Genomic DNA, 56130 nt, shown 5'->3' with positions numbered 1-56130 from the left:
CTCGTGGACTTCAAGATGGAGACCGGCCGCCTTTGGGAAGGCGACATGATGCGCATCGTCGTGGCTGACGAGATCTCTCCGGATTCGTGCCGCCTGTGGGACATCAAGTCCTCCGACAAGCTCGACAAAGACCGGTTCCGCAAGGATCTCGGGGGGTTGATCGAGGCCTATACCGAGGTCGCCAAGCGCCTCGGCATCATGGCCGAGAACGAGAAGGTGCAGTTGGGCGGCCCACGCCTCGTTCAGTAACGCTCAGGCGGGGCGGCGGACGGGACCCTGCCGGGGAAAGTCCTTCGCCAGCCTCGCATGGGTCGAAAGACCGGCATCAAAACCGGGATTGTAATGGGGGTCCTGCACCAGCAGCGGCCCCCATCGCTTTTTGAAGGCTGCGACCTCGCCTTCGTGGCGAAGGCGTGCCTCCGGTGTCCAGCGGCGGCTTGCCGCCTCCCGGTGATGGAGCACGGCTTCCGGCACCTGCAGCGTGTCGTAGCCCGCCGCGTTGAGGCGAAGGCACAGGTCGACGTCGTTGAAGTCGACCGCGAACTCACCCGCATCGAAACCGCCGACCGCATGGAACTTGCGGGCTTCGACCATCAGGCAGGCGGCGGTAACGGCCGACACGCGATGTGCCACGCGCAGGGTCGAGAGGTAGCCCGGCGCATCGCCCGGGAAGTGCCGGTGGGCATGAGTGACGAGCCCGCCCGTTCCGAGAACGATCCCGCCATGCTGGATGCGCCCTTCCCCATCGAGGAGCTTGGCGCCGACCGCGCCGACCTCCGGGCGAAGCGCGTGACGCGCCATCGCGACGAGCCAATCCGGCCGGAACGCCTCGACATCGTTGTTCATGAAGACGAGGAGCGAGCCCTTCGCCTGGGCCGCCGCCGCATTGTTCATCGCCGCGAAGTTAAAGGGTCCCGGACAGGGCACGACGCCCCCCTCCCCTCCCCCGCAAGGGCACGGAGGTAGGCAAGCGTCTCGGGTTCGCGGCTCTCGTTGTCGCAAACCAGGATCTCCAGACGGGGCCAAGCCGTGCGGGTGCGAAGGGCTTCGAGGCACGGGCGCAGGAGATCGAGCCGGTCGCGGGTCGGCACGATCACGCTGACGAGGGGCGTCTCGGGAAGCGGATGGGTGACGCGCACGATGCCGCCGGTCTCCATCATCAGCATAACGGCCTCACGTCCGGTGCGATCGAGATGGGCGCGGACGGGTGTCAGGCGATCGCGCGAAGGCTCGTCGCCGGGCCGATGGAGGAAGAGCAACCCCGGTAGATGGCCGACCGCGTTCGGACCATAACGTTCGGCGATGGCGAAGGCGGCCGCAAGCGGGTCCGATGGAGAGGACAGCGCATCCCGACGGACGGCGAGCGGACCGAGGTAATCGACCGACATCAATAGGTCTGGATCGAAGGCCGGGGGCAGAATCGGGAAGACGGGGCCGCCCGCCTCACGCTGCACCAGCCCGTCGCCGTAGAGAGCTTGGAGATGTGGGTCGTCCGCGAAGGCACGCTCGATCCGTTCGGACGCACCTTGCAGGAGCGTGCCGCTCCCCAGAATGATGAAGCTGCCTCTGGCGGACGCTTCCTCGCAGGGCCGATTCATCTCGGTGGCTGGCAGGGCGAGGCGGTGATCGATACCGATCAGGGCTGCGAGCCGCTGACGAGCACGAAGCCTCTTACCCATCAGGCGAGCGGTCAGAACGCTGAGTGCCGCGCGAGGCTGGCACAGCATGTCACGCGCCGTCGCCTGGACTGAGCGCCGTGATCCGCGCGGTTCACCGAGATAGGCGCCGCCCGTGAAATCCGGACGGGTCATTCAAGATCCTCGCCAAAGGTCGTGAGCGACAAGGCGGGGTGATAGAAGGGATCGTGCCGGATCACCTCGAGCCATCGCTCGGTGAACCGGGCGGCCTCGCGCTCGAACCGCTCGCGTTTCGCCCCGACGGATGGCCCCCGGCTGACCGATTCGAAGTGGAAGAGTTCGGCGGCAGGTGTCCAGATCGTCTTATAGCCACGCGCGCCGAGGCGAAGGCAGAAATCCACGTCGTTGAAATCGACCGGGAAGCTCTCGGCATCGAAACCACCGACGGCCTGGTACTTTTCGCGGGAGACCGCGAGGCAGGCCGCCGTCACAGCCGATACCTCGTGCGCGACGCGGAGCTGGCCGAGATGGCCGGGCGTGTCGGCCGGGCGCCGACGCAGGAGATGGCCCGCCCTCCCCGCGAGGCCGACGACCACACCCGCGTGCTGCAGTTTTCCGTCCCCGAAGAGCAGCTTCGCCCCAACTGCGCCGACATCCGGACGGATGGCCTGACGCACCATCTCACGCAGCCAGCCGGAATCCCTCACGCCGATATCGTTGTTGAGCAGCACGACCACTTGACCCGAGGCGGCCTGCACGCCGGCATTGACCATGGCGGCGAAGTTGAAGGGGTGCGGATAGGGCACGATCCGCACGCGGTGGTCTCGCTGCAATTCTTCGTAGAAGGCAAGGACGGCCGGATCGGCGGAGCCATTATCGACGACGACCAACTCGATGGCCGGGTAATCGGTCGCTTCGAGCACGCCGCGACAGGCGACAGAGATGAGGTCAATTCGGTCGCGGGAGGGGATGATGACGCTGGCGAGGGGTGCCGGGTCGGGCAATGGCCATTGCAGGTCCGTGACTCCGCCCCGCTCGACGGCCTGAACCGAAGACCCGAGCGCGGCGAGGCAGCGGCCGAGGGGATGCGTCGATTTGTGAGACACAGTGGCGAGGGGGCGCGGGCAATGGACCGCCCGGCGGCAGGCATGGGCCGCGAGAATGCCGAAGGCTTCCGCAGCCTCCGCGATCGGGCCGAGGGGAGCGGGGGGTAGGCGCTCGACCAGCGTCCGCGAAAACAGCGCGACCCGCCCGACATAACCGGTGGCCAGGGCCAGATCCGGGCTCCAGTCCGGCTTGAGGCGAGGCAATCCATCCGGATGGATCTCGTCGGCGTAGGCGAGATCCGCCGTGCCGAGGCTCGCCGCGAGAATGGCCAGGGCGTCCGGATCGAGCACGTCCCCCGCTCGCAACAGGCAGAGGCCAGCGGCGTCGCCGAGGAGTTCGGCGGGGCTTCCGATCGAGGCGCCGGACATGACCTCGACCGTGGCGAGGGGATAGGTCTGCGCCACCAGGGATGCTTGCGTTTGCGCCTGGGCGTCGGCGCTGGGTTCGTCCGACAGGATGATGCAGCGGATCGGCAGATGGGGCGCCTTGCCCGTAAAGGCGACGCGGCGCTCGGCCGCCCAGGCAGCGAAACGCGTTCGCCGCGTTACCGCCACGCCGCCCCGCAGGATGTCCCGGACGCGTCGCCCCTGCCCTCTTACCCGTGCCAGCAGCACAGCGGCGGCGTTGCCCGGCCTCCGCCACGCGCATTCGAGCAATACGCCCGCTTCACTGCGGCGTCCGACGCGGATGAGCCGGGTGCCGGGACTCGTCGAGATGAGGATGTCGACCGCATCGGCAGGGATGAGGCCGATCCAATGAGCAAGGCCCAGCGCCGGGCCGGGCAGCACGAGAACCTGCGCGTCGCCGTCGCTGCGTCGGACTCTCAGGAGCGGCCGACGCGACGGCGCCATGGCATCCGCGACGAACGTCATGGTGAACCAGCCGCAGGAGCGGCCGGGCAGGATCAGGCGAGACTCGAAGACGGGATCGCCACTCGGTTCCAGGCGAAAGGCGACCGGCTGTCCGAGCCGCCACCCAGCACGTCCGGCAATCGGGTCGATCGGCTCACTGAGCAGCGTCGCCTCCGCCCGCCGGGGCGGCAGCGGCGGCCGGCTTGCGGCGGGGCTTCGGCTTGGACGGCGCCTTGCTAGCGCCGAGCGAAACCTCGATCTCGTAATCGCGCGTCATCGCTGCGGGCACAGTGAGGTCATCGACTATGATCTGCGCAATCGTCTGCGCCTCGCCCTTGTCGATCTCGGCGGTGGTGCGGCCGACTCGGCTCGCGACGACCTTGTCGTCATATTTGACGGAGACGGTGACGGGCACGTCGAACCGGCCGGGCGAGCCGGCGGGGCCGAGCAGCACGCGCGCTTCGACGCCGACCTTCAGGGCGATGGAGCCATCCTCGCGGCGAGCGCATTCGCGTGCCATGCGGCCGACGCTGATCTGCGTGCGGACATTGGACCCCGCCATGATGCGGAGTGCCGCGCCGCCCTCGGCGACATCCACGGTCGGGCAATAGGCCGCCTCGAGTTCCTTGGGCTGCGACGGCGGCACGGTGGTCCCGCCATACTTGAGCAGGTTCGAGAAGATGTTGCCTTCCTCAGCGCTCGCGGGCGAGGCGCACAGTCCCGCTGCAAGGACGAGACTGAGGAGACTGATCCGCTTTCCGACCATGACGAGGACCCGGACAGGCTTACTTGAGCAGGACTATTTGAGACTGTCGAAACCGGCGGCGAAGCCCTTCATCGACAGGGGTATGCCGACGCCTTCCTCAGGCGTCTGGAACACGATGAAGGTGGCCTTCGAGCCGTTTTTGAATTGCTGGATCAACCCGTTGTCCATCACCACCTCAGCGACGCAGCCCGTCGTGAGGCAGCGCACGAAGCCGGCGCGGCCGATATCGGTCTGGTCGATCTTGAGGCCCAGGCCGGAGGGCAGCAGAACGCCGAGCGGGGCGACCACGCGGAGGAGATAGCCGCGATTGTCGGCGGTCTTCAGCACGATGACCACGAGGGTCAGGTTCGGCCGGTCCTCCGCGGCGAGGTACTGCACGAGGGCGCATTGCTCAGCCTTGGCGCCCGCAGGCGTCTCGCAGCGCAATTGCCAGTCGTCGAAGGTCTTGCGCACGGTCCCCTGCGCGGCGGCTGGCGCGGCGGAGAGAACCGACATCAGGAAGAGCAACCCGGACAGCGCAGCCGCGTGCCGGAAACGTTCGAGCCTCACGAGGAACGGCACCGTCTGACCCTGTCGGAAAGGCCGCGCCTGACGGCGGCGGCCCGGAAAATGAGGGTGTTCCGACCATGCGGGCCCATGCGCTGTCAAGCGAATGACCCATGCAGCGCAGACGACGGCTACCCGCAGCCACGCTTCTGGACTAGATTAAGGCGAACAGGCCCCGCCGCCGCCACAATCTCGGATTGTCCAATGCGTCTTCTCGTCCTCTCGGCCGCTGGCCTCCTCGCCACCCTCGCCCAAGCCGGCGCACAGGGCCTGCCGGTGGGTGAGACCACCTATGTCGAGCGCTCCCTGGAGCATTCGGACACGCTGATCGTCGAGCATCCGCCCGTCGCCGTAAATCCCTATGGTCGCCGTGGTGGCTCGGCCGCCATCGCGGGTTTCTGCCGGGAGGGCGGCATCATCCGGCGGCACGACCAGTTCGGGAACCCGGTTATCCTGCGCCAGCGCGAAGTCTGCGACAGCGTCGCGCCGCGCACGCTGAACCCCGGCGAGGTCGATCCGCGTCCGGCGTGGCCTGCGGAGGTCGTCACCACGCGGCGTGTCCTGCGCGTGAAGGGCTGAGCGTCAGCCGAAGCGGTGCAGCTGCGTGCCGTTCCGCTTCAGCCATGCCTCGGCGGCATCGACATGGCCGCAGAGGTGATGCGCGACAGCCCAGAAGCGCGACGAATGGTTCATCTCGCGCAGGTGCGCCATCTCGTGGGCGACGAGGTAGTCCAGCACCATGGGCGGCGCGAGGATGAGCCGCCAGGAGAAGTTCAGCTCGCCCCTGGCGGTGCATGAGCCCCAGCGACTGCGCGTATCGCGCAACGTGACCTTCACCGGCCGCTGACCGAGCCGCACGGCGTGCCGCTCGATCGACGCATCGATATCGGCACGGGCGGCGCGCATCAGGGCGTCGCGCACCCGGCGGGAAAAATGCGCCTCGTCGCAAGCAAGGGAGAGGATCTTGCCCCCTCCTCCTCGTCGAAGCGCGCCACGCCGCTGCGCGTCCCCCGCAGAACCAGCCGATGCGGCTCGCCGCGAATCGGGATCTCGGCGCCGGGCTCGAAGGCGGTGCGCTCTGGGACGCGGGCGAGCCGGGCAGCAATCCAGCCGGCATGGCTCGCAGCGAAGCGCTGCGCCGTGCTCAGGGCAAGGCGTGGTGGCAGGGTGATCACGGCTTCGCCGGTCGCGGCGGACACACGCAACGTGATGCGCCGGGCGGTATCGCGCCGCCGCAGGGCGACGCGTAGCAACGCGCCCTCGTGGTGGACTTCGAGGTGGTCGGGATCGGGGCGTCGCAGGAATGCGAGGGGCATGGGCCCTTGTAGCTGCGCCGTGGCGCGCGCTCCAGATCCTCAGGCGCCGATCACGACCGTCCAGACGGAAGTCTCGGGGAGGACGAGCAAGGCAGCGGCTGCGAGCGCAATGCCGTAGGGCACGCCGGTCTTGCGGTCGTGCAGATGCAGCGCGAAGGGCAGCTTGGCCAACGGGTTCGGGAGCGGGTGCGAGCGCGCCGCGAGCAGGGCCAATGTCAGAAGGCCGCCGAGGACGGACGCCGCAAGCAGATAATCGAGCAAGCCGTCGAAGCCGAGCCACAGCGCCGTGGCCGCCGCGAGCTTGGCGTCTCCGCCGCCGATGATGTTCAGGGCGAAGAGAGTGAAGGTCGTCGCCAAGACGACCGCGGCTGCGCCGACATGCAGGCCGATGTCGGACAAGCTCATCAGGCCGCTGCCCGCCAGGATGGCGAAGCCGAGCACCAGCGCCAGCGAGATCCGGTTGGGGATCAGCATGGTCAGCAGGTCGCTCGCAGCGGCATAGGCCATGAGAAAGGGGAACAGCACCAGTAGCCCGAACTCGGCAATGATGGTTCCGCTCATCGTGGTCCTCGGTCTTGTTCGCCGCTCCGGCACGGTGAGCTTCCGCCCCGTCCCTTTCAGGACGCGGCGGTTACTCCCCGTGCCGCGGATCGGAGAAGGGCTGCTATCCGATCAGTTCGAGCTGAGCGGAGATCGAGCCGAACTTCGCGTTGAGCTGCGTGCCGATCACCTTCAGCGTGCCGATGATGACGACGGCGATGAGGGCGGCGATCATGCCGTACTCGATGGCGGTGGCGCCGGACTCGTCGCCGGCAAAGCGCTTGACGATGCTCTTCATGGTGATGGCCCTAAATACGAATATCGCTCGGTGACCGACGAAGTGTTACGCCTCGATCGGCGGCTCGTTCACACTGGGTGCCACGCCTTGAAATTGAGTTAACCCGATCTCACAACCAGCGGCAAAGTGCTCACAATCGCGACACGGTAAATAAAAATTGAATTGATAATCATTCACGACCGGTCTTTGTCGCGTAATCGGCACTATATCCTTTAGCGAAACGTTTACCACTTCCGTGCTTGCTGTAAGGGCACGGCATAGCCGCGCGCCGTGTACGGGCTTGTATCGATGCGTCGCACCTTCTCACCGGCCGGACGGCTGGGTTTCGCTCTGAGCATGCTCTGCCTGCTGCCGGCCCCGGTGGAGGCCGCACCGCCGGAAGCCCTGCCCATCGTCACGGTGATCGTCGACAACGCCAAGGTGATCCGCCTGCCGGAGAAGACACAGACCGTCGTCGTCGGCAACCCGTTCATCGCAGAGGTGACGCCGCAGAAGAACGGCGTGCTGATCCTCACCGGCAAGAGCTTCGGCTCGACCAACCTGATCGCACTCGACAATAGCGGCACGTTGATCGCGGAGACGATGATCCGTGTCGAGGCCTCCCGCGAGGCGACGATCACCGTTCAGCGCGGCATGGACCGGGAATCCCTGTCCTGCACGCCGAATTGCCAGCCTTCGGCGCAACTCGGCGACGCAGCCAAGTACTTCGATCCCGCCAGCGTGCAGGCCGACAAGCGCCGCGCCCTCGCCTCCAGCGGCAGCCCGAGCGCCAACGCCCAGGGAGCCGGGCCCGGCGGCGGCGGCGGAATGGGCGGAGTCACATCCCCGTAAGGACGGCATCGCCATGCAGGCAGTCCGCTTCCACACCACCGGCAGCCTCGATGCGCTGCTGGTCGAGACGGTGCCGGACCCCGTCCCTGCTCCCGGACATGTGCGCGTGGCCGTTCACGCGGCGGGGCTCAATCCGAGCGACGTGAAGAACGTCCTCGGCCGCTTCCCCTATACGACCGTGCCGCGCATTCCCGGCCGCGACTTCGCGGGAATCGTGGTTGAGGGCGATGCGGCTCTCCTCGGCCGCCGCGTATGGGGTACGGGCCGCGACCTCGGCTTCGACCGCGACGGCAGCCACGCCGAATTCCTCACCCTTCCCGCCGACGGTGTGGCGATCATGCCGGAGGCGCTCTCTTACGCCCAGGCTGCGAGTCTCGGCGTTCCCTTCACCACCGCATGGGATGCGCTGAAGCGTGCGGGCGTGACGGCGGAAACCCGACTCCTCGTGGTCGGCGCAGGCGCGGTCGGCCGTGCGGCGACCGACCTCGCCCGGGCGGGCGGCACGCAGGTGCATGTGGCTGTCCGCCGCCCCGAACAGGCCGAGGAGTTGAAGGCCATCGGCCTCGACGCCGCCGCCTACCCAGCCGATGCCGCCCTTCCGACTGGCTTCGACGTCGCCTTCGAGACGACGGGCTACCGCCTGCCGGAGGCGATCCGCGCCATCAAGACCTTCGGCCGCGTGGCCATCATCTCCGCGCCGCCGAGCGGCCATGTCGAGACGCCCGTTCTCGATCTCTACCGGCGGGGCGGATCCATCGTCGGGGTCAACTCGCTGCTCTACGACAGCCGCGCCTGTGCGACGATGCTCCGCGAAATCGGCGACCTCTTCGCGCGAGGTTCGCTGAACTGCGGCGCAGTAACCGAAGTGCCCCTGGCCGATGCCGTCGCGGCTTATCGCGACGTGTCCCGCGAGGGCGGCGACAAGATAGTGCTGAGGATGCCGAACGCCTGAGGCGTCGCTCGTCTTGCACAGCGCCCGAGTCCCGTGGACAACGGCTGATGCAATCCACGGCATTGACGTACGCCATCGGCGATATTCACGGTTGTAACGAGCAGCTGGATGCGCTGCTCGAGCGGATCGACGCGCATGCCGATGGCCGCGAGCGGACGATCGTCTTCCTCGGTGATTACGTCGATCGCGGTCCGGATTCCGCTTCGGTTTTGCGGACGGTAAGCCGCCTGCAATGGTCCGACCCCGACCACGTCGTCTGCCTGATGGGTAACCACGAGCGGATGCTGCTCGATTCCCTGACGACCGAAGAGGCCGCACTGCATTGGCTCTCCAATGGCGGCGACGCGACCCTCGAATCGTTCGGGGCGCGGGATGTCTCGGGTCTGCCGAGCAACATTCTCGACTGGCTCGAAGGCCTGCCGACCCTGCATTCCGACGCCCGCCACTGGTACGTCCATGCCGGCTTCCGGCCCGGAACCCTGCCGGAGGAAAGCGATGTCCATGATCGCCTATGGATTCGCGACGTCTTCCTCGACGGGGACCATGATTTCGGCCGCCACGTCGTCCATGGCCACACGCCGCAGCGAGAGGGCCGACCGGAGCGAAGACCCTTCCGGACGAATCTCGACACCGGCGCGGTCTATGGCGGCGCGCTGACGGCTGGCGTCTTCACCGATGAGGCGGGCCCGGCGGACCACTTCCTCCAGGTCCGAGCCTGAGCGTCACTTCTTGTGTGATCTCAGCTTTTCCAGCATCGCCGCATCGGCATAACCATCGGGCGGCAGGCCTGCGGCCTTCTGGAACGCGCGCAACGCCGCCCGGGTGCGCGGCCCGATCTTGCCATCGACCGTGCCGACCGGATGTCCCTGCTCATTGAGCAGGGTTTGTAGGTCCTGTCGCTCCTCGTTGCCGAGCATCCGGTCGCCACGTGGCCAATCCCGCCCGAAGCCCGGCGAGCCTCGCAGCCTGTCCGAAAGATGGGCCACGGTGAGCGCGTAGGAAAAGGAGGTGTTGTAGCGCAGGATCACCGCGAAATTCGGCATCAGCAGGAAGGCGGGACCGCGCGCACCGGCGGGCAGGTACAGCGTCGCCTTGTTCTCATCGCGCAGGCCATCGTCCCGCACCGGCTTCACACCGAGCGTGCGCCAGTCCGCGAGGCTTCGCGATGTCGTCTCGTCCGCAAGCGCAAGGTCGAACCCATCGGGAATCGTCGCCTCGGTGCCCCACCGCTCGCCCGCCTTCCAGCCCTCTGCGACGAGGTAGTTCGCCGTGGAAGCCAGGGAATCCGGCACCGAACCCCAGAGATCACGCCGCCCGTCGCCGTCAAAATCCACGGCGCGCGAGAGAAAGACGGTCGGCATGAACTGCGTGTTGCCCAACGCGCCCGCCCATGAGCCGGTCAACCGCTCCGGCGTGGCATCCCCTGCAGCGAGAATCTTCAAGGCGGCGATGAGTTCGGCGCGCCAGTAATCCGGCCGCCCCGGATCGCCGCAGGCCAGCGTGGCGAGCGAGCGCACCGCAGGGCGGACGATCGTGGGATCATCGAGCACGGCTCCGTAGCTCGACTCGACACCCCAGAACGCGACGAGCGTGTAGCGATCTACTCCGTACTGGGCCTCGATTGCATCGAGGGTGCTCGCCCATCGCTGAAGCTTCCGCTGTCCCTCGGCGATCTTCTCCGGCGTGACGGAGGCATCGACATAGGCCCAGACCGGCTTCGTGAACTCGGCCTGATTGCGGGTCGCTGCGAGTACATCGGGATCGGGCGTCAGGGTGCCGAGTTGCGCTTGTGCGACCTCGCGCGGCACCCCGGCCTCGACCGCCTTCCCCGCCAAGGCCTCGAAGCAGCTGTCCGACTGCGCAGCGGAGACCGGGAAGATCGCGGTCCACAGGGTGGCCAGCAGGAGGGGGGCAGACTTCATGCTCATCTCGACGCGTTTTCGGGGTCGGACCCTCGCATGACATGCGCGGGCCGGTCATTGCGGAACAGGGGTGCCCGTCGCCCGTTGATGAACAAGCTGCGCCGTTTTAGCGCAGGATGCGAGAGGACCCCGCGCATGAGCCTTATCGGACGTCTCGTCACCAAGATCCTCGGCAACGAGGATCGGCCCGTCATCCGCGACGACCGCAATGCGAGCACGGCCTCCCCGATCGGCCGCCTCGTGACCAAGATCCTGCGGAAGTAGCCGGGCCTTTGCCCCTACCGATCCAGGGCGAGCCGCCCTGGATCGTTCGAGTTTACGGGTTCACCGTCTGCGCGATTTGCGCCTTCGTAATGGGCGCCGCGGGAACGGTGTGCTCCCACAGGTGGCTCGTCCGGGCCTTCTCGAAACCGTCCTGGTAGAGAGAGCGCATGTAGGCGGTGTTGAACCCCTGCGCCGCCGGAGCCTTGGGACCGGACTCATCCACGTAAGTCAGGTTGAAGCCGATATTGTTCGCGCGGGCGAGGGCGTAGGTCGCGGCCAGCGCCGCGCGGGAGCGCGCCCGGCTCGCGGTGGTGAACGACCGGCCGACAATCGCGAGGGTGTTGTTCTGCGTCACCTCGAAATCCGGCTCGAGACGGCCGTTGATGACCACGAAGATGTCACCCTTCCCGTTGGTGCGCAGCTTGCCGTCCCGCAGCAAAAGGCTCTGCGGCAGGGTGAAGACGGGTGTCACCACCGAGCCGTCGACGTGCATCTCCTGGAACTGGGTCGGGCCGGCGCTGACATCGATGAGTTGCGGCGGGAACACCGCAGGGATGCTGGCCGAGGCTGCAAGCACGTCGCGGAACAGCCCAGGCGGTTCGGCGCATTGCTTGAGGCAATCGCGCCCATGTTCCAGATCACGGCACGCTGCGAGTCGAGGTTCGTCGTCACGACGAGGAGGCGACGACCCTTGGCATGCTCGGCGGCAATCGCGTCCATGAGGTCGTTCGTGAGGTATCGCCCGATCAGGTCACGCAGGCGCCCATCCCCGAACAAGCCGGAGCCGAAGAGCACGCTCGTGATGCTCGGCTCGGCAACCAGCGTTTCCGCGACGCCGCTCGTATAGAATTCGGTGAGATAGGAATCGTAACCGGAGCCCAGGAAAGCGAAGGGCGCGATGAGCGCGCCTGTGGACACCCCCGAGACAAGGGTGAATTCAGGTCGCGTCCCCGAGGCCGTCCAGCCATTAAGCACGCCCGCGCCGTAGGCGCCGTCCCCGCCGCCGCCGGACAGAGCGAGATAGGTGAAGCGGGACCTGCGCTTTTCCGGATTGGCCGCGAGTTGCGCGATGGTCTCGACCGAGGCGTCCGCAAAGACGCGAGCGTCGGCGACGCCGGGAATGGTCGCATCGCGGGCTTGGTCTGCCGTATAGGCGGTGCGCGGCACGGAGCCGCAGCCCGCCACGAGCGCGGCCAAGCCGAGGATTGCGGCGCAGCGCAAACCATTCCGAACGGTGGCCATCGTCAACATCCCGAACGTCCGGCTCGCACGAGGCGACGCACTTGCTAAGCAGAACCGAGCTTGGCCGTTTCGCGTTCCGGAAGCAAAGGCCAAGTTCGCCTTGACGAGTGGTTGTTGCAGTGCGGCCACGATCCGGCCCAGGGCCACGGTTGGCGGTGGACAGGCCGCCGAGTGCCCAAAACCGTGGTCACGTCGCCCTTGCAAGCGCCGCGAACGCCGCTGTAGGGTTCAGCGACGGCTCGGAGAGACACGGTGTCGCACTGGCCCGGCTTCCGCTGGCCGGCTCGAACGCGTCGCGTGCGCCGCTGGGCGATGGGTCGGAGGGGGATAATGGAAGCGGGCTTAAGCTGGACCGAAGAGCGCGTGGCGCTTCTTCGCCGCCTCTGGGAGGACGGCCAGAGCGCCAGCAAGATCGCGGCGCAACTCGGCGGGGTGACGCGCAATGCCGTCATCGGAAAGGTTCACCGGCTGGGTCTCGCGGGCCGCGTGAAGTCCGGCGAAGATGCGCCGGTCGTTGCCAGCAAGCCCGTTGAGGTGGAGAAGGCCGCGATCCTGGCCGCCGCGCCGGAACCGGCTGTCGTCGTCTCGCACCGCCCGGCTCCCGAATTTCCGCAGGCGGCCCCGCCTGCTCCAGTCGCTGCTGCCGCCCCCGAACCGGCTGCGATCCCCGTATCGCAACGGGTCACGATCATGGACCTTCGGGAATCCATGTGCCGCTGGCCGCTGGGCGATCCGACCACGCCGGAATTCCGCTTCTGCGGCGCCCGGTCGATCACCGGCCTGCCCTATTGCACGCACCACGCCGAAATCGCCTACCAGCCGGCGACCGAGCGCAAGCGCGACCGCCGGGCGGCCGGTTTCCGCTAAGGCTTCGCCTCGGACAGGTAACGCCGCGTTCCTGCATCGACCGCGGCCTTCGGCAGAAGGCCGTCGAGTAAGTGTGGGTCGCTCTCGCCGCCTTGGGCGTGGCGGGAGCGCATTTCTCCATTCGCTCGAGCGAGAGCCTTCACGATCCGGTAGCCGGCCTCGGGTGGAAAGTTCGGCCGCGCGAGGATGAAGCTCCACGAACCGATCGTCGCGATTGGAGCGTCCTGCCCCGGAAAGCTTCCGGCTGGCACACTCATCCGCGTCAACTTCTGATCCTGCGCCGTCAGCCTGTCGATCGCATCGGCCGCTGGCCCGAGGAAGCGGGCACCGCCCTCCTCTTGCGCCACGGCCAGGAACCCAGGCCATCCCAATCCGCCGCCCCACAGGGCCGCGGCCCGTCCATCGCGAACCATGGCGGGTCCATCGCCGGCATGATCGAGGAGGATGGGCTGGATGTCGCGCTCCGGGTCCAGGCCCGACGCGGTGAGCACCGCCCGGCCCATCACCGTCAGTCCCGAGTTTCGCGTTCCGAGCGCGACGGGCCGACCACGCAAGTCGGCGATGCTGCGCACCGGACTGTCGGCGCGCATCACGAACAGGCCGGGGGTCGAGTACATCGGCGCCAGCACCTTCGGCCCATCGGGCTTGTCGAAAATAGGGTGCGCATAAGCGCCCTGCACCAAAGCGAGATCGACCTCCCCGCGCGTCAGCAGGCCGATATTCTCCGCCGACCCGCCACTCGACCGGGTCTCGATGACGAGATCGGGATCGGCGGCGTGAATTGCGGCGGCGAAGGCTTCTCCAAAAGCCGGGAATCCGCCGCCGGGCGTCGCGGTGGCGAGAGTCACGTGCAGAGGCGCGCCTCGCGCCGGCCATGCCGCCATCGCCATGCAGAGGGCGATTCCGGCTCGGCGGGTCAATCTCGTTTCGTGGCTCATACCGATACCCGCTTGAGAAGGTTTTTCTCTGGTGGACAGAGAAAGAAAATACAATCTTCCACGACGAGGCTTAATCCCCGGCATCAATAAAATGATTTGTCGGATAAGGCACTTACAGTGATTGCTCCGGCCGGATCGAGCGTCTATCGCAGCCCATGGAACGGATCCGGTGAGCCCCGCCCCCTTGGCATAGGGTTTTCGCATCCGACATCGGAACGAACGCAGACAGGACATACGCGATGGCCGATTCCCTCAACGCGCCGGCCAAGGTCGGCCATGGTCGCATCTTCGGTTCGATCACGGAGACGATCGGCAATACGCCGCTCGTGAAGCTCAATCGCCTTCCCAAGGAGCACGGCGTCGACGCCGAAATCCTGCTGAAGCTCGAGTTCTTCAACCCGATCGCGAGCGTGAAGGACCGTATCGGCGTCAACATGATCGACGCGCTGGAAGCCTCGGGCAAGCTGCAGCCGGGCGGCACGTTGGTTGAGCCGACCTCCGGCAACACCGGCATCGCGCTGGCCTTCACCGCCGCCGCGCGTGGCTACCGACTTATCCTCGTCATGCCGGAGACGATGTCGCTCGAGCGGCGCAAGATGCTCGCCTTCCTCGGCGCCGAGCTTGCCCTCACCCCCGGCCCGCAGGGCATGAAGGGGGCCATCGCCAAGGCCGAGGAACTCCTTCGCGAGATCCCCGGCGCGGTGATGCCGCAGCAATTCTCGAACCCGGCCAACCCGGACATCCACCGCCGCACCACGGCCGAGGAGATCTGGGCCGACACGAACGGCAAGCTCGACGCGTTCGTCGCCGGTGTCGGCACGGGCGGCACGATCACGGGCGTGTCCGAGGTTCTGAAGCCGCGCCTGCCTGACCTGAAGGTCTTCGCGGTGGAGCCGGTCGATTCGCCGGTCATTTCCGGCGGCCAGCCGGGCCCGCACAAGATCCAGGGCATCGGCGCGGGCTTCATCCCCGACAACCTGCACACCGACGTGCTCGATGGCGTCCTGAAGGTCTCGAACGACACCGCCTTCGAGACGGCGCGGGCGCTGGCCAAGCTGGAAGGCATCCCCGGCGGCATCTCGACCGGCGGCAACGTGGCCGCCGCCCTCGAACTGGCCAAGCGGCCGGAATTCCAGGGCAAGCGGATCGTCACCATCGCCTGCTCCTTCGCCGAGCGGTACATCTCGTCGGCGCTGTTCGACGGCATCGGCTAGTTCGAACCCTGCGGCCCGGCGCTCCGCGCCGGGCCGCAACGATCACCCGCCGCCCCCGTTGTCCCGACATAACAGGACACGAGAGGCCATCATGGCGGACACCAATCAGCGTCAATCGCTCAAGGACTTCGACGCCTATGCCGACCGCAACGGTCAGGATCTCGGGCAGGATTCGCCCCTGGATGTGGGCCTGCCGCAAAACACGCAGGCCGATCTGAAGCGCGACCCCTCCGGCCAGGCCGAGGCCGCCCGCATCGCATCCGGCACGCCGAGGCAGGATGCCACTGACGCCACCGAAGCCGAAACGCCGCCGGACAATCTGCGTCGCCTTCGCGGCGAGGGCGATTCCTCCACATCCGAGGCCATCGACCGCGCGACCGCCGCCGTCGGCCAGGACGACGGAAAACGCTGATGGTGCGCGAAACCAGCGACTCCGCCACCGTCACCCGCAAGCCAGACGACAAGGTCGGCTCGCCCGGCTCGCCGCCCGCAGGCGGCGGGCATCAGACGCCGCAGCAGGCGGCGATCACCGGCATCGAGAGCGGCGGCAAAGACGAGGACGAGCGTCGGCGAGAGATGGGCGGCGGGGCCGCCGGGTCATCGCCCCCCGCCATCGGCGGCTCTTCGAACGGCCATTCCGACCAGAAGGCATCGCGCGGCCCCGGGGCCGATACAAAGGTAGCCGGCGGACATTCCCGCGCGGAGAGGAGGGACGGCGATGAGTGAGCGTGAGGAACCTAAGAAGCGCCCGGAGAACATCGCCCCGGACGCCGTGAAGGACCCGAACGAGAAGACGGACGGCAAGCCGGGCGAAGGCCCGAAGGGGTCGAACAGCGAAACTGACCCCGGTAGCAGCTGAAAAGAAAAAGCCCGGAGGGTTCGACCCTCCGGGCTTTTTATTCAGCCTCAGGCTTCCTTGGAGCGCTCGGCGCGCTTGCGATCGTTCGGGTCGAGGACCGTCTTGCGCAGGCGGATCGACTTCGGCGTGACTTCCATCAGCTCGTCGTCCTGGATCCAGGCGAGCGACTTTTCGAGGGTCATGCGGATCGGCGGAGTCAGGCGAACCGCCTCGTCCTTCGAGGTGGTGCGGATGTTGGTGAGCTTCTTGCCCTTGAGCACGTTCACCTCGAGATCGTTCTCGCGGTTGTGCTCGCCGACGATCATGCCCTGATACACCTTGGCGCCGGGCTCGATCATCATCGGGCCGCGATCTTCCAGGTTCCACATGGCGTAGGCCACGGCTTCGCCCTTGTCGTTCGAGATCAGCACGCCATTGCGGCGGCCGGGGATCTCGCCCTTGAAGGGCTCGTAGGCCTTGAACAGGCGGTTCATGATCGCCGTGCCGCGCGTGTCGGTCATCAGTTCGCCCTGGTAACCGATCAGGCCACGGGTCGGGGCGTGGAAGACGAGGCGCAGGCGATCACCGCCCGACGGCCGCATCTCGATCATCTCGGCCTTCCGCTCGGACATCTTCTGAACGACGACGCCGGAATGCTCCTCGTCCACGTCGACGACGACTTCCTCGACGGGCTCCAGCAGATTGCCGTCCTCGTCCTTCTCGAACACCACGCGCGGACGCGACACGGCGATCTCGAAGCCCTCGCGGCGCATGGTCTCGATGAGGATGGCGAGCTGCAACTCGCCACGGCCGGAGACGTAGAACGAGTCCTTGTCGGCGGCTTCCTCGATCTTGAGCGTGACGTTGCCCTCGGCCTCCTTGAACAGGCGGTCGCGGATCATGCGGCTCGTGACCTTGTCACCCTCGGTGCCGGCCAGCGGCGAATCGTTCACGATGAACGACATGGTGACGGTCGGCGGATCGATCGGCTGGGCCTGGATCGGCTCGTTGACCGCCGGATCGCAGAACGTGTCGGCCACGGTGCCCTTCATCAGGCCCGCGATGGAGACGATGTCGCCCGCCTCGCCCACGTCGATCGGGGCGCGCTCGAGACCACGGAAGGCCAGGATCTTCGAAACGCGGCCGGTCTCAACGACCTTGCCCTCGCGGTCGAGAACCTTGATCGACTGGTTCGGCTTCACCGTCCCGGAGGCGATGCGGCCGGTGATGATGCGGCCGAGGAACGGGTTGGCTTCGAGCAGGGTGCCGAGCATGCGGAACGGGCCGGGCTCGGTCTTGGCCGGGGGCACATGCTTGAGCACGAGGTCGAACAGCGGCGCGAGGCCTTCAGACTGGTCGGCTTCGGGCGACAGGCCCATCCAGCCGTTGCGGCCGGACCCGTAGAGGATCGGGAAATCGAGCTGCTCGTCGGTGGCGTCGAGGGCGGCGAAAAGGTCGAACACCTCGTTCACGACCTCGTTGATGCGGGCATCCGGCCGGTCGACCTTGTTCACTGCCACGATGGGGCGCAGGCCGATCTTCAGGGCCTTGCCGACCACGAACTTGGTCTGCGGCATCGGGCCCTCGGCGGCGTCGACCAGCACGATCACGCCGTCGACCATCGAGAGGATGCGCTCCACCTCGCCGCCGAAATCGGCGTGGCCGGGGGTATCCACCACGTTCACGCGGGTGTCCTTCCAGACGACCGAGGTCGCCTTGGCCAGGATGGTGATGCCGCGCTCCTTCTCGAGATCGTTCGAATCCATGGCGCGTTCTTCGACGCGCTGGTTCTCACGGAAGGTGCCGGACTGCTGGAGCAGCTTGTCGACGAGGGTCGTTTTCCCATGGTCGACGTGGGCGATGATGGCGATGTTGCGCAGATCCATGGGCCGGGTTCACGCTCGGTGGCCCTGGCAGTGCCGGTGCATCGGACGACATCAGGTCGTCCGCCCCGGGCCATGGGCAGATGTGTGGCGGTTGCGCTGCAATAGAAGGACATACCGCTTCCGGCAAGCCCAGGCGGCAAATCAGCGTCGGTTTCCCTGTGGCGACGTGCGCCTCCGGACGCGACGGCGGCGAGTTTCGCTATAGATAGGCAGCGTCGCGATCCGGGTTCGGCGTCGCCCCGCCCCCTGTCCGGAAGGACCCCATGCGCGAGCTAGAGCCGCGACTGTTCAACTACATCTGGCGTCATTCCAAGCGCGACCAGATCGCGATCTGCGCCGTCGTGCTGGCGTCGCTGCCGTTTTATTTCGCCTCGCTCGACCTGCCGAAGCGCATCGTCAACGACGCGATCACCGGCCGCGCCTTCTCCCACGGGGAGGAGACAGCCTCCTTCCTCGAGATCAAGATCGACTGGCCGAGCTTCCTCGGCGGCGGTCGCACGGAGCTTTTCGAGGGATTTCACGTCGACCGGCTGCACCTGCTGCTCGGTCTTTCGCTCATGTTTCTCGGCCTCGTGATCGTGAACGGGGCCTTCAAATTCTGGATCAACCTGCAGAAGGGCATCCTCGGCGAACGGATGCTCCGCCGGCTGCGATTCCAGCTCTTCGCCCTGATGCTGCGCTTCTCGGCCGAGGCCCAGAGCGAGGTGAAATCTTCCGAGACCGCCACGATCATCCGCGACGAGGTGGAGCCGATCGGGTCCTTCATCGGCGATGCCATCGTCGTGCCGGCGCAGCTCGGCACGCAGGCGCTCACCGCGCTGGCCTTCATCCTGATGCAGAATGTCTGGCTCGGCCTCGTCGCCGGGGGTATGGTCGGCGTGCAGATGACGGTGATTCCGCGCCTCCGGCGACAGATCATCGTGCTCAGCCGAAAACGGCAGATCGCGTCGCGCGCCTTCGCGGGCCGGGTGGCGGAAGTCCTCGACGGCCTGCCCGCCGTCACGTTGAACAATACCGGGCGGTGGGAACGCGCTGAAATCGGCGGGCGGCTCTACGCGCTCTACGATCTGCGCCTGCGAATCTACCGCCGCAAGTTCGCGGTGAAGTACCTTAACAACCTCATCGCGCAGATCACGCCGTTCCTGTTCTACGCGATCGGCGGCGTCTTCGCTCTAAAAGGCGAGCTCGATATCGGCCAGCTCGTCGCCGTTCTTGCTGCCTATCGCGACCTACCCCTCCCCTGAAGGAACTGATCGATTGGGATCAGCAGCGCCTCGACGTGGAGGTGAAGTACGAGACGGTCGCCGCGCATTTCGGCCCGGATCGGCTGACGCCCTACCAGGACGATGATGGCCCCGGCCTACGGCTCGGGTCGCCGCTCTCGACCGAGGATCTCACGATTCGCGACCCGCGCGGGGGCTCGCCCATCGACATCGCCCCGATCGACATGCCCCTGCCCGCGCGGCTCGCTTTGGTCCCGCCGGGCGCCGTGTCGCAGGAATTCGCGCGGGTGGTGGCGGGGCTCGCGATGCCGCGCGGCGGCACGGTGCGAATCGGCCACTACGATCTCGCCACCCTGCCCCGCTCGATCTTCTCCTCGCGCTTGGCGTTCGCAGGCAACACGCCGGTGCTGTTCCCCGGCTCGATTCGCGACAACCTGCTCTACGGGCTCCGGGTGAAGCCTCAGGCGAGCCGTCGCCTGGACTTCACGAAGCAGAGCCTCCGCGAGGCGCTCCGCACGGGCAATCCCCTCGACAGCATCACCGACCCCTGGATCGATTTCGCCGCGCTCGGCGTCGAAGACGCAGCCGGGCTCGACCGGCGCCTCGTGGAGATCCTCTCCCGCCTCGGCCTCGGCGACGATCTCTATCGCTACGGCCTCGGAACCTTGAGTTCGGTGACCCACGAATCGGAGGCCGGACAGCGGTTCATCCTCGCCCGCGAGCATCTCCGCGAGCATTTCGAGCAGCAGGGTCTGGCCGGTCTCGTCATTCCGTTCTCCCGGGGCGCCTTCAACGATCAGGCGACGCTCGGAGAAAACCTGCTGTTCGGTGTTCCCCGCGACACGTCGCTGACAGAGCCCCTGCGCCTCGCGGCGGCGGTCCCGTTCCGCACGGCGCTGGCGCAGACGCGTCTGCTCGATGACCTCGACCGGATGGGCGTCGAGATCGCGCGGAATCTCAGTGAGATCTTCAAGGACGTGCCCCCCGGGCATCCGCTTTTCCGGCGCTTCTCGCTGATCACACCGGAAATGGTACCGGAATACGAGGCTCGCCTCAGCCGCCTCGCCCCGACGGGCCGCCTGCCGGAGGAGGACAGCAAGGCGTTCCTCGCCCTTTCCCTCGCTTACGTCGAACCGCGCATGCGCTTCGGCCTCGTCGACCCGATCCTGAAGTCGCGGGTCGTCGGTGCGCGCAGCGTGGTGCAGGACGCTTTCGGTGGGCAGGATGGCTGCGATATCGAGACCTACGATCCCGCCCGCATCAATCCGCGGGCCAGCGTGCTCGACAACATCCTGTTCGGCCGCATCGACACGGCGCGGATGCACAGCGAAGAGATCATTCAGCGCGAGGTGCTCGCCGTGTTCCGCGAGTTCGATCTCGAAGACGGCATCCGGCGGCGGGGTCTCGAACGGCAGGTGGGCAATCGCGGGCTTCTCCTGCCGGAGCGGGTGCGCGTCCGCGTCGGCCTCACCCGGGCGCTGCTGCGCCAGCCGGAGATCCTTGTGATCGACCGCGTGACCGACCATCTCGAAGGGGGCGTTCAGACGCTGCTGGACGTGGTGGAAGAGATGATTCCCTCGGCGACCCTCCTTGCCTCCGTGTCGTCGGAGGTCGAGGTGCATGCGTTCCCCGACGCCCTTCGCCTCGTCCCCTCGGATCAACCGATGCGGAATGCAGCGGAATGAGTGTTCGACGTTTACTCCCGGCCGTCCCTCGGCCATGACCGCGCCCGTGATGGATGCCATGCCGACGGACGCAGCCCAGACAGGCCAAGCCGCAGCGCGCGCGCCGCGAATGGTGCCGCCTCGACGCGAGCCCCCCAGCCGCGACCTGCCGATCCTCGCCTATCTCCGGTCGATCCGCGATAACGGCCTTCTAGGGTTCCCGAAGGCGGCCTTCGAAGAGTGGGTGACCCGGCGCGGATTGCTCGGACGATCGAGCTACATCCTCAACGATCCGGAGGCGATCCGGCGCTTCCTCGTGGAGAACCAAGCCAATTACGCCCGCACCGTAGGCACGATCCGCATCCTGCGGCCGATCCTCGGTGACGGACTTTTGATCAGCGAGGGCGCGGAATGGCGCCACCAGCGCCGGACCTTGGCTCCCGCCTTCACCCCCCGCGCCATCGACGGGCTGGTGCCGCATATCGACCGGGCGGTGACGGACGGCATCGCGGCGCTTCGCCCTGTGGCGGCGGCCGGCCCGGTCGATCTGTTCGCGACCTTCCATAGCCTCGCCCTGGATATTGCGGGCCGGGCCATGTTCTCCGTGGGAATGGACCGGCAGGGCCCGCAATTGCGTGCCTTCATCGCCGAGTACAGCGTCCGGATCGGCCGCCCACACGTCCTCGATGTGCTGATGCCGCCGGGCTGGCCAACTCCGCTCGGATGGCCCCGCGCGCGGTTCCGGAAGCGGTGGATCCCCTTCCTCGATTCGGTGATCAGGGCCCGCGCCGAAGCCGCCGCGAATTTCAACGGCGATCTTCTCGATCTCCTGACCGCCGCGCGCAACCCTGAGACGGGCCAGCCCTTCAACCTGCAGGAACTGCGCGATCAGGTCGCGACCATGATCCTGGCGGGCCATGAGACGACGGCGGGGACCTTGTTCTGGGCGAGCTACATGCTCGCTCTGTGCCCGGAAATTCAGGAGCAGGTCGCCGCCGAGGCACGGGCTGCCGACCTCACCGATCCGACAGGCTGCCACGCGGATGGTCGACTGCCGCTGACGCGCGCGGTTATCGACGAGACGTTGCGGCTCTATCCGGCGGCCTTCGTGGTGGTGCGGCGCGCGCTGGGCCCGGACGAGCTGGCGGGCCATCCCGTCGCCAAAGGCGACATCGTCCTGGTCAGCCCCTGGGTGCTGCACCGGCATCGCAAGCTGTGGGACGACCCTGACGCGTTCGATCCCGGCCGCTTCCTGCCGGGACGCCCAGCCCCGGCGCGGTTCAGCTACCTGCCCTTCGGCGCGGGACCGCGCGTCTGCATCGGCGCGCAATTCGCCTTGAGCGAGGCGGTTATCGCCCTTGCCCGCCTGTGCGCGGCCTTCCGCATCGAGTTCGTTGGCAAGGAGCCGATTTTGCCGGCGGCGGTGGTGACGACGCAGCCCGAAAATCCGGGCGCCTTCCGGCTGCACGCGCGGGATTGAGGGCTGCAAACAAAAACCCTCCCCCGCCGAGACGGAGAGAGGGCTTGGCGATCAAGCCGCCTTCTTGGTGCCGCTCTTGGCAGCGACCTGCGCGATCTTGCTCGCGAGCTTCGCGTCGAGCTTGGCCGAGGCACCGAGGGGAAGCTCGATGTCGAGGCCCAGCGTCGAGACACCGGCGCCGCGCTCCAGCGTGACCTTCACCTTGTCGGGCTCGACCGCGACATGGTTAGCGATCACGGCCAGGATCTCCTCCCGAAGCTGGATCACGAGATCCGGCCTGCCGGATTCGTTGCGCTCGTGGGCGAGGATCAGTTGGAGGCGGTCGCGGGCGACCGCGCTGGAATTGCGCTTCTGGAAGATCCCGAGGATGCTCATGCAGCCCTCCGCATGAAGAGCTTGTCGAGGAAGGACTTGCGCTCCGTGGGGAGCACCATCGGCACGTCCTCGCCCTTGAGCCGCTTGGCCGCGTCGGCGTAGGCGCGGGCCGGGGCGCAGAGGGGGTTGTTCAGCGTCACCGGGCAGCCGACGTTGGAGGCGCGGAGCACTTCCTGGCTTTCCGGGATGATCGCGAGCAGCGGGATCGAGAGGATCTCCAGCACGTCCTCGGTCTTCAGCATGTCGCCGCGATCGGCCCGCATCGGGTCGTAGCGGGTGAGGATCAGGTGTTTCTCCATCTCCTCGCCACGCTCGGCCTTGGCGGTCTTGGAGTCGAGCAGGCCGATGATCCGGTCGGAGTCACGCACCGAGGAGACCTCGGGGTTCGTGACGACGACGGCGATGTCGGCGTGGTGCATGGCGAGCTGGGCGCCGCGCTCGATGCCGGCCGGGGAGTCGCAGATCACCCAGTCAAACTTCTCGCGCAGTTCCTCCATGACCCGTGCGACGCCCGCATCGGTCAGGGCGTCCTTGTCACGGGTCTGCGAAGCCGGCAGCAGGTGCAGGCTCTCGACCCGCTTGTCCTTGATCAGCGCCTGCGGCAGCTTGGCGTCGCCGTTGACCACGTTGATCAGGTCGTAGACCACCCGGCGCTCGGCGCCCATGATCAGGTCGAGGTTGCGCAGGCCGACGTCGAAATCGACGACGCACACGCTCTGGCCACCCTGTGCGAGGGCCGCTCCGAGGGCCGCGGTCGTCGTCGTCTTACCGACGCCGCCCTTGCCCGATGTGACGACGAGAACCTTTGCCACGCGTCGCTCTCCCTTAATCCAGCTTAGCCAGTTTCATGGTGCCGCCATCGAGCCAGACCTGAGCGGCTTTGCCGCGCAGGGCCGATCCCATGTCCTCCGCAGTCCGCACGAGGCGGTCGATCCCCAGCAGCTCGGGCTCGAACTTGCGGCAGTAAATTCGGGCGCGTGGGTTGCGGGCGGCGCCGGCGATGGCGCGCCCCCGCAGGGCGCCGTAGACGTGGATGGAACCGCCGGCGAGGACTTCGGCCCCGGAGGAGACGTGGCCCATCACGGTCACGTCGCCGGTCGGGTTCACGATGCTCTGGCCGGAGCGGATCGACCCCTCGACGGTAATCGAGGTGACGAGCAGCGGCTCGGGTTCGGCGGGGATCGACGGAACCTCGATCGAGGCGCCGGGGCGCCCCTGCAGGAGGATCGGCGGCAGGCCCTCGCCCGCCTCCTCCGTGCCCTCGATGCCGAGGACGCGGATGTCGCGATTGCGCAGCTCGTCGAGCAAGCCCTGGAGATCGTCCAGGGACGGCTTCAGCTCCGCAAGGTCCAGAATGAGCGCCCGGCCCCTCAACAGGGTCGGTGACCGCTTCAGCGCGAGGTCGAGACCGGCGAGCCAGTCTCCGACCGGGGGCTCCGGCGTCAGCGCCAGGGCCTTGAAGACCCGGCCGCGGAAGCTCAGCGGCCGGAGGGTCACCCGCGGCTCGGAGGCGGCGGGCTCTGTAGTGATCGGCTCTGGTGAAGCTGCGCTCATGGCCGCCCGTTAACAGTCCTTACCGGACCATTGACGGCGGGTATGGTTACCGAAGGGTTAAGTTTGTGATCCTCCCGGCAAATTTTGCCGGGATCCTTGGATCGTGTCCCGACGCGCGGAGGATGCCACCTTTTGTTGCTTTCGGGCGACAGATACTCGGCGCGACACAAAAGGCTCCAAACAGGCTCACCTCTTGCATCTTACCCTCCGGCACCTGGCGACAACGGCAGGAGGCGGCCGGTACGGCCGTCGCTCGGACTTCCGTCAGCGTCGATGGCAAGCCGAGGCGCCGACGTTCGCAGCAAGATTTTCAGGAGACACGATGGCTTATCTGGCCCCTTCGGAATTCGCCGTCAAAATGGTCGATGCCGGTGAAGCGAAAGTCTTCATGTCGACCCGCGATACCATCATCCGCGCTTATATGGCCGGTGCGATCCTGGCGCTCGCCGCCGTCTTCGCGGTGACCATCACGCAGCAGACCGGCCAGCCGATCGTCGGCGCCGCCCTCTTCCCGGTCGGCTTCTGCATGCTCTACCTTCTCGGCTTCGACCTCCTGACCGGCGTGTTCGTGCTGACGCCGCTGGCCCTCCTCGACAAGCGTCCGGGCGTGACCGTCGGCGGCGTGCTGCGCAACTGGAGCCTTGTTTTCGTCGGAAACTTCCTCGGCGCCCTGACCGTGGCTTTCATGATGGCCTGCGTCTTCACGTACGGCTTCACCAGCCCGCCCGATAAGACCGCCGAATTCATCTCGAACATCGGCGAGAAGCGCACCCTCGGCTACGCCGCCCATGGCTTCGGCGGCTGGATGACGCTGTTCATGCGCGGCATGCTCTGCAACTGGATGGTGTCGACCGGTGTCGTCGGCGCGATGATCTCGACCCATGTGAGCGGCAAGGTGATCGCCATGTGGATGCCGATCATGCTGTTCTTCTTCATGACCTTCGAGCACTCGGTGGTGAACATGTTCCTGTTCCCGTCGGGCCTCATGCTCGGCGCCAAGTTCTCGATCATGGATTACCTGATCTGGAACGAGATCCCGACCGTGCTCGGCAACCTCGTCGGCGGCCTCGCCTTCACCGGCCTGACCATCTACTCGACCCATGTGCGCACCGCGCCCAAGCGCCCAGTTTCGGCCTCCGCCGAGGGTGTGCGCCGCCTCGCGGCCTGACGCTCATCTGAGAAACGGCGCCCCGGACCGGGTCCGGGGCGCCGCAACACGGTCGGGCGATGACGCGGACACTGACGGTCACCATCGGCCAGCACAGCGAGCGCGGCCGGAAAGACGAAAACCAGGACTTCCACGGCGCCCTCGTGCCGGACGGTCCGGCCCTCAAGCTGAAGGGCATCGCGGCCCTCGTCGCAGACGGCATCAGCAGCAGCGCGCTCGGTGCGGTGGCGAGCGAGACAGCCGTCAAAAGCTTCCTCACAGACTATTACGCGACGCCCGAGACATGGACGGTGCGAAGCGCCGCCAAGCGCGTCATCGCCGCCACCAATTCCTGGCTGCACGCGCAGACTCGCCGTGCCGCCGAGCCCGGCAACGCCGACCGGGGCTGCGTCACGACGCTCTCGGCCCTCGTCCTGCGCTCGCGCACGGCGCACATCTTCCATTGTGGTGACAGCCGGGTCAGCCGCCTCGCCGGGCGCGCCCTGGAGCAGATTACCGAGGACCACCGCGTCGTGATCTCGTCCCGCGAGAGCTATCTCGGGCGGGCGCTGGGCGCGGATGCTCATGTCGAGATCGATTGCCTCACCGTGCCTGTCCAGGCGGGTGACGTCTTTCTCCTCACCACGGACGGGGTGCACGAGCACCTGCGCGCGCGCGACATCGCCGAGATCGTCGCGTCGGCCGGGACCGATCTCCAAAGTGCGGCCCGGCGCATCGTGGATGCTGCCTACGAAACAGGCAGCGAAGACAATCTGACGGCGTTGATCGTCCGCATCGACACATTGCCGGAGGGGGAGCCCGGAGAGGTTGTAGGCGAGGTCGGCGACCTCCCCCTGCTCCCCTGCTCGAACCGCCCTGCCGCTTCGACGGCTACGACATCGAGCGTCGGCTCCATGCGGGCGGACGTGGGCATGTCTACCTTGCCACCGATGGCGAGACCGGGGCGCGGGTGGCGCTGAAGGTGCCGGGCCTCGAGTTGCGCGGGGACCGCGATTACCTACGCCACTTCATGATGGAGGAGTGGATCGCGCGGCGGCTCGACAGCCCCCATGTCCTGAAGGCGCATGACCGCGATGGGCCGCGCAGCCACCTCTACACGGTGATGCGCTATGTCGAGGGGCGCACCCTCGCCCAGTGGATGGCCGACAACCGCGAGCCGCATCTCGAAACGGTGCGTGAGATCATCGAGCAGATCGCGAGAGGCCTTCAGGCCTTTCACCGCCGGGAGATGGTGCATGGCGACCTGCGCCCGGAGAACGTGCTGATCGATAAGGCCGGAACGGTGGTGATCGTCGATTTCGGAGCGACCCGCGTCGCGGGGCTGGTCGAGGAAGGCGGGCGCACGGACGATGCCCTGCCGCAGGGCGCGATCCAGTACACGGCGCCGGAATGCTTCCTGGGCTACGCCCCCTCCCCTGGCTCGGACATCTTCGCGCTGGGCATCCTCGCCTACCAGATGCTCACCGGCCGCCTGCCCTATGGCGGAGAGGCCGCCCGCGCGCGCACGGCCGGGCGGCAGAAGCGTCTCCGCTACGTGTCGGCCCGCCACGCGCGCCCGCTCCTGCCCGCCTGGGTCGACGGCTCCTTACGCCGGGCGACGCATCCCGACCCCACCCGGCGCTACGATGTGCTGTCGGAATTCGTCCACGATCTGCGCCACCCCAATCCAGCCTTCAGCGAGACGCGGGGTGTGCCGCTGATCGAGCGCGATCCGCTCGTGTTCTGGCGCGGCCTGTCGCTGGTGCTGGGCGTGACGGTGATCGTGCTGTTGGCACTGCTGGCGCGATAGAGGCCGACATCCGTGGGACAACCTTAAGCATATGGTCCAAGTCACGGGGCGCTTTTAGGGTTCTGCAACAGCTCAAAGGTTATCGACCGGCTCGGCAACCCCACACAAGGAAGCGAGCCATGAGGAAGCGCCCCGTCATCACCGCGATCACTCTGGCACTGCTGGCCGGAGCCGCCGGTTCGCCCGCATGGTCGGGTGAACGCAAGCTCTTCGAGAATGTCCGTGGCTGGGAAGTCGAGCGCAATATCGGCCAGACGGGCCGCTATACCTGCCAGATCTCCTACAGCTACCGCGACAAGGACGATGACAACGCAGAGAACGCGATCGTCCTCTCCCTCGATGAGGGCAAGGTGAACCTCGTCCTCGGCTACGCGAACTGGGTTTGGGACAAGGACGAAACCGTCCAAGCGTCCTTCTCCATCGACAAGCAGGTTCTCTATCCGAAGCAGGGCTGGACAGGTGAAGCCAAGCTTCTCTGGTCGCAATTGCCGGATACCGTGATTCCGAAGCTCATCAAGGGGAAGCAGATCGTTCTCAAGTTCAACGATGGCGCGGCCGATTTCAGCATTCCAGGCTTCGCGGACGCCTATGAAGGGCTGAAGCGCTGCAACGCCGCCGCCACTCAGGATACGCCCGCGCCACAGGCTTCGTCCGTCCCGGCCGAGAAACCGAACGAGATCCGGCTCCAGGCCTATTTCATGGGCCTGATCCTGCAGAAGACCGCCGCGAGTTGCGCCGTCAGCACGACCGCGCCGCAGAGGGCCGCCATCGACGCCAAGGTGAAGGTCCTGCGGACCGAGTTCGCCGCAATCGACTCGGCGGTTCAGGAGGAGATCAACAAGGCGGGCAAGCTTCCGGACTGCCCGAAGGATGCGGCCGAGACCGCCACCTTCGACACCGAAATGAAGGCCTATATCGACCAGGGGCCGGAGGCGTTCGTCGCCTCCGCGGAGAAGCGCAGCGCGGAACGCGAGGCGGTCAAAAAGGCCGAAGCGGAGGCCAAGGCCAAATCCGAGGCCGAAGCGAAGATGCGCGCCGAGATCGAGACCAAGATGCGCGCGGAAGCCGAGGCCAAGAGCAAGGCCGAGGCGGAGGCGAAGGCCCGGGCCGAGATGGAAACCCGCATCCGTGCCGAGGTCGAAGCCAAGCTTAAGGCGGAAGCCGAGGCCAAGGCTACGAAGGTCGAGGCCGAGGCGAAGCCCTGAGGCTCGACGATCGAAGCCGAGATGGCTCTACCGGTTCTGGTCGAGCAGTGTCAGCTTGAGCGCGTCTTCCACCAGCCGCACCTCGACGGGCTGATTGTGGAAGGCGGGATCGAGATCGTCGGCGGCCTTGTACAGGCCGTCGATGGCCACGAGTTCCGGCTCGAACCGGCGGCACCAGATCCGTGCGGTCGGATTGCCCGAAGCCCCCGCCACCGCCCGGCCGCGCAGGGCGCCGTAGACGTGGATGGAGCCCCCGGCGATCACCTCGGACCCCGAGGCCACGGCACCGAGCACCGTAACGTCGCCTTCAAGATGAAGGATCGTCTGGCCGGAGCGCACCGGGGTGTCGATGATCAGCGACTTGGCGGGAACGGTGCGGGTCGTAGGCTCCGGAACGGGGGCGTCTGGCGTCGAAACCTCTCCCGCCGGGCGACCGCCCGACAGTGACGGCGGCAGGCCGGGGCCGAGCATGCCGGGGGGCGCCCCCTCGATGCCGTGAATCGGGATATCGCGGGCCGTCAGTTCCGCCACGAGCCCGTCAAGATCCTCCCGCGTGAGTGATAGGCCGGTCAGGTCGAGGATGGTCGGACGTCCCGCGAAGAAGGCGGGCGCGCGACGACACAGGGCGTCGAGATCCGCGAACCAGTCAGCGACGGGCGGCACGGGGGCCAGCACGGTCGCCATGAAGGAACGGCCGCGGAAGCGGATCGGCGGGCGGGCCGCGCTGGATTGGGTCATCGTCACCGGCGGATCGCGTGGTTTCGCGGCGAAAGGTTCTGCTGCATCCATGCGGCGGCTCGGGCTTCGCCGCAATCCCGGTGCGGCACCGAGGCGGCGCGCAAGGCCAAGACCTCGTGTACAAGTGGCGCCCCACCCGGAGCGTACGGACCGAAGCCCTTGAATTCGACCGCGGGACAGACCCTGCCCGAGACAACCCGGACGATCGTCGTCGATCCGCTGACCCGCGAGAACCAGCGACGGGCGGCCGATCCACGCGCCTCCGCCTGGGTTTCGGCCAATGCGGGCGCGGGCAAGACCAAGGTTCTGACCGACCGCGTCGTGCGGCTGCTCCTCGACGGGTCGCCCCCCGGCCGGATCCTGTGCCTCACCTTCACCAAGGCCGCCGCCGCCAACATGGCGATCCGCGTGTTTCAGCGCCTCGGACGGTGGGTGACGCAAGACGATGCCTCCCTATCGGCCGAACTCACCGAACTGACCGGCGAACGCCCCTCGGCCGAGCGGCTGCGCATGGCGCGGCGGTTGTTCGCCCGTGCCGTCGAGACGCCGGGCGGGCTCAAGATCGAGACTCTGCACGCCCTGTGCGAGCGGCTACTGCACATGTTCCCCTTCGAGGCGAATGTGCCCGCACGGTTCGTCGTGCTGGACGAGATGCAGGCGCGGGAGATGTTCGCGGTGGAGACCGCCAACGTCCTCGCGGACGCGACCCAGGCGACCGAGACCCCGGTGGGCATCGCCCTGTCGCGTGTCACCGCCGAGGCGACGGGGGAAGCCCTGCACGACGCGGTTCGCGCAGCGGTCCGCGCCCACGCCCTCATGGTGAGCCGCGACGGGCTGGACGGTGCCTTCATCCGCCTGCGCGCGGAACTCGGCCTCTCGGCGGAGGAGGATGCCGACCGGATCGAGGGGGCGATCCTCGATAATGGCCTCGACGATCTCACGGCCATCGCTGCCGCTCTCCAGACGGGCAAGGCGAGCGACGCCACCTTGGCCGAGACCGTCGCCGAGGCGCACTTTGCGCGGGAGGCGGCGCCGAAGGGATACGACCGAAGCGAGGCGATCGAGGCCTACAAGGCGATCTTCTTCACGCAGAAGGACGACCCCAAGGCCGACAAGAGCCTCGGCACGAAATCCGTGCCGGAGCCGGTGAAGCTCGCGTTGATCGAGGAGCGGGACCGCCTCATTCCCCTGTTCGACCGCCTGCGCGCCGCGCGGGCTCATGCCCGCACCGAGGCGTTGTTCACCCTGGCCGCCGAGATCCACCGCCGGGTCGAGGCGCAGAAGGCCCGCCTCGGCGCGCTCGATTTCGACGACCTGATCCGCCGCGCCCTCGACCTGCTCTCGCGGGTCGGCGCAGGCTGGGTGCTCTACAAGCTGGATCGCGGCATCGACCACGTTCTGGTGGACGAGGCGCAGGACACGAACCCCGAACAATGGGCGATCCTGCGCACGCTCACACAGGAATTCGCGGCGGGCGAAGGCGCGCGTGAAGGCAACCGCACCCGCTTCGCCGTGGGCGACCCCAAGCAATCGATCTACGGCTTCCAGGGCGCCGACCCCCGCGAATTCGCAGTGACGCGGGCGGCATGGATCAGCGAGTCGCGCTCAGCGGGCATTGCCTTTGCGGATGTGCCGCTCACCCTCTCCTTCCGCTCGACCACGATGGTCCTGAAGGCGGTGGACGCGGTCTTCGCCATCGACGCCCACAATGACGGCCTGTCGGAAGAGGACGTGCGCAGGCCGGTTCATGCCAGCGCCCGGCCGCACGCGGCGGGCGCAGTCGAGCTGTGGGACATCGCTGAGCCCGAGGCGACCGACGAGGTGAGCGCTTGGTCCGCACCGGTCGACACGCCCGATCCCGGCTCGCCGGCTTTGCGCGTCGCGCGACGGGTCGCGGCCGCCGTGAGGACCTGGACCCGCGACGGCGACGCCACCGGCCGCATCTGGCGACCGGGCGACATCCTCATCCTCGTGCGCAAGCGCGGCCCGGCCTTCGAGGAGGTGATCCGCTCCCTGAAGGGGCTCGGCGTCCCCGTGGCGGGGCAGGACCGGCTGGAGGTCTCGGCGCATATCGCGGTGGCCGATCTCGTCGCCATCGGCCGCGCGGGGCTGCTCCCCGCCGACGACCTGACCCTGGCCTGCGCGCTGAAGACGCCGCTTGTCGGGCTGACAGACGAGGATCTCGTGCGCCTTGCCGCGGGGCGCGACGAATCCGAGACGTTGCAGGACGCCCTGACCCGGCACGCCGAAACCGGAGACAAAGCCGCCATCACCGCGCGCGACGCGCTCGCCTGCTGGATCGACCTCGCGGGGGCGCTCGGACCGTTCGGCTTCTATGCGCGGCTGCTTGGGCCGATGGAGGGCCGGGCGAAGCTGGTGTCACGCCTCGGCGGCGAGGCGGGCGATGCGATCGATGTGTTCCTTGCCGCGGCGGCCCAGGCCGAAGGTGGCGAGGAAGCGCCCTCCCTCGGCAGTTTCCTGGCCCGGTATCTCGGCGCCGAGGCCGGTCACACGGTGAAGCGCGACCTCGAATCCGGACGCGACGAGGTGCGGGTGATGACCGTCCATGGGTCGAAGGGCCTGGAGGCGCCGGTCGTCGTCATCCTCGACGGCTGCGAGGCCTTCGCGGGCAAGGACCCGCCGCTCCTGCCGATGCTCGGGCGCGACGTGGTGCTGCCCCCGGTTTGGGCGGGCAAGTCGCAGGATTGCACGGCGACCGAGCGCGTCCGCGCCGCGCTCGGGGCACGGGCGCGGCAGGAACACAACCGGCTGCTCTACGTGGCCATGACCCGTGCTGCCGACCGGCTGATCGTCGCCCCCTTCCGCGGCAAGATCCGCGAGACCGAGGCCGCTTGGTGCCGGATGATCCGCGCCGGGATGGAAGCGACGATCGGCGCAGGCGAGACCATCGAATTGGCCTACGGCCAAGCGATCCTCTGGCGCGACGGAGCCCAGATCGAGGGCGGGACCCAGCCCGCCCGCAGCATCGAGAGCCGACCGGCCGAGCCAGACTGGCTGCGCCGGAAAGTGGAAGCGGAGGCCGTCGCGGAAGCGCCGCTGCACCCGTCGGGCATGCTCGATGCCGCTGATGGCGCTCGGCTGCCGCCACCGCGCCTGGGTGATGCTGCCGCCCGCCGCCGTGGCCTTCTGGTCCACGCCCTGTTGCAGCATCTGCCGCGCGTCGAACCGTCTGCGCGGCGCCGGGCAGGGCTGGCCTATCTCGTCTCCCGTGCGCCGGGCCTCGGCGAGCCCGCGCTTCGTGGCATTCTCGGCGCGGTGATGCGCCTGATCGAGGATCCCGCCCTCGCGCCGGTGTTCACGGACGGGGCGCGTGCGGAGGTGAGCCTGTCCGGCCGGGTAAGCGTCGGGGGAATCGAGCGCCCGGTGACCGGCCGCGTCGATCGCCTCGCCGTCAGCGACGACACCGTCACCCTCGCCGACTTCAAGACCGGTCGTCCGCCACCGGATGAGGCTCCCCTTCCCGATGCGGAGGCGAGCCAGATCGCCCTCTACGCCCGGCTCCTGTCGCGGATCTACCCCGATAAGCGTATCGTGCCGATGCTGGTCTGGACCTCCGGGCCGGTGATCCGGATTCTCGACGAAGCCGCGATGGACGCCGCCCTCGCACGGGTGGGTATCGCCGGGTAGCGCCGGTTTCGGGCATGATGGGAATGCCCTGCCGTTATGCGTCCGGTGCCGTGCTCCTTGACCGCTCGGACGCCCGACGCCAATTCTGCCTCGACCGTTCGGGCCGAGGAGCCCGTCCGCGGCCGCCCGGCAGCCTTGCCCGGCGGCGACTTCCGAAAGGTGATTCCGATGGCGACGGTGAAGGTTACCGACGCGAGCTTCGAGCAGGACGTTCTCAAGTCCGCCGAGCCGGTTGTCGTGGATTTTTGGGCCGAGTGGTGCGGCCCCTGTCGGCAGATCGGCCCGGCGCTCGAAGAGATCGCGACCGATCTCCAGGGCAAGGTGAAGATCGCCAAGGTCAACGTCGACGAGAACCCGCAGATCGCCCAGCAATACGGCATCCGCTCGATCCCGACGCTGCTCCTGTTCAAGAACGGTGAGCGGGTCGACCAGAAGGTCGGCGCGGCCCCTAAGGGCGACCTCTCCCGCTGGATCTCGGCTCAGACCGTCTAAGGCTTGAGCGTGACGGTTCCGGGCTGCGCGTCCAGCGTGGCCCGGTGCCGATTCAGGGCGCGTAGCCCGCAAAAACACCCTGACGGCCTCGTCGACCCGGTGATTGAGATCACCCTCGTCCTCGATCCCCCCAGCCGAGAACAGCAGGCGTGTGAACAATCCCGCCTGACACAGGTGTAGGAAGTGCTTGGCGGCCAGCTTCGTGTCCGCAGCTTTCAGTCGCCCCGCCGCCACCTGCGCATCGAGGTAGCTCGCGAGCCGCCCCTGACCCAGGGCAGGTCCGGCCTCGAAGAAGGTGCGCCCGAGATGGGGAAACTTCTCGCAGGCGCCGATCACCATGCGCACGAGCGAGACATGGTCCGGCTTGCTCATCTCCATCAGGTAGGTTCTCCCGAGCCGCGTGAGCACGCTGCGGATATCCGGGTCATCCACGTCGAGCGCGAACAGTGATTCCGCGAGGCCGCGCTTCTGGTCGATGGTCAGCGCCTCGAATAAAGCGTCCTTGCTGTCGAAATAGACGTAGAGCGTGCCCTTCGAGACCCCGGCCGCACGGGCGATCTCGCCCATGCTCGCGCCATCAAAGCCGGAAGCGGTGAAAACCCGCCGCGCACCTTCAAGGATCTGCCGCCTCTTCTCGGTCTCGGCGCCATCGCGCTCGATGGCCGCTGCACCTGCCACGGTGTGTTCTCCACATCATTGACCGAACGGTTCGGTCAACATATGCTGCGGGAATTGCAGGCCGGCGTCAACGCTCGTCCCGCGGATTGACCGAACGGTTCGGTCAAAACGGAGTTTTTCGGATGTCCCTCCGCGAGGATGCAGGGCGGCCGATCGAGGCCATCGACGACGAGAGCGCCACGCGCAGCGGCGCGCAACGGGCGGAGGCTCGCCCGGCCGTCGCGGCACCGGTCCAGTCGGCAGCGCTTGCCGAACCGGCCGCGCCGCCGCGCAAGCGTCCCCTGCGCAAGCTCCTGCTCCTCGGCGTGCTCGCTGCCGCCGTGACCGGGGGAGGCTACGAAGGATGGCAATGGTGGAGCGTCGGGCGCTTCTTCGTCTCGACGGACGACGCCTATGTGCAAGCAGACATCTCGGTCATCGCGGCCAAGGTCCCAGGCTATCTTGAAGCCGCGCCGGTCGTGAACGGGCAATCGGTGGCGAAGGGCGATGTCATCGCCAAGCTCGATGACGGCGATTACCGCCTCGCCCTGCGCTCCGCGCAGGACAAGCTCTCGACCCAACGCAGCACCATCGAACGTATCGGCAAGCAGGCTGAAGCGGCCGAGGCACAGGTGGCCCAGGCCGCCGCGCAGGTGGAGGCGAGCCGCGCCGACGCCGTGCGGGCCGAGGCCGATTTCCGGCGCGCCACGCAAATGCAGGCCGATTTCGTCGCCCGCTCCCGCATCGATCAGACCAAGGCCGACCGCGACCGCACCGACGCCGCGGTGAAGGGTGCCGAAGCGGCCCTGCTCGCCGCTCGCGCCAATGTCGAGGTGCTGCGGGCGCAGCAGAAGGAAGCTGAGAACCTCGCCGCCGAACTGAGCACCGCGGTGGACCGTGCCCAGCGCGACCTCGACTTCACCGTGATCCGCGCACCCTTCGACGGCGTGGTCGGCAACAAGGCCGTGGAGGCGGGCGCCTACGTGGCGCCGGGTACCCGCGTCGCTGCCCTGGTGCCGCTCCAGAGCGTGCGCATCGACGCCAATTTCAAGGAGACGCAGGTCGAGCGGATGCGTCCCGGCCAAGTGGTGACCGTGACGGTCGATGCCTATCCCGACCGGCCGATCCGGGGCGTGGTGGAATCTTTCTCTCCGGCCTCCGGCTCGGTGTTCAGCCTGCTGCCGCCGGACAACGCGACCGGCAACTTCACCAAGATCGTCCAGCGCATGCCCGTGCGCGTGAAAGTGCCCCTGGACGTCGCCCGCGAGGGCTTCCTGCGTCCGGGCCTTTCGGCTGTGGTGAAGGTCGATACACGTGAGGCGGGCGGGCTCACGGACGCCCGGGTCGCTGAGGCGCGCTGAGGTCCCGCCATGGCCGCGTCAGCCGTCCTTTCCCCCGCCGCCGTCCCGGTGCCGGCCGAACCGGCCATCGACAAGCGGCGGATGGTGGCCTTCCTGTGCATGGTGTTCGGGATGTTCATGGCGATCCTGGATATCCAGATCGTCTCGGCCTCCCTTAACGAGATCCAGGCCGGGCTCTCGGCCTCCGGCGACGAGATCCCCTGGGTCCAGACCAGCTACCTGATCGCGGAGGTCATCTCGATCCCGTTGTCGGGCACGCTGTCTCGCGTGCTCTCGACCCGGTGGATGTTCTCCATCTCGGCGGGCGGGTTCACGCTGATGAGCCTGATGTGTGCCTCCTCCTCGACCATCACCGAGATGATCGTATGGCGGGCGCTGCAGGGCTTCATCGGCGGGGGTATGATCCCCACGGTCTTCGCCTCGGCCTTCACGATCTTCCCGGCCTCGAAGCGGTCCATCGTCTCGCCGATGATCGGCCTCGTCGCGACGCTGGCGCCGACGATCGGCCCGACGGTCGGTGGCTACCTGACCGATCTGATGTCCTGGCACTGGCTGTTCCTCGTGAACGTCGTGCCCGGCATCCTCGTCACGATCTCCACCGCCATCCTCGTGGATTTCGACAAGCCCGACCTGTCGCTGCTGCGCCGGTTCGACTGGTTCGGCCTCGCCACCATGGCGGGCTTCCTCGGCTGCCTCGAATACGTTCTCGAAGAGGGACCGAACCACGATTGGCTCCAGGACGAGGCGGTGTTCGCGTGCGCTGTGATCTGCGCCGTCTGCGCGCTGCTGTTTTTCTGGCGGGTCTTCTCCGCCCGCGACCCGATCGTGGACCTGCGCGCCTTCTCCGACCGCAACTTCGCCAGCGGCTGCGTGGCGAGTTTCATCATGGGTATCGGCCTCTACGGCCTCACCTATCTCTACCCGGTCTATCTCGCGCGGGTTCGGGGCTACTCGGCGCTGATGATCGGCGAGACGATGTTCGTCTCGGGCCTTTGCATGTTTGCGACGGCGCCCATCGCGGGGCGCTTCTCCGGCAAGGTCGATCCGCGCATCCTGATGGCCATCGGCTTCGGCGGCTTCGCGGCGGGGACGTGGATCGTCACCGGACTGACCAAGGATTGGGACTTCTGGGAGTTGCTCTGGCCGCAGGTGCTGCGCGGCTGCTCGCTGATGCTGTGCATGATCCCGATCAACAACATCGCGCTCGGCACCCTGCCCCCGGCGCGGATGAAGAATGCCTCCGGCCTCTATAACCTAACCCGCAACCTCGGCGGCGCGGTCGGCCTCGCGCTTATCAACACCCTGCTCAACGACCGTTGGGACCTGCATCTGACCCGCCTGCACGAGCGGTTCACGTGGTCGCATCCGCCCGCCCTCGAGCGGCTTGATGCGATCCAGCGCGGCTTCGTAGATTACGGCAGCGCCGCCCCCGCCATGGCCCTGAAAGCCATGACCAACACGGTGCGGATCCAGGGTCTCGTGATGGCCTTCGAGGACGTGTTCCTCGTCCTCACGCTGCTCTTCCTCGCCATGGCCTGCGCCGTACCGCTGATCCGGAAGCCGCGCGCCGGGGCGGGTGCCGCAGGCGGGCACTGAGGTGGATTACGGGGGGCGTCGTGTCGCCCCCCAGTATTGATTGGCCTCCGGGCGCGCCGATCTGCTATTGACGGCGCGCGGGACGGCCGGAGAGACGCCCCGCGCCGACGGCCGGGACGGAACGCATGGATTTTCTCAACGCAATGGGCGGCACCGCCGGAGGATTCTTCGGCGCCCTGATCCCGTTCCTGTTCGTGCTCACCGTCGTCGTATTCGTCCACGAGATGGGCCACTTCCTCGTCGGCCGCTGGTGCGGCGTCGGGGTTCACGCATTCTCCATCGGCTTCGGGCCCGAACTGTTCGGCTTCAACGACCGCCGCGGCACCCGCTGGAAGCTCTGCGCCATCCCGCTCGGCGGCTACGTGAAGTTTCATGGCGACGCCAACGGCGCCAGCGTGCCGGCCCCCGAAGTCATCGCGCAGATGACCCCGGAGGAGCGGGCGATCAGCTTCCCGACCCAGCCCGTCGCCAAGCGCGCGGCCATCGTCGCCGCCGGGCCAGTGGCGAACTTCATTCTCGCCATCGCCCTTTTCGCCGGAGCGATCTGGTTCGGGGGCCGTTACGAGTTGCCCGCCCGCGTCTCGGCCGTGGAGGCGAACAGCGCCGCCGCCCAGGCCGGATTCAAGCCGGGCGACCTCATCACGGCCATCGACGGAACTCCGGTCGGCGACTTCAACGCCATGTACCGGATCGTGACCGGCTCGGCGGGCACCTCTCTCGCCTTCACCGTCGAGCGTGACGACCGCAACATCGTCCTCAACGCGACCCCGGCCACGATCGAGGAGCGCACGCCCTTCGGCCGACACCGGATCGGCCGCCTCGGCATCCGCTCGCCCAACGGCACGGAAGCGAAGCTCGTCCATTACGATCTCGCCGACTCCCTGAAGCTCGGGGTAAGCGAAACCTACTTCGTGGTGGAGCGGACCTTCACCTATCTCGGCAAGCTGGTGACCGGCCGGGAATCCGCCGACCAATTGTCTGGCCCGATCGGCATCGCCCGCGTCTCGGGCGAGGTCGCCAAGACCGGCGGCGTCGGTGGCCTCGTGGGGCTGATCGCCCTCCTCTCCGTCTCCATCGGCCTATTGAACCTGTTCCCGGTGCCGCTGCTCGATGGCGGACACCTGCTGTTCTACGCCTTCGAAGTGGTGCGCGGCCGCCCCTCAGCGAGCGGGCGCAGGAGGTCGGCTTCCGCATCGGTCTCGCGCTGGTGCTGATGCTGATGCTGTTCGCCGCCTGGAACGACATCCTCAACCTCGGGGCCTCCCTGAAGAACACCTGATCCGGCCAAGCCGGGCAGTGGATAGGGCGCAAAAATAAAGGCGCCGACCCCCGTCCGACCGCCCAGCGCTCGCCACAATCCTGGCCGTTCCGCCCGATCCGGCGGAGCGGCCTTTTCGTTAACGCCCGGTTCACGGGACGCGGAACGCCCCAAAAAACTCACGACTCTACAGATATTTACGATCTGTTCAGTATCTTCACGGCTTTAGGCGGACGCCGCCTCAGACGTTAAGTGGCGCGAAGGCCACGTCTCCCCAAAATCCCTTGGTGGAGGTGCCAGGCGCGTTTGCTTGACGGGGGAATCCCAGTAAGAGCTTTGCTTGGACCGAAGCCACGCTTGGACCACGGGAATGGGACGATCGACCAACGATCGCCCGCGCAGGCAAGCCCTGCGACCAGATCAGAAACGGGCGATTGCATGATGTCGTTGACGGGGAAGCATCGGCGTAAGTCGATGCGGAAGACCATCGTCCTGATCTCCACGGGGGCAGGTATGGTGCTGGGCGGGGCCGCCCAGGCCCAGCAGATTGTCGTGCAGGGCAACCAGCGCGTCGATTCCGACACCATTCGTTCCTACGTCACCGGCACCGCATCGGGCTCCGCCGAGGAAGCCCGCCGCAACCTGCTCGCCAGCGGCATGTTCTCGGACGTGAAGGTGTCGCAATCCGGCGGCCGCACGGTCGTGACCGTTCGCGAGAACAACCTGATCAACCGGGTCGTTTTCGAGGGCAACAAGAAGGTCGAGAAGGCGACGCTGGAAAGCATCGTCGAGTCGAAGTCGCGCGGCCCGTACAGCGAGGCCGCCATCAACGCCGACCTCGCCCGTATCCGCGACGTCTACAAGCGCTTCGGCCGCGGCCTCGCCAAGGTCACCTACCGCACGGTCAACCTGCCGAACGGCCGCGTGGACGTGATCTACGACATCGACGAAGGTGATAAGACCGGCATCGTCTCCATCAACTTCGTCGGCAACCAAGCCTATTCCGACCGGACCCTCCGCGGGCTGATGAGCTCGTCGGAGATGAACTTCTTGTCGTTCGTGAAGACGTCGGACGTCTATGATCCGGAGCGGATCAGCCAGGATCTCGACCAGGTCCGCCGCTACTACCTGAAGAACGGCTATGCCGACTTCCAGGTGGTGAATGCCGACGCGCAATACGTCGAGGGCGAGAAGGCCGGCTACGTCATCACGATCACCGTGAATGAAGGCCAGCAATACTCGGTCGGTGCCGTGGCGGTGGATTCCCGCCTGCCGGGCCTCGACACCGAGACGCTGCGCTCCGACATCGCCACCAATGTCGGCGACACCTATAATGCCGACGACGTTGAGCGGACGCTCAACACCCTGACCCGTGAGGTGAACCGCGCCGGCTATCCGTTCGCGCAGGTCCGCCCGACCGGTCAGCGTGATCCGGCGACCCAGCGCGTCTCCCTCGGCTTCGTTGTCGAGGACGGCCCGCACGTCTACGTCGAGCGCATCAACGTTCGCGGCAACACCCGCACCCGCGATTACGTCATCCGCCGCGAGCTCGATTTCGCCGAGGGCGACGCCTACAACCGCGTGCTGACCGACCGTGCCGAGCGCCGCCTCAACGGCCTGGGCTTCTTCAAGAAGGTCCGGTTCTCGAACGAGCCCGGCTCCGCTCCCGACCGCGTCGTCGTGAACATCGACGTTGAGGATCAGCCCACGGGTTCGTTCTCGGTGGCAGGCGGCTACTCCACCCAGGACGGCATCATCGGCGAAGTCTCGGTCTCCGAGTCCAACTTCCTCGGCCGTGGCCAGTATGTGCGCCTCGCCGGTACCGGCGGCCAATACTCGCGCGGTGTCGACTTCTCGTTCACCGAGCCGTACTTCATGGGCTACCGCCTCGCGGCGGGCTTCGACGCCTTCTACAAGTACTCGGATCTCACCCGGTACTCGCGCTACGAGACGACCGTTTATGGCGGCCAGGTTCGTATCGGCCTGCCGATCACCGAGGAATTCGGCGTCACCCTTCGTTACTCGCTGTACAACACCGAGCTGAAGGTCCCGAACACCCTCAAGCGTCCGTACAATGACTGTTCGGTGCCGATCCCGGGCTACACTCAGACCTATGCGGCCGGCACGATCCTGAACGGGCGCAACGTCGGCGGTCAGGCAGCCTACCCGCTCTGTGCCACCGATGGCGAAGCTTCGATCGCCATCAAGGGTTCGCAGGGCAACACCCTCACCTCGCTGGCCGGCCTCACCCTTGCCTACTCGACGCTCGACGTGATCGGCGCGCCGCGCAACGGCGTCTACGCCGAGTTGAAGCCCGACGTGGCCGGCATCGGCGGCGACTCGAAGTTCTTCCGCGTGACGGCGGACGCTCGCTACTACAAGGAACTGTACGAGGACGTCGTCGGCTTCGTCCGCTTCCAGGGCGGTCACATCGAATCCCTGGACGGCAAGCCGCTGCGCATCACCGACCAGTTCTTCCTGGGCCCGTCGCTCGTCCGCGGCTTCGCCCCGAACGGCATCGGTCCGCGCGACGTCGGCATCGCCGACGCCCGCTCGAACGCGATCGGCGGCTCGACCTATGTCGGCGGTACGGTGGAAATCCAGTTTCCGCTCTACGGCGTGCCGCGTGACCTCGGCCTGAAGGGCGCCGTGTTCGCCGATGCTGGTACGCTGTTCGGCTACCATGGCCAGCGCTCGTTCGACGTGAACGGCGATCAGTTCATCAACGGCTTCGCGAACGGCCGCTGTAACTTCAACGCCTACACGATCGGCGTCGAGCCGGAATGCGTGAACGTCCGCGACAAGGCCGTCCTGCGGTCTTCGATCGGTGCGTCCATCCTCTGGAACTCGCCGCTCGGACCGATCCGCTTCGACTACGCCTACGCCCTGACGAAGGACGAGGGTGAAAAGGTCATCATCCCCGGCTCGAACCGGATCGGCCATATCGGCAAGGACCAGACGCAGGCGTTCCGCTTCTCGGGCGGCTCGCGCTTCTGATCCGGCGCTTGACGTGAAATCCGAATGGCCGGCCGGGGATGCCCTGGCCGGCCATTCTCGTTTATAGAGCGCGGCGACGCTCCCCGGTGTCAGGCCGTCCCCCACGCGGGGACGTTTCGTTTCCGAGGCGAGCCCCCTCGCCGGATGCGCCGAGCCCGACGACGGGCGGAATCGGCGCGGTTGGTTCGAGATGCCCGAGACACACTTCTTCACGCCCGCGGCTGGCGTGACTTTCGCCGATGTCGCGGCGGCGGCCGGTGTCGCCCTGCCCGAGGGCGCCGATCCGTTCCGGACGATCGGTGGCGCCGCCCCGCTCGAGAGCGCGGGCCCTACCGAACTCGCCTACATGGACAACGCGCGCTACGCTGAGGCGCTGACTCAGACCCGTGCTGGGATCTGCCTCGTGGGGCCGCGCTTCGCTGCCCGCGTCCCGGCTGAAACGGTGGCTATCGTCTGCCGCGATCCCTACCGGATCTATGCCGGGCTGCTCGGCCGCCTTCATCCCGACGCGATGCGGCCCGGCCCGCAATTCGGGGGCAAGGGCCTTGCCTCCGGAGCCCATGTCCACCCGGACGCGCGTCTTGAGGAAGGCGTCACCGTCGATCCCGGCGCGGTGGTCGGCCCCGGCGCGGAGATTGGCTCGGGCACGGTGATCGGCCCCAATGCCGTCATTGGACCGGGGGTTCGGATCGGCCGGGATTGTGCCATCGGCGCGGGCACGACCCTCAGCCACGCCCTGGTCGGCAACCGGGTCATCGTCCATCCGGGCGCGCGGATCGGTCAGGACGGGTTCGGCTTCGCCATGGGAGCGACGCACCTTAAGGTGCCGCAGGTCGGCCGCGTGATCGTGCAGGACGATGTCGAGATCGGCGCCAACACCACCATCGACCGGGGCGCCTCTCGCGATACGGTGATCGGCGAGGGCACCAAGATCGATAACCTCGTGCAGATCGCGCACAACGTGGTGATCGGGCGCCATTGCGTGATCGTGTCGGGCGTCGGCATCTCCGGCTCGACGACGCTCGAGGATTACGTGGTGCTCGGGGGCCAAGTCGGCGTGGTCGGTCACCTGCGCATCGGGCGTGGGTCGCAGATCGCGGGCTCCTCCAACGTGAACCGCGACGTGCCGCCGGGCTCGCGCTGGGGCGGCACCCCGGCCAAGCCCGTCCGGGCGTGGTTCCGCGAACTCACCACCCTCGCCCGCCTCGCGGAGCGGTCGGGTGCCGACGCCGCCGACGGCGACAAGTCCTGATCGGGTTGGATCTGAAACCGCGCCAGCGGCCTTGCACATCCACGCATTTCTGCAAAAGAGAGGCCGCCTCCGGCATGGAGTCGGCCGGCAACGAAGGTAGCGCAGCACGATGAGCGAGGCGGATCAGGTTCTCGGAACGGCCGACATCCACAAGTTGCTGGAGTTGCTGCCGCACCGCTACCCGTTCCTGATGGTCGACCGCATCATCGACATCGACCGGGACGAGTCCTGCGTCGGCATCAAGAACGTCACGGCCAACGAGCCGCAGTTCCAGGGTCACTTCCCCAATCTTCCGGTCTTTCCGGGCGTGCTGATCATCGAAGGCATGGCGCAGACGGCGGGTGCCATTTGTTGTCGCCACATCATGACGGACGAGCTTCGCACGAAGCAGGTGTTCTTCATGACGATCGACAAATGCAAGTTCCGCAAGCCGGTCATTCCGGGCGACCAGATCCGCTTCGAGATGCGCAAGATCAACCACCGTCGCACGATGTGGTGGTTCCGGGGCGAGGCGAAGGTCGATGGCGTGCTGGTGGCCGAGGCCGAAATCGGCGCCATGCTGGTGACGGAGTGAACCGATGAGCGCGCCCGCGATCCACCCGAGCGCCGTGGTCGAATCCGGCGCCATGATCGGCGACGGGGTGCGGATCGGCCCGTTCTGCCATGTCGGGCCAGATGCGGTCCTCGGCGAGGGCTGCGAATTGGTCAGCCATGTCGTGGTGGCCGGGCGCACCAGCATCGGCGCGCGCACGCGGATTTTCCCCTTCGCCTCCATCGGCCATCCGCCGCAAGATCTGAAGTATCGCGGCGAGCCCTCGACGCTGACCATCGGCGAGGAGTGCCTGATCCGCGAAGGCGTCACCATGAATCCCGGCACGGCGGGCGGCGGCCTTTCGACGACGATCGGGGACCGTTGCGCCTTCCTGGCCAATTCGCATGTCGGGCATGACTGCCACGTCGGCTCCAACGTGGTCTTCTCCAACAACGTGATGCTGGCGGGCCATTGCTCGGTGGGCGATTTCGCCATCCTCGGTGGCGGCGCGGCGGTGATCCAGTTCGCCCGCGTGGGGGCCCATGCGTTCGTCGGGGGCCTCTCGGGCCTCGAAAATGATTGCATCCCCTACGGCATGGTGCTGGGTAACCGGGCCTACCTGTCGGGCCTCAACATCGTCGGGCTTCAGCGCCGTGGCTTCGCGCGGGAGGACATCCACACCCTGCGCCGCGCCTACCGGCTGCTCTTCGCGCAGGAGGGCACGCTGATGGAGAGAGTCGAGGACGTGGCCACGACGTTCGAATCTCACACGGCCGTGCGCGAGATCCTCGATTTCATCCGAGCGGGCGGAAAGCGGTCGATCTGCACGCCCCGTGAGGCTCCGGTGCCGGTCGGCGGCGCCTGATTACGTCGCCATGCCGGAGGCCGTCTCGCCCGGCGAGGGCAATCTCGTCCTGATCGCGGGCGCCGGACGCCTGCCGGAACTCGTCGCGGATTCCCTGGACAGGGCGAGTAAGCCCTTCCGCATGATCGCCCTGCGCGGCTTTACAGGCCGTCCCCTGCGCGGGCGGGCGGATGCGACGGTCGATCTCCTCGACCTTGCGGCGACGTTGGCTCTTCTGAAGGAGTGGGGTCCTGCCGTGGTGGTCCCTGCCGGGAGTGTCGCACGGCCGAGCGCGGCGGCGATCTTTAACGCGGGCGCCGCGTGGCGGAACCGGGATACGTTGCGCGAGATAGCAGGCGGCGGCGACGATCGCCTCCTGCGCGCGGCCCTGTCGCTGGTGGAAGAGAACGGGCACCGGGTGCTCGGCGTCCATGAGGCCGCGCCCGATCTGCTCTGCCCGGAGGGCCCGCTCGGCGTCGTGAAGGCGGATGGGGAGGCGCAAGCCTCCATCGCCACAGGGCAGAGTGTTCTCAAGGCCCTTTCGCCCTTCGATGTCGGACAGGCCGTCGCCGTCGCGGGCGATCGCGTGCTGGCCGTCGAAGGGCCCGAGGGCACTGACAAGATGCTCGCCCGCGCCCGCGCACTCGGGCGCAAGCCCTTCGGCCGGGGGCGGCCCAATGCAGGCACCGTTCTGGTGAAGGCGCCCAAGGCCGGACAAGACCTTCGCATCGACCTCCCGGCGGTCGGGCCGCGCACGATCCGCAACGCCCATGCGGCGGGCTGTGCCGGCCTTGCCCTACGGGCTGGGGGCACTCTGGTCATCGACCGCGCCGCCACCGCCGCCGAGGCCGACCGGCTCGGCCTCTTCGTCATCGGCCTTGGGGACCCCGCGTGAGCGCCCCTCGCATCTGGCTCGTGGCGGGCGAGGATTCCGGCGATCAGCTCGGCGCCAAGCTGATGCGGGCGCTGCGCGTAGCGGCTCCCGATGTCACCTTCGGCGGCGTCGGCGGCGAGGCGATGGCGGAGGAAAGTTTCGCCTCCCTCTTCCCCCTCGATGACGTGGCGGTGATGGGCTACTTGCCCGTGCTCGCCAGGGCGCGGACCCTGCTGCGGCGGATCCGCGAGACGGCGGAGGACATCGTCGCAGCCAAGCCCGATATCCTCGTCATCATTGATAGCCCCGGCTTTACTCACGCGGTCGCCAAACGCGTGCGCAAGGCGATGCCTTCGCTCCCCATCGTCGATTACGTCTCGCCCAGCGTCTGGGCATGGCGGCCCTGGCGGGCGAAGGGGATGCGACCCTTCATCGATCACGTCCTCGCCCTGCTTCCCTTCGAGCCGGAGGCGCATACCCGGCTCGGCGGACCACCCTGCACCTATGTCGGCCATCCGCTGATCGAGCGCCTGGACGCGTTGCGTCCCGATGCGGCGGCGCAAGCACGGCGCGAGCAGGCCCCCTACCCTCTCGTCGTGCTGCCGGGCTCCCGCCGCTCGGAGATCGAGCGGCTGATGCCGGTCTTCGGCCCGGCCCTGGCGCGGATCGCACGGGACTTACCCATCGAGGCGGTTCTGCCCGCCGTGTCGCGCCACCGGGCGCGCATCGAGGAACTGGCCAAGGGCTGGGACGTGCCGGTTCGCATCGTCGGCGGAGAGGCCGAGAAATACGCGGCGTTCCGGGCGGGGCGCGCGGCGCTCGCGGCATCGGGAACGGTCACCCTCGAACTCGCCCTCTCCGGCGTACCGACCGTGGTGGCCTACAAGGTCTCGCGGGTGGAGGAGTTCATCGCCCGGCGGCTCATCCAGGTGCCGAGCATCGTGCTGCCGAACCTGATCCTCGGCCGGAATGCCATGCCGGAATTCGTGCAGGCCGAGTGCTCCCCGGACAATCTCGCCAACGCCCTCCTGCCGCTCCTGCGGGGCGGGCCGGAGAGGGAGGCCCAGATCGCCGCCCTCGACCGCATGGACGAACTCACCATCCTGCCCGGCGACGATACGCCGAGCCGGGCGGCGGCGCGGGTCGTTCTGGCGATGCTGCGAAGCCCATCGGTGGCGGCTCTGCCACAGGGCGGGGATGGCGCCACCCGCTGAGGCGCGGATAGCTTGACCGGACCACGGGGCGCGGTTCAATGCGCGGAGGATGGAACCCGAACGGGTCGGGACATCCGGTTGCGAGAGGGATGGCGGATCGTGCGGCGGCTTCCGCTCCTCGTCCTGGCGGCTCCAGTGGTGGTTGCGGCGCTCGGCGCCTGCACCGCGACGAACTTCTCCTACATCTCCAAGACCTATGTCGGCCTGCCATCACAGGTCGTGACCATCGGCTGTAAGGAGCCTTACGAGGTCTATGACAACCGGCAGCAGCGCCGGATGCTCATCGTCTCGAATGCCCTGCGCGAGGTCACCGGCTGCAACATCAACGACCTGCGGATCGACCCCGATCCGGAAGGGACGCGCGTGAGCCGGTTCCGCGCCGCTGCGCACGCCTATCTGGACGAGACGGTCCGGGAAGATTGCACCATTCGCGGCGAGACGGTGTTCGACTCGCTGAAGACCGAGTTCGCCTATGCCTGCTCGGCACCGATCGAGCCGCGCAATGCGAAGGTGCCCCGCCTGCCCGGACGTCGGCCCGGCCTTCAAGCACAGTAAGCTTCAGATCTCGGGGCGCGGAAACGTCCGCTCGGCGGCATCGCCCGCCGCTGCCAGCAGCGCGCGGGCGAAGGCCCTCGCCTCGGCCCGCTCCAGCACGACCGCCGCCGTCATCGGTTGCCCGGCGAGATCGGGCAAGGTCAGTTCGAGGCGCACGCCCTCTCGCACGGCGCTGGCCTGAAGGCTCCAGCTTGCCTCGCGTCCTGGTTGCTCGGCCATGGCCTGTCCCGCCCCATCATCGCGGCACTCCGCGTGCCTTCCTCCTGCCCCGCCTCTCTACAATCCTCAAGACCGGCATGTGCCCGCCTGCGTTGACGTCGTGAACGGGATGATGTCTCCCCTGTGCCGACAAGGGAGCATGACATGTCAGAGATTTGGTTCCGCGCCGGCGAGGCGACCGTGCTGGCCGCCGAGGGTCAGTATACCGACGCGATGCCCGAGGTGCTGATCGGCTCTACCCGGGGCCCGGTGGGACAGGCCTTCGCCTCCATGATGGGTCAGGCCGTGGGCCACACCCGCATGTTCGTGGTGCGCGACCTCAACCAGCTCGTGCGCCCGGCGACGATGATGACGAGCAAGGTCACGATCCAGAGCGCCGATTACGTCGAGCTTCTGGGCGGCGTCGTGCAGGCCGCGACGGGCGATGCGATCGTGGATTGCATCATTGAAGGCATCCTGCCGAAGGAGGGCCTGGACGACCTCTGCATGATCATCATGATCTGGCTCGATATCCGCTGCGCCGACGACGACAACCTCGACCGCAAGGATCTTTACCGGACCAATTACGAGGCGACCAAGCTCGCTATCGCCCGCGCCCTGAAGGGTGAGCCGACGGTGGACGAACTGATCGCCAACCGTAAGACCGTGAAGCACTACGCGCTCGAAGACGTCATCGAGTACTAAGACAGCCTAACTTCGTCATTGCGAACGAAGTGAAGCAATTCAGGGACACGCTCCAATCTGAAACGTGCCGCTGCCCTGGATTGCTTCGCTGTCGCTCGCGATGACGGCAGCGGTTCCGAGGGCCGTTACCACCCGTTGATCCGCTCCCACACCGTCGAGGCGCAGCCTTCGCCGTCGATGACGTGGTAGCGGTCGTACTGCGCGGCGGTGGCGCAGGCGTGGTTCGGCAGGATCCGCACGAGGGATCCAACCGGCAGGTCGGGAAGCGCGGCGCTCGAACCCTTCCGCACGGCGAGCACGCCGTGCTCCTGGTTCGCTTGAGCGACGATCACATCTGCATAAGCGTGGCCCAACCGGTCGCAGACGATGCCGTAGCCCTGGTCTACGGCTTGGGAGGCGGTGCCCCGGTCGCGGGACATGGCCATCCACCCGGCATCGGTGATGATCCAGCCCTTCTCGGGCTGATGGCCGATGACGGTGGCCAGCACCGAGACGCAGATATCCTCGACGGCGCAGGACCCGATCCCGGCCTGGACCAGATCCCCGAACATGTAGACCCCGGCCCGGACCTCGGTGATGCCGTCGAGATGGCGGGCATGGCGTGCGGTCGGCGTCGAGCCGACGCTGACGACGGGGCATTCGAACCCGGCCGCCCGCAGGGTCTCAGCAGCCTGTAGCGCCGCCTTGCGTTCGCCCTCGGCGGCTTGCGCCAGCGCCTCAGGATCGGAGAGGCCGTAGCTTTCGCCCGCATGAAGGAGCACGCCGCGCAACGTGGCGCCTTGGGCGAGCCGTTCACCGATGCCGCGCAGCAATTCGGCGTTGCCGGGCTTCACGCCCGAGCGATGGCCATCGGGATCGACCTCGATGAAGACCGGAAGCCTGTCCCCACTCGCGCGGCTCCACGCGGCGACCGCCTCGGCCTGGACCAGCGAGTCGAGCACGACCGCGAGGTCCGCCTTCCAACGACGGCGAATCTCACCGACCCGGTCGAGCTTGTTCGGAGCGATGCCGACCGCATAGGTCAGATCGGTCACGCCGCGCTCGGCGAAATACTCCGCTTCCTTCAGGGTCGAGACCGTGGCGGGGCCGCTCGGGCTCGTCATCGCCATGCGAGCCACATCGATGGACTTGGCGGTCTTGAGGTGCGGCCGGAAGGCGACCCCGTGCCGTGACACCTGCGTCTGCATGCCCGCGAGGTTGGCTGCGAGCTTGCGCCGGTCGAGGAGCAGGCAGGGCGTCTGAAGGGTGCCGAGCCCGTCATCGATCCCGTTCGTATTCGCCGCTCCGGTCATCCTGCGCTCGCTTCTGATTATGCCGATGGGTCCGTTTAATCCCGCGCGGCAGCGAACTTAAAGGGCAGGCGACGTATCAGTGACCGTGGATTGTTTGGGGCGCCTGGCCGAAACCGGTGGACGGCAGGAGATACGTTCGTCCATAGAGCCTTCAAACAAACGCGGGGAGGGCCGCTCTTGGGACGGGACGTGATCCTGGCAACTCAAGGGTTGACCATGGAATTCAAGGGATTTCGTGCGGTCAACAACGTTGCGCTGCAAGTCGAGCGCGGCACGATCCACGCGCTGATCGGCCCCAATGGGGCCGGCAAGACGACCTGTTTCAATCTTCTCACGAAGTTCCTGCAGCCCACCGCAGGTTCGATCCGCTATAAGGATCGCGACATTACCGGCCTGAAGCCCGCCGACGTGGCGCGCCTCGGCCTCGTTCGGTCGTTCCAGATCTCGGCGGTCTTTCCGCACTTCACGGTCATGGAAAACGTCCGCATCGCGCTTCAGCGGCGGCGTCACGGCGACTCGTTCGACTTCTGGCGTGCGGAGAAGATCCTGCGCAGCTTCAACGCCGAGGCGCTGGAATTGGTCGAGGCGGTGGGCCTGTCCGAATTCGCGAACACGCAGGCCGTGGAACTCTCCTACGGCCGCAAGCGCGCCCTGGAGATCGCCACGACGTTGGCGCTCGATCCCGAAATGCTGCTCCTCGACGAGCCGATGGCGGGCATGGGGCACGAGGACGTGGACCGCACCGCCGAGTTGATCCGCCAGGTGGGCAAGGATCGCACGATCCTGATGGTGGAGCACAACCTCTCCGTAGTGGCATCGCTCTCGGACCGCATCACTGTGCTTGCCCGCGGGCAGGTGCTCGCCGAAGGCGACTACGCCACCGTGTCCAAGGATCCGCGCGTGGTCGAGGCTTACATCGGGTCGGGACATGCCTGAGGCTGCGCAGAAACTCTCTTCAGCGCCTTCGACGGCGCCCCTCCTCGCGGTTCGGGGGCTCCAGGGCTGGTATGGCGAAAGCCACGTGCTCCACGGCATCGACATCGACGTGAGGGCGGGCGAGGTCGTGACGCTGCTCGGCCGCAACGGCGCGGGCAAGACCACGACGCTGCGCGCCATCATCGGCATCCTGGGTCGGCGCTCAGGCTCCATCGTCTATGACGGCGTCGAGACCATCGGCATGGCCTCGCGCAAGATCGCCAAGCTCGGCCTGGGCTACGTGCCCGAGGAACGCGGCATCTTCTCGAGCCTCACGGTGCAGGAGAACCTGATGCTGCCGCCCCGGGTGAAGCCCGGCGGCATGTCGGTGGCCGAGATCCACACCCTGTTCCCGAACCTCAAGGAGCGCGCGGGCAGCCAGGGCACGAAGCTCTCCGGCGGCGAGCAGCAGATGCTCGCCATCGGCCGCATCCTGCGTACGGGCGCCAAGCTGATCCTGCTCGACGAGCCGACCGAAGGCTTGGCCCCGGTCATCGTCCAGCAGATCGGCCGGACGATCCAGAAGCTGAAGGCCGATGGCTACACCATCGTTCTGGTCGAGCAGAATTTCCGCTTCGCCCAGACCCTGGCCGACCGGCACTTCGTGATCGAGCAAGGCCGCGTCGTAGATCAGATCGCCAATGCCGATCTCGATGCGAACATCGACAAGCTCCACGCCTATCTCGGCGTATGAGCGAGCCACCTCTTCGTTTGACCGACCAACCGGCCGAAACGGCCGCCAAGGAGTGACACCGATGAACGGACGCTTTCCGCTCGCCGCACTCGCGGGGGCCTTCCTGGCCGGCGTTGCCATGATCGTCCCGGCCTCCGCCCAGACCGCTGTGAAGATCGGTGTTCTGGGTGACCGGTCCGGCGCCTATTCCGACATCAGCGGCGAGGGCTCCGTGGTCGCGGCCAAGCTCGCGCTGGAGGATTTCAAGCCCGAGGAAAAGGGCCTGAAGGTCGAGATCGTCTCGGCCGACCACCAGAACAAGCCGGATGTCGGCGCGGCCATCGCCCGTCAATGGTACGACCGCGACAAGGTCGACATGATCACCGACGGCGTCACCTCCTCGGTCGCGCTGGCGATCAGCCAGGTGACCAAGGAAAAGAACAAGGTGTTCATCGACACCGGCGCGGGCACGGCCGATCTGACCGGCCCGCAATGCAGCCCGAACACGATCCACTGGGTGTACGACACGGTCGCACTGGCCAACGGCACGGGCGGCGCCATGGTGAAGCGCGGCGGGAATACGTGGTTCTTCCTCACCGCCGATTACGTGTTCGGCCAGACGCTCCAGCGCGACACGACCAAGGTCATCGACAAGAATGGCGGCAAGGTCGTCGGCTCGGTGAAGACGCCGTTCCCGACCGCCGACTTCTCGTCCTTCCTGCTGCAGGCCCAGAGCCCGGCGCCAAAGTGATCGGACTGGCCAATGCGGGCGCGGACACGATCAACGCGATCAAGCAGGCCGGTGAGTTCGGCATCACCGAGGGCGGCCAGTCCCTCGCCGGTCTCCTCGTCTTCTCGTCGGACGTGCATTCGCTCGGCACCAAGGTCGCCCAGGGCCTCGTGCTCACCGAGCCGTTCTATTGGGACTTGAACGACCAGACCCGCGCCTTCTCCGACCGCTTCGCGAAGCAGATGAAGGGCTCGAAGCCGACCTCGAACCATGCCGGCGTCTATTCGGACGTGCTTCACTACCTGAAGGCGGTGGCCGAGCTGAAATCGACCGCCGACGGCGCCGCCACCGTCGCCAAGATGAAGGCGACGCCGACCGACGATCCGCTGTTCGGCAAGGGCGTGGTGCGTGCCGACGGCCGCAAGATCCACGACATGTACCTGTTCGAGGTCAAGAAGCCCGCCGAGTCGAAGGGCGAGTGGGACCTCTACAAGAAGCTTGAGACGATCCCCGGCGATCAGGTCTTCCGCCCGCTGGGCGAGGGCAACTGCCCGCTGGTGAAGGGCTGAGCGTGTAGGCGTCTGGGAGTCGGGCCATGATGACGATATTCGGGGTGCCGACCCAGGCGCTGTTCGGCCAATTGCTGCTCGGGCTGATCAACGGATCGTTCTACGCGATCCTGTCGCTCGGGCTGGCGATCATCTTCGGCCTGTTGAACATCATCAACTTCGCCCACGGCGCGCTCTACATGATGGGCGCGTTCGTGGCCTGGATGCTGCTCACCTATCTCGGCCTCGGCTATTGGTGGGCGCTGGGGCTGGCGCCTCTCGTGGTCGGCGTGTTCGGGGTCATCCTCGAACGCGCGTTGATCGCGCGGCTCTACAAGCTGGACCATCTCTACGGCCTGCTCCTGACCTTCGGCCTGGCGCTGATCATCCAGGGCCTGTTCCGCAACCAGTACGGCGTGTCGGGCCTGCCCTACGCAATTCCGTCCGAACTCTCGGGCGGGCAGCGGCTGCCCTTCATGTTCCTGCCGAACTACCGGGCCTGGGTCGTGGTGGCCTCGCTCACCGTCTGCATCGCGACATGGCTCGTCATCGAGAAGACCAAGCTCGGCGCCTATCTGCGGGCGGCTACCGAGAACCCGACCCTCGTCCAGGCCTTCGGCGTGAACGTGCCCCTGTTCCTCACCCTGACCTACGGTTTCGGCGTTGCGCTGGCGGGCTTCGCGGGCGTGCTCGCGGCGCCGATCTACTCCGTCAACCCGAATATGGGTGCGGACATCATCATCGTGGTCTTCGCGGTGGTGGTGATCGGCGGCATGGGCTCGATCATCGGCTCGGTGATCACCGGCTTCACGCTCGGTCTCGTCGAGGGCCTGACCAAGGTCTTCTACCCAGAGGCGTCCTCGACCGTGATCTTCGTGATCATGGTGGTGGTGTTGCTCGTCAAACCCGCCGGCCTGTTCGGGCGCACGGCCTGACGTAACGGAAAGCGCGACCATCATGGCCGACACCGCCGCCCTCGACGCCGCCCCCATCGCCGCCGCGCTACCCGAAAGCCGGGACGACAAGGCGCTGCAGCGCAAGATCTTCCTCGGCCTTGCCGTGCTGCTCGTGCTGGCGCCGCTGGTCCTTTATCCCGTCTACCTCATGAAGGTGCTGTGCTTCGCGCTGTTCGCGCTGGCCTTCAACCTGCTCCTTGGATACGGCGGCCTGCTCTCCTTCGGCCATGCCGCATATTTCGGCATGGCGAGCTACCTCTCGGCCTACAGCGCCAAGATGTGGGGGCTGACGCCTGAGGTCGCGATCCTGCTCGGCACGGCGACAGCCGCTCTGCTCGGGCTGGTTTTCGGTGCGCTCGCGATCCGAAGGCAGGGCATCTACTTCTCGATGATCACCCTGGCGCTCGCGCAGATGGCGTTCTTCTTCGCTCTGCAGGCGAAGTTCACGGGTGGCGAGGACGGCATCCAGGCCGTGCCGCGCGGCGCCCTGTTCGGGGCGATCCCCCTCGACGACGACCGGGTGATGTATGCCCTCGTCGCCATGGTGTTCTTCTTCGGGATGCTCGCAATCTACCGGATCATTCACTCGCCCTTCGGGCAGGTGCTGAAGGCGATCCGCGACAACGAGAACCGCGCCGTCTCGCTCGGCTACCGCGTGAACCAGTACAAGCTCGCGGTCTTCGTCCTTTCCGCGACGCTGGCCGGACTCGCGGGCGCCACCAAGGCGATCGTGTTCCAGCTCGCCTCACTCACCGACGTGCATTGGTCGATGTCGGGCGAGGTCGTGCTCATGACCTTGGTCGGCGGCATGGGCACCGTGTTCGGCCCCATCGTCGGCGCCCTCGTGATCGTCACCATGGAGACCTACCTCGCTCAGTTCGGCGCTTGGGTGACGGTCATTCAGGGCTGCGTCTTCGTGCTCTGTGTGCTGCTGTTCCGCGAAGGCGTCGTGGGGCTCATCGCCCGCATGCTGCGCAAGCCGCTGTAGGGCGGACGGAAGATTCGCGGCGCCCAGCGCCGCGATTTTGCGCTTCGCTGGCGGTCCCTTGGGCGGGCTGCCTTCGTCTTGAACGCCTTGACAACGGCGCCTGACACCCTAAGGCCAAGCTTGTGTTGCTTTCCGGCACCAGAATGTTTTGGAGTTCTGTCGAAAAGCTGATTTTGCCCGTTCGGAGCCAAGTCTAGCGTAGCGCGAAAACGGCCACGCTACCTTTCGTTAACCAATCGATTCACATCATTCACCATCAAACGATCGGTGACGTGATGGCCCCTGCTCGCTCCCGCAGTTTCGACGACCCCACCCTGGATTGCCCGGTTTCACCCGAGACGGTCGGCCGCCTCGCGAGGGCGACGCCGGGCGATCTCCCCGACCTCGTTGAGGGGATCCCCGAGTCGACGCGAGCCCGGCTCGCGGTCTGGCTCTACGGGCGAAGCCATACCCACGAGATCGGCGTGCGCATCGCCGCGACCTGCGACGGCACGAGCCTGCGCCGGGCGGGCGGGCTGATCGGCAACGCGCTCTACGACCTGTCTCGCCGTCCCTACGCCGCGCCGACCCACGGCACGCGGGTGAGCGGTTCGGCGCGGATCAGCCTTGGCGGGTCGAGCCGCCACGCCTGAGGTCTCTACGTCCCCTGGAGCACGCGCTGTCCAGGGGGTATCGTCGCGGGGCATGTCAGCCGCGCCCGCCACGATCCGCCGCCTCGACCCCGTCCTCGTGGACCGCATCGCCGCGGGCGAGGTAGTCGAGCGTCCGGCCTCAGCCGTCAAGGAATTGGTGGAGAACGCCATCGATGCAGGCGCGCGCTCCATCGAGATCACCATTGAGTGCGGCGGCCGCCGCCTGATCCGCGTGGTCGATGACGGGCGGGGAATGAGCCCGGACGATCTCGCGCTGGCCGTCGAGCGCCATGCCACCTCCAAGCTGCCCGACGGGGACCTGAGCGCCATCGCGACGCTCGGTTTTCGCGGCGAGGCCCTGCCCTCCATCGGCGCGGTCTCGCGCCTGTCGATCACCACCCGCCCCGAAGGTGCCGAGGCCGGGGCGAGCCTCGTGGTCGATGCGGGACGCAAGGGCGAGGTGGTGCCCGCCGCCGCCGCGCGGGGCACCCGCATCGAGATCACCGACCTCTTCGCTGCGACGCCGGCGCGGCTCAAGTTCCTGAAGTCGGACCGCGCCGAGAACGCAGCCGTCGGCGAGATCGTCCGCCGCCTCGCCGCCGCACAGCCGGGCATCCGCTTCACGCTGCGTACCGAAGCGGGCCAGCCGCTGGTGCTCCCGGCCGAGGCGGGCGACGAGGCGTCGCTGCGGCGCCTCGCCTCAGTGCTGGGACCGGATTTTAAGGCCAACGCCCTTCCGGTCGATCTTCAGCGCGAGGGCTTTGCCGTCTCCGGCCATGTCGGGCTGCCGACCTTCCACCGGGGCGCGGGCAGCCATATCCACCTCGTGGTCAATGGTCGTCCGGTGCGTGACCGTTTGCTCCTGGGCGCGGTGCGCGGGGCCTATGCCGACACCCTGGCTTCGGATCGGCATCCGGTGCTCGGGCTCGTCATCGCCTGTGCCCCCGACCTCGTGGACGTGAATGTTCATCCGGCCAAGACGGAGGTGCGGTTCCGCGAACCGGGCCTGGTCCGCGCCCTTGTCGTCAGCGCGATCCACGATGCCCTGCGCCGGGGCGGCGCCCGCTCGGCGACGACCGGCGGCATGCGCACCATCGAGGCGCTGCGCCCCGCCGCGCCGCGCCTGACCGCCCATACCGGATACGCGGCTCCGAGCCTGTTTCAAACTGGCTCCGCGCCGCGCCCGCGGGACATGCCCTCTTATGGGGCCCCTTCGGGCTACAACGGCCCCGTCTACCGGCCGACGCCCGGCCTCGCGGAAGCGGTGCAGGAGCTGCTGCAACCCCCTTTGAGCCTGCCCCCTGCCCTGCCGCCACAGGCGGAGGTCGCACCCGAGACGGAAGCGGCCCTGGAGGATCATCCGCTTGGCGCGGCACGGGCGCAGATCCACGGCACGTATATCCTGGCGCAGACCCGCGACGGCCTCGTCATCGTGGACCAGCACGCGGCGCATGAGCGCTTGGTCTACGAGCGTCTGAAGGCGCAGCGCGCGGCGGGGGGCATCGCCCGGCAGGGTCTACTGATTCCGGATGTCGTGGAGATGGAGCCGGAGGCGGCCGAACGGCTGTGCGCCTGCGCGGATGACCTGGAGCGGCTGGGCCTCGCCCTCGAACCGTTCGGGCCGGGGGCCGTCCTGATCCGGGAGATCCCGGCCCTCCTCATCGGCGCGAGCCTCCGCGACCTCGTGACCGATATTCTCGATGCGCTGGATGCCAGCGGGCTCGAAGAGGGGGGCGATCCGGCGACGGAGACCGGCCCCCTCGGACGACGCCTCGATGCGGTACTTTCGCGGATGAGTTGCCACGGCTCGGTCCGCGCCGGTCGGCGCCTAAAGCCCGAAGAGATGAATGCGCTGCTCCGCGAGATGGAGGCGACGCCGAATTCGGGACAGTGCAACCATGGCCGCCCGACCTCGGTGGAACTGAAGCTCTCCGATATCGAG

General features: G+C 67.3%; 50 protein-coding genes and 6 pseudogenes (2 of these 56 running past the window's edge). 37 read left to right on the top strand and 19 right to left on the bottom strand.

Annotation, left to right across the window (positions count from 1 at the left end; translation table 11 throughout):
• On the top strand, positions 1–249 hold the 3' end of the coding sequence (gene purC, locus ACFQE0_RS12430) for a phosphoribosylaminoimidazolesuccinocarboxamide synthase (protein WP_378970029.1). 546 nt of this gene lie to the left of the window's left edge; only the last 249 of its 795 coding nucleotides appear in the window; its start codon lies off the left edge, out of view; the stop codon is at positions 247–249.
• Between the two features lie 3 nt (positions 250–252).
• Here purC and ACFQE0_RS12425 read toward each other — a convergent pair whose 3' ends face one another.
• The 5 genes from ACFQE0_RS12425 to ACFQE0_RS12405 all read right to left on the bottom strand — a co-directional run bounded on the left by ACFQE0_RS12425 (position 253) and on the right by ACFQE0_RS12405 (position 4856).
• Positions 253–927 (bottom strand): glycosyltransferase family protein, encoded by a 675-nt coding sequence (locus ACFQE0_RS12425; RefSeq protein ID WP_378970027.1) that lies wholly within the window; start codon positions 925–927, stop codon positions 253–255.
• Positions 891–1811: a glycosyltransferase family 2 protein gene (locus tag ACFQE0_RS12420; RefSeq protein ID WP_378970025.1), complete on the bottom strand. Its 921-nt coding sequence runs from the start codon at positions 1809–1811 to the stop codon at positions 891–893. Before ACFQE0_RS12420 ends, ACFQE0_RS12425 begins: the two co-directional genes overlap by 37 nt.
• Positions 1808–3616, bottom strand: a complete 1809-nt coding sequence (locus ACFQE0_RS12415) for a glycosyltransferase family 2 protein (RefSeq protein WP_378970023.1) — start codon at positions 3614–3616, stop codon at positions 1808–1810. The genes ACFQE0_RS12420 and ACFQE0_RS12415 overlap by 4 nt, the downstream gene beginning before the upstream one ends.
• Positions 3617–3749: 133 nt before the next feature.
• Entirely contained in the window at positions 3750–4361 is a 612-nt protein-coding gene (locus ACFQE0_RS12410; protein ID WP_378970021.1) for a hypothetical protein, read from the bottom strand.
• A 33-nt stretch (positions 4362–4394) separates the two neighbouring features.
• Positions 4395–4856 carry an invasion associated locus B family protein gene (locus ACFQE0_RS12405; protein ID WP_378975450.1) on the bottom strand — a complete coding sequence of 154 codons (462 nt, stop codon included), beginning with the start codon at positions 4854–4856 and terminating at the stop codon, positions 4395–4397.
• Positions 4857–5111: 255 nt separating this feature from the next.
• Between ACFQE0_RS12405 and ACFQE0_RS12400 the strand changes: the two genes are divergently transcribed.
• Positions 5112–5486 (top strand): hypothetical protein, encoded by a 375-nt coding sequence (locus tag ACFQE0_RS12400; RefSeq protein WP_378970019.1) that lies wholly within the window; start codon positions 5112–5114, stop codon positions 5484–5486.
• A 3-nt stretch (positions 5487–5489) separates the two neighbouring features.
• Here the strand turns inward: ACFQE0_RS12400 and ACFQE0_RS12395 are convergent.
• From ACFQE0_RS12395 to ACFQE0_RS12385, 3 genes and pseudogenes are all read right to left on the bottom strand, one after another.
• Positions 5490–6223 (bottom strand): annotated as a pseudogene (locus tag ACFQE0_RS12395) (M48 family metallopeptidase).
• 39 nt (positions 6224–6262) lie between these two features.
• Positions 6263–6784, bottom strand: coding sequence for an A24 family peptidase (locus ACFQE0_RS12390; RefSeq protein ID WP_378970017.1), 522 nt, complete (start codon positions 6782–6784; stop codon positions 6263–6265).
• 103 nt (positions 6785–6887) lie between these two features.
• A complete protein-coding gene (locus ACFQE0_RS12385; protein WP_378970015.1) occupies positions 6888–7061 on the bottom strand; it encodes a Flp family type IVb pilin in 174 nt (57 codons plus the stop codon).
• 288 nt (positions 7062–7349) lie between these two features.
• Between ACFQE0_RS12385 and ACFQE0_RS12380 the strand changes: the two genes are divergently transcribed.
• Genes ACFQE0_RS12380 through ACFQE0_RS12370 form a run of 3 tightly spaced genes read left to right on the top strand, consistent with a single transcriptional unit; the run spans position 7350 to position 9563 of the window.
• The gene (locus tag ACFQE0_RS12380; protein ID WP_378970011.1) at positions 7350–7892 is read left to right on the top strand and encodes a pilus assembly protein N-terminal domain-containing protein; all 543 of its coding nucleotides are present in this window, start codon (positions 7350–7352) and stop codon (positions 7890–7892) included.
• A 13-nt stretch (positions 7893–7905) separates the two neighbouring features.
• Positions 7906–8844 (top strand): quinone oxidoreductase family protein, encoded by a 939-nt coding sequence (locus ACFQE0_RS12375; RefSeq protein WP_378970009.1) that lies wholly within the window; start codon positions 7906–7908, stop codon positions 8842–8844.
• Between the two features lie 47 nt (positions 8845–8891).
• Positions 8892–9563: a metallophosphoesterase family protein gene (locus tag ACFQE0_RS12370; protein ID WP_378970006.1), complete on the top strand. Its 672-nt coding sequence runs from the start codon at positions 8892–8894 to the stop codon at positions 9561–9563.
• Positions 9564–9566: 3 nt separating this feature from the next.
• Here ACFQE0_RS12370 and ACFQE0_RS12365 read toward each other — a convergent pair whose 3' ends face one another.
• Positions 9567–10766, bottom strand: coding sequence for a lytic murein transglycosylase (locus ACFQE0_RS12365; RefSeq protein WP_378970004.1), 1200 nt, complete (start codon positions 10764–10766; stop codon positions 9567–9569).
• 135 nt (positions 10767–10901) lie between these two features.
• On the opposite strand from ACFQE0_RS12365, the gene ACFQE0_RS12360 reads away from it, so the two are divergent.
• Positions 10902–11030 carry a TFIIS helical bundle-like domain containing protein gene (locus tag ACFQE0_RS12360; RefSeq protein ID WP_378970002.1) on the top strand — a complete coding sequence of 43 codons (129 nt, stop codon included), beginning with the start codon at positions 10902–10904 and terminating at the stop codon, positions 11028–11030.
• 52 nt (positions 11031–11082) lie between these two features.
• On the opposite strand, the pseudogene ACFQE0_RS12355 reads toward ACFQE0_RS12360, so the two are convergent.
• Positions 11083–12272: pseudogene (locus ACFQE0_RS12355) on the bottom strand (patatin-like phospholipase family protein).
• A 330-nt stretch (positions 12273–12602) separates the two neighbouring features.
• On the opposite strand from ACFQE0_RS12355, the gene ACFQE0_RS12350 reads away from it, so the two are divergent.
• Positions 12603–13139, top strand: coding sequence for a GcrA family cell cycle regulator (locus ACFQE0_RS12350; protein WP_378970000.1), 537 nt, complete (start codon positions 12603–12605; stop codon positions 13137–13139).
• Here ACFQE0_RS12350 and ACFQE0_RS12345 read toward each other — a convergent pair.
• Complete coding sequence (locus ACFQE0_RS12345) at positions 13136–14059, bottom strand: TAXI family TRAP transporter solute-binding subunit (RefSeq protein WP_378969998.1); 924 nt, start codon at positions 14057–14059, stop codon at positions 13136–13138. The two genes, ACFQE0_RS12350 and ACFQE0_RS12345, sit on opposite strands and share 4 nt — an antisense overlap.
• 257 nt (positions 14060–14316) lie before the next feature.
• On the opposite strand from ACFQE0_RS12345, the gene cysK reads away from it, so the two are divergent.
• From cysK to ACFQE0_RS12325, 4 genes are all read left to right on the top strand, one after another.
• Positions 14317–15291, top strand: a complete 975-nt coding sequence (gene cysK / locus ACFQE0_RS12340) for a cysteine synthase A (RefSeq protein WP_378969995.1) — start codon at positions 14317–14319, stop codon at positions 15289–15291.
• A 91-nt stretch (positions 15292–15382) separates the two neighbouring features.
• Positions 15383–15703 carry a hypothetical protein gene (locus ACFQE0_RS12335; RefSeq protein ID WP_378969993.1) on the top strand — a complete coding sequence of 107 codons (321 nt, stop codon included), beginning with the start codon at positions 15383–15385 and terminating at the stop codon, positions 15701–15703.
• On the top strand, positions 15703–16017 hold the full coding sequence (locus tag ACFQE0_RS12330) for a hypothetical protein (protein WP_378969991.1): 315 nt from the start codon (positions 15703–15705) through the stop codon (positions 16015–16017). Before ACFQE0_RS12335 ends, ACFQE0_RS12330 begins: the two co-directional genes overlap by 1 nt.
• Entirely contained in the window at positions 16010–16150 is a 141-nt protein-coding gene (locus tag ACFQE0_RS12325; RefSeq protein WP_378969989.1) for a hypothetical protein, read from the top strand. Before ACFQE0_RS12330 ends, ACFQE0_RS12325 begins: the two co-directional genes overlap by 8 nt.
• Positions 16151–16197: 47 nt before the next feature.
• Here the strand turns inward: ACFQE0_RS12325 and typA are convergent, their stop codons facing one another.
• On the bottom strand, positions 16198–18015 hold the full coding sequence (gene typA, locus ACFQE0_RS12320) for a translational GTPase TypA (protein WP_378969987.1): 1818 nt from the start codon (positions 18013–18015) through the stop codon (positions 16198–16200).
• Between the two features lie 263 nt (positions 18016–18278).
• Here typA and ACFQE0_RS12315 point away from each other — a divergent pair, with 263 nt between their 5' ends.
• The 3 genes from ACFQE0_RS12315 to ACFQE0_RS12305 are packed head-to-tail and all read left to right on the top strand — an operon-like array spanning position 18279 to position 22382.
• Complete coding sequence (locus ACFQE0_RS12315; RefSeq protein WP_378969984.1) at positions 18279–19259, top strand: ABC transporter transmembrane domain-containing protein; 981 nt, start codon at positions 18279–18281, stop codon at positions 19257–19259.
• Between the two features lie 35 nt (positions 19260–19294).
• Positions 19295–20923 carry a P-loop NTPase family protein gene (locus ACFQE0_RS12310; RefSeq protein ID WP_378969982.1) on the top strand — a complete coding sequence of 543 codons (1629 nt, stop codon included), beginning with the start codon at positions 19295–19297 and terminating at the stop codon, positions 20921–20923.
• A gap of 58 nt (positions 20924–20981) precedes the next feature.
• Positions 20982–22382, top strand: coding sequence for a cytochrome P450 (locus ACFQE0_RS12305; RefSeq protein WP_378975448.1), 1401 nt, complete (start codon positions 20982–20984; stop codon positions 22380–22382).
• Positions 22383–22433: 51 nt separating this feature from the next.
• Here ACFQE0_RS12305 and minE read toward each other — a convergent pair whose 3' ends face one another.
• From minE to minC (ACFQE0_RS12290), 3 genes are read right to left on the bottom strand one after another with little or no spacing between them, the layout of a single operon-like run.
• Positions 22434–22757 (bottom strand): cell division topological specificity factor MinE, encoded by a 324-nt coding sequence (minE, locus tag ACFQE0_RS12300; RefSeq protein WP_378969980.1) that lies wholly within the window; start codon positions 22755–22757, stop codon positions 22434–22436.
• Complete coding sequence (minD, locus tag ACFQE0_RS12295; protein ID WP_378969978.1) at positions 22754–23569, bottom strand: septum site-determining protein MinD; 816 nt, start codon at positions 23567–23569, stop codon at positions 22754–22756. Before minD ends, minE begins: the two co-directional genes overlap by 4 nt.
• 13 nt (positions 23570–23582) lie before the next feature.
• Positions 23583–24311: a septum site-determining protein MinC gene (minC, locus tag ACFQE0_RS12290; protein WP_378969975.1), complete on the bottom strand. Its 729-nt coding sequence runs from the start codon at positions 24309–24311 to the stop codon at positions 23583–23585.
• Between the two features lie 322 nt (positions 24312–24633).
• Between minC (ACFQE0_RS12290) and ACFQE0_RS12285 the strand changes: the two genes are divergently transcribed.
• From ACFQE0_RS12285 to ACFQE0_RS12275, 3 genes and pseudogenes are all read left to right on the top strand, one after another.
• Positions 24634–25479 (top strand): formate/nitrite transporter family protein, encoded by an 846-nt coding sequence (locus ACFQE0_RS12285; RefSeq protein WP_378969973.1) that lies wholly within the window; start codon positions 24634–24636, stop codon positions 25477–25479.
• Between the two features lie 59 nt (positions 25480–25538).
• Positions 25539–27268, top strand: a pseudogene (locus ACFQE0_RS12280) (protein kinase domain-containing protein).
• A gap of 119 nt (positions 27269–27387) precedes the next feature.
• Positions 27388–28473: a hypothetical protein gene (locus ACFQE0_RS12275; RefSeq protein WP_378969971.1), complete on the top strand. Its 1086-nt coding sequence runs from the start codon at positions 27388–27390 to the stop codon at positions 28471–28473.
• Between the two features lie 27 nt (positions 28474–28500).
• Here ACFQE0_RS12275 and minC (ACFQE0_RS12270) read toward each other — a convergent pair whose 3' ends face one another.
• Positions 28501–29211: a septum site-determining protein MinC gene (gene minC / locus ACFQE0_RS12270; RefSeq protein ID WP_378969969.1), complete on the bottom strand. Its 711-nt coding sequence runs from the start codon at positions 29209–29211 to the stop codon at positions 28501–28503.
• A gap of 159 nt (positions 29212–29370) precedes the next feature.
• Between minC (ACFQE0_RS12270) and addA the strand changes: the two genes are divergently transcribed.
• The gene (gene addA / locus ACFQE0_RS12265; protein ID WP_378969966.1) at positions 29371–32859 is read left to right on the top strand and encodes a double-strand break repair helicase AddA; all 3489 of its coding nucleotides are present in this window, start codon (positions 29371–29373) and stop codon (positions 32857–32859) included.
• 168 nt (positions 32860–33027) lie between these two features.
• Complete coding sequence (gene trxA, locus ACFQE0_RS12260) at positions 33028–33351, top strand: thioredoxin (RefSeq protein ID WP_378969964.1); 324 nt, start codon at positions 33028–33030, stop codon at positions 33349–33351.
• A 54-nt stretch (positions 33352–33405) separates the two neighbouring features.
• Here trxA and ACFQE0_RS12255 read toward each other — a convergent pair.
• Positions 33406–34029 (bottom strand): annotated as a pseudogene (locus tag ACFQE0_RS12255) (TetR/AcrR family transcriptional regulator); the annotation flags it as partial.
• Between the two features lie 122 nt (positions 34030–34151).
• Here ACFQE0_RS12255 and ACFQE0_RS12250 point away from each other — a divergent pair.
• From ACFQE0_RS12250 to ACFQE0_RS12205, 10 genes and pseudogenes are all read left to right on the top strand, one after another.
• Positions 34152–35369, top strand: a complete 1218-nt coding sequence (locus ACFQE0_RS12250) for an HlyD family secretion protein (protein ID WP_378969961.1) — start codon at positions 34152–34154, stop codon at positions 35367–35369.
• 9 nt (positions 35370–35378) lie between these two features.
• On the top strand, positions 35379–36965 hold the full coding sequence (locus ACFQE0_RS12245; protein ID WP_378969959.1) for a DHA2 family efflux MFS transporter permease subunit: 1587 nt from the start codon (positions 35379–35381) through the stop codon (positions 36963–36965).
• A 125-nt stretch (positions 36966–37090) separates the two neighbouring features.
• Positions 37091–38244 (top strand): annotated as a pseudogene (gene rseP, locus ACFQE0_RS12240) (RIP metalloprotease RseP).
• Positions 38245–38661: 417 nt separating this feature from the next.
• Positions 38662–41220: an outer membrane protein assembly factor BamA gene (gene bamA / locus ACFQE0_RS12235; RefSeq protein WP_378969957.1), complete on the top strand. Its 2559-nt coding sequence runs from the start codon at positions 38662–38664 to the stop codon at positions 41218–41220.
• A 190-nt stretch (positions 41221–41410) separates the two neighbouring features.
• The gene (lpxD, locus tag ACFQE0_RS12230; protein WP_378969954.1) at positions 41411–42472 is read left to right on the top strand and encodes a UDP-3-O-(3-hydroxymyristoyl)glucosamine N-acyltransferase; all 1062 of its coding nucleotides are present in this window, start codon (positions 41411–41413) and stop codon (positions 42470–42472) included.
• A 109-nt stretch (positions 42473–42581) separates the two neighbouring features.
• Complete coding sequence (gene fabZ, locus ACFQE0_RS12225; protein WP_378969952.1) at positions 42582–43046, top strand: 3-hydroxyacyl-ACP dehydratase FabZ; 465 nt, start codon at positions 42582–42584, stop codon at positions 43044–43046.
• Between the two features lie 4 nt (positions 43047–43050).
• Positions 43051–43869, top strand: coding sequence for an acyl-ACP--UDP-N-acetylglucosamine O-acyltransferase (gene lpxA / locus ACFQE0_RS12220; protein WP_378969950.1), 819 nt, complete (start codon positions 43051–43053; stop codon positions 43867–43869).
• A gap of 10 nt (positions 43870–43879) precedes the next feature.
• On the top strand, positions 43880–44743 hold the full coding sequence (locus tag ACFQE0_RS12215) for an LpxI family protein (RefSeq protein ID WP_378969948.1): 864 nt from the start codon (positions 43880–43882) through the stop codon (positions 44741–44743).
• Positions 44740–45936: a lipid-A-disaccharide synthase gene (gene lpxB, locus ACFQE0_RS12210; protein WP_378969946.1), complete on the top strand. Its 1197-nt coding sequence runs from the start codon at positions 44740–44742 to the stop codon at positions 45934–45936. Before ACFQE0_RS12215 ends, lpxB begins: the two co-directional genes overlap by 4 nt.
• Positions 45937–46032: 96 nt before the next feature.
• The gene (locus ACFQE0_RS12205; RefSeq protein WP_378975446.1) at positions 46033–46491 is read left to right on the top strand and encodes a hypothetical protein; all 459 of its coding nucleotides are present in this window, start codon (positions 46033–46035) and stop codon (positions 46489–46491) included.
• Positions 46492–46494: 3 nt separating this feature from the next.
• On the opposite strand, the gene ACFQE0_RS12200 is transcribed toward ACFQE0_RS12205, so the two are convergent.
• Entirely contained in the window at positions 46495–46710 is a 216-nt protein-coding gene (locus tag ACFQE0_RS12200; protein WP_378969944.1) for a hypothetical protein, read from the bottom strand.
• Positions 46711–46854: 144 nt separating this feature from the next.
• Here ACFQE0_RS12200 and fae point away from each other — a divergent pair, with 144 nt between their 5' ends.
• Positions 46855–47394 (top strand): formaldehyde-activating enzyme, encoded by a 540-nt coding sequence (gene fae, locus ACFQE0_RS12195; protein WP_378969941.1) that lies wholly within the window; start codon positions 46855–46857, stop codon positions 47392–47394.
• Positions 47395–47519: 125 nt separating this feature from the next.
• On the opposite strand, the gene ACFQE0_RS12190 is transcribed toward fae, so the two are convergent.
• Positions 47520–48686 carry an alanine racemase gene (locus ACFQE0_RS12190; RefSeq protein WP_378969939.1) on the bottom strand — a complete coding sequence of 389 codons (1167 nt, stop codon included), beginning with the start codon at positions 48684–48686 and terminating at the stop codon, positions 47520–47522.
• Positions 48687–48902: 216 nt separating this feature from the next.
• Between ACFQE0_RS12190 and ACFQE0_RS12185 the strand changes: the two genes are divergently transcribed.
• The 7 genes and pseudogenes from ACFQE0_RS12185 to mutL all read left to right on the top strand — a co-directional run.
• Positions 48903–49622 (top strand): ABC transporter ATP-binding protein, encoded by a 720-nt coding sequence (locus tag ACFQE0_RS12185; protein WP_378975444.1) that lies wholly within the window; start codon positions 48903–48905, stop codon positions 49620–49622.
• Positions 49615–50355 carry an ABC transporter ATP-binding protein gene (locus ACFQE0_RS12180; protein WP_378969937.1) on the top strand — a complete coding sequence of 247 codons (741 nt, stop codon included), beginning with the start codon at positions 49615–49617 and terminating at the stop codon, positions 50353–50355. The genes ACFQE0_RS12185 and ACFQE0_RS12180 overlap by 8 nt, the downstream gene beginning before the upstream one ends.
• A gap of 61 nt (positions 50356–50416) precedes the next feature.
• Positions 50417–51633, top strand: a pseudogene (locus tag ACFQE0_RS12175) (ABC transporter substrate-binding protein).
• Between the two features lie 26 nt (positions 51634–51659).
• Positions 51660–52547 (top strand): branched-chain amino acid ABC transporter permease, encoded by an 888-nt coding sequence (locus tag ACFQE0_RS12170; RefSeq protein ID WP_378969934.1) that lies wholly within the window; start codon positions 51660–51662, stop codon positions 52545–52547.
• 22 nt (positions 52548–52569) lie between these two features.
• The gene (locus tag ACFQE0_RS12165) at positions 52570–53556 is read left to right on the top strand and encodes a branched-chain amino acid ABC transporter permease (RefSeq protein ID WP_378969931.1); all 987 of its coding nucleotides are present in this window, start codon (positions 52570–52572) and stop codon (positions 53554–53556) included.
• A 275-nt stretch (positions 53557–53831) separates the two neighbouring features.
• A complete protein-coding gene (locus ACFQE0_RS12160; protein WP_378975442.1) occupies positions 53832–54188 on the top strand; it encodes a hypothetical protein in 357 nt (118 codons plus the stop codon).
• 52 nt (positions 54189–54240) lie between these two features.
• On the top strand, positions 54241–56130 hold the 5' portion of the coding sequence (gene mutL, locus ACFQE0_RS12155) for a DNA mismatch repair endonuclease MutL (protein ID WP_378969929.1). The gene runs 21 nt beyond the window's last position; the window shows 1890 of its 1911 coding nt (coding positions 1–1890); the start codon lies at positions 54241–54243; the stop codon falls past the right edge of the window.

The sequence above is a fragment of the Methylobacterium komagatae genome, from assembly GCF_042661665.1.
Classification (GTDB): Bacteria; Pseudomonadota; Alphaproteobacteria; order Rhizobiales; family Beijerinckiaceae; genus Methylobacterium; species Methylobacterium komagatae.
Note: the sequence above shows the minus strand (reverse complement) of the source record. Positions and strands in the feature narration are given on the sequence as shown.

Bases quoted from the DNA above. Each gene is read 5' to 3' on its own strand.
- ACFQE0_RS12420 (WP_378970025.1), bottom strand. From the start codon at position 1,811: ATGACCCGTCCGGATTTCACGGGCGGCGCCTATCTCGGTGAACCGCGC.
- ACFQE0_RS12415 (WP_378970023.1), bottom strand. From the start codon at position 3,616: ATGACGTTCGTCGCGGATGCCATGGCGCCGTCGCGTCGGCCGCTCCTG.
- ACFQE0_RS12410 (WP_378970021.1), bottom strand. From the start codon at position 4,361: ATGGTCGGAAAGCGGATCAGTCTCCTCAGTCTCGTCCTTGCAGCGGGA.
- ACFQE0_RS12405 (WP_378975450.1), bottom strand. From the start codon at position 4,856: ATGTCGGTTCTCTCCGCCGCGCCAGCCGCCGCGCAGGGGACCGTGCGC.
- ACFQE0_RS12400 (WP_378970019.1), top strand. From the start codon at position 5,112: ATGCGTCTTCTCGTCCTCTCGGCCGCTGGCCTCCTCGCCACCCTCGCC.
- ACFQE0_RS12390 (WP_378970017.1), bottom strand. From the start codon at position 6,784: ATGAGCGGAACCATCATTGCCGAGTTCGGGCTACTGGTGCTGTTCCCC.
- ACFQE0_RS12385 (WP_378970015.1), bottom strand. From the start codon at position 7,061: ATGAAGAGCATCGTCAAGCGCTTTGCCGGCGACGAGTCCGGCGCCACC.
- ACFQE0_RS12380 (WP_378970011.1), top strand. From the start codon at position 7,350: ATGCGTCGCACCTTCTCACCGGCCGGACGGCTGGGTTTCGCTCTGAGC.
- ACFQE0_RS12375 (WP_378970009.1), top strand. From the start codon at position 7,906: ATGCAGGCAGTCCGCTTCCACACCACCGGCAGCCTCGATGCGCTGCTG.
- ACFQE0_RS12370 (WP_378970006.1), top strand. From the start codon at position 8,892: ATGCAATCCACGGCATTGACGTACGCCATCGGCGATATTCACGGTTGT.
- ACFQE0_RS12365 (WP_378970004.1), bottom strand. From the start codon at position 10,766: ATGAAGTCTGCCCCCCTCCTGCTGGCCACCCTGTGGACCGCGATCTTC.
- ACFQE0_RS12360 (WP_378970002.1), top strand. From the start codon at position 10,902: ATGAGCCTTATCGGACGTCTCGTCACCAAGATCCTCGGCAACGAGGAT.
- ACFQE0_RS12350 (WP_378970000.1), top strand. From the start codon at position 12,603: ATGGAAGCGGGCTTAAGCTGGACCGAAGAGCGCGTGGCGCTTCTTCGC.
- cysK (WP_378969995.1), top strand. From the start codon at position 14,317: ATGGCCGATTCCCTCAACGCGCCGGCCAAGGTCGGCCATGGTCGCATC.
- ACFQE0_RS12335 (WP_378969993.1), top strand. From the start codon at position 15,383: ATGGCGGACACCAATCAGCGTCAATCGCTCAAGGACTTCGACGCCTAT.
- ACFQE0_RS12330 (WP_378969991.1), top strand. From the start codon at position 15,703: ATGGTGCGCGAAACCAGCGACTCCGCCACCGTCACCCGCAAGCCAGAC.
- ACFQE0_RS12325 (WP_378969989.1), top strand. From the start codon at position 16,010: ATGAGTGAGCGTGAGGAACCTAAGAAGCGCCCGGAGAACATCGCCCCG.
- typA (WP_378969987.1), bottom strand. From the start codon at position 18,015: ATGGATCTGCGCAACATCGCCATCATCGCCCACGTCGACCATGGGAAA.
- ACFQE0_RS12315 (WP_378969984.1), top strand. From the start codon at position 18,279: ATGCGCGAGCTAGAGCCGCGACTGTTCAACTACATCTGGCGTCATTCC.
- ACFQE0_RS12305 (WP_378975448.1), top strand. From the start codon at position 20,982: ATGCCGACGGACGCAGCCCAGACAGGCCAAGCCGCAGCGCGCGCGCCG.
- minE (WP_378969980.1), bottom strand. From the start codon at position 22,757: ATGAGCATCCTCGGGATCTTCCAGAAGCGCAATTCCAGCGCGGTCGCC.
- minC (WP_378969975.1), bottom strand. From the start codon at position 24,311: ATGAGCGCAGCTTCACCAGAGCCGATCACTACAGAGCCCGCCGCCTCC.
- ACFQE0_RS12285 (WP_378969973.1), top strand. From the start codon at position 24,634: ATGGCTTATCTGGCCCCTTCGGAATTCGCCGTCAAAATGGTCGATGCC.
- ACFQE0_RS12275 (WP_378969971.1), top strand. From the start codon at position 27,388: ATGAGGAAGCGCCCCGTCATCACCGCGATCACTCTGGCACTGCTGGCC.
- minC (WP_378969969.1), bottom strand. From the start codon at position 29,211: ATGACCCAATCCAGCGCGGCCCGCCCGCCGATCCGCTTCCGCGGCCGT.
- trxA (WP_378969964.1), top strand. From the start codon at position 33,028: ATGGCGACGGTGAAGGTTACCGACGCGAGCTTCGAGCAGGACGTTCTC.
- ACFQE0_RS12250 (WP_378969961.1), top strand. From the start codon at position 34,152: ATGTCCCTCCGCGAGGATGCAGGGCGGCCGATCGAGGCCATCGACGAC.
- ACFQE0_RS12245 (WP_378969959.1), top strand. From the start codon at position 35,379: ATGGCCGCGTCAGCCGTCCTTTCCCCCGCCGCCGTCCCGGTGCCGGCC.
- bamA (WP_378969957.1), top strand. From the start codon at position 38,662: ATGATGTCGTTGACGGGGAAGCATCGGCGTAAGTCGATGCGGAAGACC.
- lpxD (WP_378969954.1), top strand. From the start codon at position 41,411: ATGCCCGAGACACACTTCTTCACGCCCGCGGCTGGCGTGACTTTCGCC.
- fabZ (WP_378969952.1), top strand. From the start codon at position 42,582: ATGAGCGAGGCGGATCAGGTTCTCGGAACGGCCGACATCCACAAGTTG.
- lpxA (WP_378969950.1), top strand. From the start codon at position 43,051: ATGAGCGCGCCCGCGATCCACCCGAGCGCCGTGGTCGAATCCGGCGCC.
- ACFQE0_RS12215 (WP_378969948.1), top strand. From the start codon at position 43,880: ATGCCGGAGGCCGTCTCGCCCGGCGAGGGCAATCTCGTCCTGATCGCG.
- ACFQE0_RS12200 (WP_378969944.1), bottom strand. From the start codon at position 46,710: ATGGCCGAGCAACCAGGACGCGAGGCAAGCTGGAGCCTTCAGGCCAGC.
- fae (WP_378969941.1), top strand. From the start codon at position 46,855: ATGTCAGAGATTTGGTTCCGCGCCGGCGAGGCGACCGTGCTGGCCGCC.
- ACFQE0_RS12190 (WP_378969939.1), bottom strand. From the start codon at position 48,686: ATGACCGGAGCGGCGAATACGAACGGGATCGATGACGGGCTCGGCACC.
- ACFQE0_RS12185 (WP_378975444.1), top strand. From the start codon at position 48,903: ATGGAATTCAAGGGATTTCGTGCGGTCAACAACGTTGCGCTGCAAGTC.
- ACFQE0_RS12180 (WP_378969937.1), top strand. From the start codon at position 49,615: ATGCCTGAGGCTGCGCAGAAACTCTCTTCAGCGCCTTCGACGGCGCCC.
- ACFQE0_RS12170 (WP_378969934.1), top strand. From the start codon at position 51,660: ATGATGACGATATTCGGGGTGCCGACCCAGGCGCTGTTCGGCCAATTG.
- ACFQE0_RS12165 (WP_378969931.1), top strand. From the start codon at position 52,570: ATGGCCGACACCGCCGCCCTCGACGCCGCCCCCATCGCCGCCGCGCTA.
- ACFQE0_RS12160 (WP_378975442.1), top strand. From the start codon at position 53,832: ATGGCCCCTGCTCGCTCCCGCAGTTTCGACGACCCCACCCTGGATTGC.